Here is a 57,671-nt window from a genome sequence, read left to right on the forward strand (position 1 = left end):
GAATTCAGACGCTTCGGGGAACACAAAATCTCCGGAGTTTTCCCCGTTTAAGTAAGGCGAGTGTTTTTCGCCTTTGAAACAGGACGACACTTTCGCAAGGCATTCATCAAGGGTTTTCATTACTTCGGGAGAAATTTCGCGTTGCGGAGCGTTCAAATCCGCGTCCGCACTTTTTTTAAATGAGACGGAAACGCTTCGCAGACCCCGCCGACACGCATGCGCGGTTACGCAAACCCCGCCGTCTATCTCAAGAGTTTTGGAAAAAACAGGTTGCCGTTTCATTTGAGAAAACCGCCCCGTAAGACTATAATTCAGGAGTAGGCATTGCAAGATTGAAACCGTTTTTGAATTGGAAAATCTTCTTCACAAATCACAAGGGTTGCGCCTGTGGCGAAAATCATAGGAATTGTTAACCAGAAGGGCGGAGTGGGGAAAACCACGACCGCCGTCAACCTTTCTGCGAGTTTCGCCATGTTGGGGCGGAAAACTCTGCTTGTGGACTGCGACCCTCAGGGCAACTCATCAAGCGGTGTGGGCGTTGAGCGCGCCGTGGAAAACGGGGCCGCCGTAACTGTTTACGGCGTTCTAATCGGCGGTGAATCTCTCACGGACTGCATACGGAAGGTCTATCCCGACTCATTCGGCGACAAGTTTGATGTTATACCTTCGGACGCCAATCTTACGGGTGCGGAGGTTGAACTGCTTAACCTTGAAGGCAGGGAATATATTTTGAAAAAATCCCTCGGCGAAGTTTCGGACGCCTACCAATACATAATAATAGACTGCGCGCCCTCGCTTAACATTCTGTCAGTCAACGCGCTCACGGCGGCGGATTCGGTAATAATTCCCATACAGTGCGAATATTACGCGCTTGAAGGGCTTGCGCACATAAAAAACGCCATCGGTCTGGTGCGCAGACGCATCAACCCGGCGCTTTCGGTTGAGGGCTATCTGCTGACGATGTTTGACACGAGAAACAACATATGCCATTCGGTTGCCCGCGAAATAAGAAACCATTTCGGCGATGACACTTTCAGCACCGTCATATCAAGAAATGTCCGCCTCGCCGAATGTCCGAGTCACGGCAAACCGGTTGTGATTTATGACAACGAATCTCAAGGCGCGCGCGATTATATGTCGCTCGCGGAGGAAATAATCAAGAAAAACGGAGGTGTTCCAAATGAGGAAAAACACGCTTGGCAAAGGACTTGAAGCGCTTATCGGTGATGAGAGTGAAGTTTCGGAAGGCGTTTACATGACAGTGCCGACCGTCCGGCTCAAGCCCGGCGCGACACAGCCGAGAACTGAGTTCAATTCCGCCGCGCTTGACGAACTTGCGGTTTCAATCAGGGAAAAGGGCTTGATTCAGCCGTTGATTGTCCGCAAGAGCGGAAACACATACGAGATAATCGCCGGAGAGAGAAGGTGGCGCGCGGCACAGAAAGCGGGCGTTCACGAGGTTCCGGTAATTGTGCGCGACCTTGCAGACGGCGAATCGCTTGAGATGGCTCTGATTGAAAACATTCAGCGTGAAGATCTTAATCCTGTTGAAGAGGCGCTCGCGTATGAGCAGCTCATATCGGAGTATGGTTTGACGCACGAAGATATGTCAAAGCGGGTCGGCAAAAGCAGGGCGGCGATTACGAACTCGTTGCGGATTTTGAAACTTTCGGACGCATCCTGCGAGGCGCTTGTGTCCGGCGGGATTTCAACGGGGCACGCAAGAGCACTTCTGGGGCTTAAGTTCGCCGCGGATGAAGGCGCAGTTGTCGAGAGAATTGTGTCGGGCGGTTTATCCGTGCGGCAGACCGAACAACTTGTAAAAACAATCAACGCTTCCGGCTCTTCCTCTTCGGGCGGTTCATCAAACCGGTCCGCCGCTTCGCAACCCGACATATATCTCAAGCGCGCGGAGCGTTCAATGCGCGAGGCTCTTGGCGCGAAAGTGAGCATCAAAGGCGGCAGGGAAAAAGGCAGCATTGTGATTCAATACTCATCCCCGGACGATCTTGAGAGACTGTCATTTGAGATAGCGGGCGGGGCGTCTGTGATTCCCACTAAGGGCGCGAAGACCTGAAGTGAAAAGTTTTGATGTGAAAATTGAGATTCGCCCCGCAAAGGGCGTGCTTGACCCTCAAGGCAAAACCGTGCTTTCCGCGCTTGGAAAACTCGGTTTCAGCGATGTTATGTCCGCGACCGTGGGCAAACTTATAGAGTTGAGGGTGGGGTGTTCCGATGAGAAATCCGCGCGCGAGTTAGCTGACCGGATGTGTTCCGAGATCCTTGCCAATCCGGTCATAGAGGTTTTTTCAGTAGAGGTTGCTGAGGCGCGGGGCGATGGCTGAGTTCGGGGTTGTTGTTTTTCCGGGCTCAAACTGCGATGAGGATTGCGCGCGCGCGGTCAGAAGTTTGGGGCACGGAAGTGTGAAAGTTTGGCACGAGGAAACATCGCTCGGCGGAATTGACTGCGTTGTAATCCCCGGAGGGTTTTCCTACGGCGACTATTTGAGAACGGGCGTAATGGCGTCTTTTTCCCCGATAATGGAAGAGGTAAAAAGTTTCGCGCGTGCGGGCAAACCTGTGATTGGAATTTGCAACGGGTTTCAGATTCTTGCCGAATGCGGGCTGCTTTCGGGCGCTTTTGTGCGCAATTCAAGTTTGAAATTTGTCTGCGACTGGACGCATGTGCGCGTTGAAAACATTAATACGCCTTTCACTTCGGCTTTCAAAAAAGGCGAGGTTTTGAGAATTCCCGTTGCCAACGCCGAGGGGGCTTTTTTCTGCCGCGAAGATGAAATTGCGGAAATAGAGAGCAAAGGGCGGATTGTTTTCCGCTACTGTTCGGCTGACGGTGACGTGACCGCCGAAGCAAACCCGAACGGCTCGGTTTCGGGTATAGCCGGAATTTGCGGAGCGGTAAATGTGCTTGGAATGATGCCGCATCCGGAAAGGTGCTGTGATGAGGTTCTCGGCGGAGATGACGGCGCGGGGATTTTTGAATCTGTCGCGGAGTTTGTTTCGCGCGAAGGTTGAGCGGTTGCGTTGCCTGTTCGCAGTGCTCTTTTTATCTTTGATTTTTTTGTGATACTTTCCCCATGGCGGAGACGGTTTTTCAAGATGACGGAAAAAGCGGACAAGTTCATAGACATAACGGGCGAGGTTTGCCCGATGACTTCCATTAAAACAAAAATGAAACTCAAAGGCATGCAGCCCGGCGGGATTTTGGAAGTTCGCGTGAGCGAAGGCGAGCCGATTGATAATCTGCCGCGCACAATTGAACGCGAAGGGCATAAGGTTCTGGAAATAAACAAAGAGGACTCGTTTTACACGGTCAGGATACGGCGCGGTTGATATGGGACATGCGGCGGGCATTGAGAACTCGGGCGCCGGGACTGTGTCGCGGTCAATTGTTGATTTTGTAGGTGAAACGCCTCTTTTGAGATTGAGCAAAATCTCAAACGACATCTCCGATTCCGTTGAGATATACGCGAAAGCCGAATGGCTTAATCCCGGCGGTTCGGTCAAAGACCGCGCCGCAGTCCGCATGGTTTTACAAGCCATAAAAGACGGCAAGTTGAAAAACGGGCTTGCCATAATGGACTCGTCATCGGGCAACACGGCGATTGCCTACGCGATGACGGGAGCGGCTCTGGGATTTCCGGTAACGATAGTCGCGCCTGAGAACGTCAATGTTGAAAGAAAGAAAACCATAGAGGCGTTCGGCGCGAAAATAATTTATTCCGACCCGCTTGAAGGCTCGGACGGCGCGATAGTGTTTGCGCACCGGCTCAAACAGCAGTCGCCGGACAAATACTTCATGCCCGATCAATACAACAACCCGCTTAACCCTCTGGCCCATTATGAAACAACCGCGCCCGAAATATGGGAGCAAACGGGCGGACGCGTTACGCACTTTGTCGCGGGCATTGGAACAAGTGGAACGATTATGGGAGTTTCGCGCCGGCTCAAAGAGTTGAACCCGCAAGTGCGGACGTTTGCCATTGAGCCCGCCGAGGTTCTTCACGGGCTTGAAGGGTTGAAGCATATTGAGTCCTCAATAGTGCCGGGAATATACGACCCGAAAGGTTTTGACGGAACCCTGTTTGTTTCCACCGAAGACGCTTACGCAATGATGGAGAAAATGGTTAAAACCGAGGGCATATTCATTGGTCATTCGGGCGGCGCGGCGGTTGTCGGCGCGCTTGAGTTGGCGCGCAAAATTACTTCGGGGGTTATTGTAACGGTGCTTCCCGACAGCGGATTCAGGTATTTGAGCGAAAAACTTTGGTGGTAGAAATTTCAAAACACGCCCTTGAAGGCATGAAAGAGCATGCCGAGCGGGGTTATCCCGATGAGGTGTGCGGCGTTATGATGGGAGATGGAGGCGTGGTGAGCGAATTCGCCGAATGCCGCAACCTCAACACTGAAAGAGCGCATGACCGCTACGAACTTGACCCTTTGTCTTTCAACTCCGCGGACACCGCCGCGCGCGAGAAAAATTTGAACATAGTTGGCATATACCATTCACATCCCGACCACCCGGCGCGTCCTTCGGAAACAGATAGAGTTAGAGCGTGGGGTGGTTGGGGATACCTTATAATGTCAATAGAAAAGGGCTCCTTGAAGGATTCAACCCTGTGGTATCTGAACGAGGAAACCGGGCAGTTTGAGCGCGCGGATTTTTCCGTTCGCGATTAGATTTTTTTCCGGCGTTGCCAAGAATGTGTCTTTATTTTCCCGTTTTGTTTTTGCTATAATTCCGCCCTGTAATATTCCATCAGAAATGGAAAACGGGGGTGGGTTTCTAATGAAAAGATTTTCTGTATTCGCGGTTACGGCTTTGTGTGCCGGTGCGGTCTGGTTTTTCTTGACCGGCGGGCTTGACGGGCAAAAGCAAAGCGACGGCGCGCACAAACAGACTGATACCTTTGTGTTCACTTACACAATAATGCCGGGGGACTCGCTGAACCTCATAGCGCGCAGGTTCGGAATTGCGGCGGACGCGCTTTCATCGACCAATAGCATAGACGGCGACGTTATATACAAAGGCGATACTCTCAGTGTTCCGCTGTCCCTGCACGATGTTGCTTCTCTTCACACGGTCGCCGAGGGCGAAACGGTTTCTTCAATAGCCGCCGCTTACGGAACAAGCGTCCGGAACATAATAAAACTGAACAGAATGAAGAAAGACAAAGTTTTCACATCGCGCAAACTCCTTGTCAACGGCAATCCGGATATCCATTCAAGGTTTGTGGTTTTCAGAGTTGGAATTGGTGACAAGGAAAGTGAAATCTCGCGTGCTTTCGGTTTGGATGTGAAAGAGATTGAGACACTTAACGCCTCAAACGCGGACTGGCGGCAGCCGGGTTCGCACATTGTTGTTGACACTTTTGAATACTCCTACCCCGTGCGCATTCGCAACAACATCATAGAAACCGCGAAAAACTATCTGGGGGCGCCATATAAATACGGCGGAAACTCGCCCGAAACCGGCATCGACTGCTCGGCTTATGTAAAAAGGGTTTTTTCATATTTCGGCGTCAACCTGCCCAGAACCGTAAGAATGATGCACAAACACGCAGACGGACGCTGGCTGAAAAAAGACAGTCTGCAGAAAGGAGATCTGGTTTTCTTTGAAACTGACAGGCCGTTCCCGTCCCACATCGGAATCTACATTGAAGACGGCAAGTTCATACACGCTTCTTCCGTGGGCGGAAAGGTCATCATCTCGGACCTTGCGAAACCCTATTACAAGAGTACCTACATAGGAGCGAAGAGGATTTATCTGGACAATCCGGGCGCGGTAACTATTAAATAAGAGTGATGAAAAAAAAGGATGTCAGGGGTTTTTTGGAAGGTTTCCGGAGTTATCTTGAATACGAGAGAAACCTTTCCCCCAATACCGTTCGCGCCTACATGAGCGATGTCCGGCAGTTCGCGGATTTCATCATCAAAAGCGGGTTAAAACTGTCCGCGATTGAAGTCAGAGACATCAACCGGTACATAGCGGAGCGTTTTGATAAACGCAATTCTAAAACCTCAACCGTGAGAAAACTCGCCGCCGTGCGGACTTTTTTCAGGTTTCTCAATATTGAGGGAGTAACGAGCGGCAATCCCGCCAAAAGCGCGGTATCTCCGAAACGCGCCCGTTCTCTTCCATCTTTTCTCTCGGTGGACGAGATTGACGCTCTTTTAAGGGCGATGAAGCCTCAAGACGGACGGCTTGCGCTGAGAGACCGCGCGATGTTTGAACTGGCTTATTCTTCAGGGCTTCGGGTGAGCGAACTTGTTTCTCTCAAGGTTGAAGACATTGATTTTGAGCAATCTCTGGTCAGGGTTTTCGGCAAGGGCGGAAAGGAGAGAATGGTTCCGTTCGGCTCAAAAGCCGCCGAAGCACTCAAGCGGTATCTTGAAATCAGAGACACTTTCAAACCCGGAACCGCCCGTATTTTTGTCGGGTCAAAAAAAACCGGCATAACTTCGCGCAGCGTTTCAAGAATTCTCAAATCCTACGCGCTTGCCGCCGGCGTAAACAAAAACATCTCTCCCCACACTCTCAGGCACAGTTGCGCCACACATCTGCTTGCCGCTGACGATAAAAACGACAAGGGCGCCAATAAAGACAAATTGAGGGCTATCCAATTGATACTTGGACATTCAAGCCTTTCTTCAACTCAAAAATATACGCACATATCGGTTGAACAGTTGATGAGTATATATGACAATACTCATCCCAGAGCTTGATATGAGCGGCAACTCTACAGGGCAGTTTCACGGAACGACGATTCTCTGTGTAAGCAGAGACGGTAAAACCGCGATGGGCGGAGACGGGCAGGTTACGCTCGGAGACGTGTCGGTGAAACATTCCGCCAACAAGATACGGAAGATTCATTCGGACAAGATTTGCGCGGGGTTTGCCGGCTCAACAGCGGACGCGATAACGCTTTTTGACAGGTTTGAGGCAAAACTTGAGGAATTCAGCGGAAACCTCAGACGCGCCGCGGTGGAACTTGGAAAAGACTGGAGAACCGACCGGGTTTTACGCCGCCTGGAAGCGCTTCTCGCCGTTGCCGACAAGGAGGATATGTTCATAATCTCCGGCGCCGGAGATATTCTTGAGCCCGACGACGGCATTGTGGCCATAGGTTCGGGCGGCACATACGCGAAGGCCGCGGCGCGCGCCCTTAAGGAGTTTTCTACATTGAGCGCTGAAGAGATTGTGCGCGAGTCGCTTTTGATAACTTCGGAGATTTGCATATACACAAACAACAAAATCCGCATTGAGACGATTTGATGAACAACAATTCATTCTTTACTCCGCGCGAGATAGTTTCCGAACTTGACAAATACATAATTGGGCAGGACAAAGCTAAAAGGTCCGTTTCAATAGCGCTCAGAAACAGGTGGCGCCGCCAGAACGTGAGTTCTGAGATGCGCGATGAAATTGTTCCAAAAAACATTCTAATGATGGGACCCACGGGTGTGGGAAAAACCGAAATCGCCCGCCGCCTCGCCAAACTATCTCAGGCGCCTTTTATAAAGGTTGAAGCGTCAAAATTCACCGAAGTCGGCTACATGGGCAGAGATGTTGAATCCATGATCCGCGACCTAACCGAAATCGGAGTCAAAATGGTTTCCGATGAGGAGTCCAAAGCGGTTCGCGCCAAGGCGGAGGAAATTGCCGAGGAGAGGATGCTTGATCTTCTGCTTCCGTCTTCTCCCGAACCCGCTTCCGAAGAAGGCGCGCAGTCCGAGCAATCGCCCGCCACCGAAGCCCGCAAGGAGTCTGAGAAGAAAAGGACAAAGGAAAAACTCAGAAAACTTCTGCGCGAGGGCAAGCTGGATGACAAAACCGTTGAAGTGGAAATCTCGTCCGCCGCGATGCCGTTCCAGATTCTCGGAACACAGGGTGTTGATGAGATAGACATGAATCTGCCCGAAATGCTTGGCAACCTTATGCCCAAGCAGACAAAGAGAAAAAAAGTTGATGTGCCCGACGCGATGAAAATCCTTATACGGGAGGAGTCTCAAAAACTTGTTGATATGGACAAGGTTGTGAAGCTTGCCATTGAGAGGGTTGAGAATACGGGAATCATTTTTATTGACGAGATAGACAAAATCGCCGGTGGCAATTCAAACTCCGGTCCCGATGTTTCGCGCGAGGGAGTCCAGCGCGATTTGCTGCCCATAATAGAAGGGTCCACGGTAAACACCAAGCACGGAATGGTTAAAACCGACCACATCATGTTCATTGGCGCGGGAGCGTTTCATGTTTCAAAGCCGTCAGACTTGATACCCGAAATTCAGGGGCGTTTTCCCGTGCGTGTTGAACTTGAAGCGCTTGGGAAAAAAGAGATGGTAAAAATACTCACCGAAACAAAAAACGCCCTGACAAAGCAGTATGTGGAATTGCTTAAAACCGAGGATATCAACCTTGTTTTCAAGAAAGACGCTATTGAGGAAATAGCCAGAATCGCGATGGAGGTGAACAGCACGACCGAAAACATCGGTGCCCGCAGGCTGCACACAATTCTTGAGACAATTCTGGATGAAATATCTTTTCAGGCTCCTGATATGACACGGAGCAAGTTTGATATAGATGCCGCATATGTCAGGGAAAAAATATCCGAAATCGCTTCAAACAAAGATTTGAGCAAATACATATTGTAGTGAAAAACACATCCGCGCCGTGCGCGCAAGGTGTTATAGTGTCTTTTTCCGAGAGGGAATTAAGATGACGAACAAAGCGACAATTCTTGCCGAGGCGTTTCCCTACATAAAGCAGTTTTACGGAAAAAATGTTGTCGTGAAATACAGCGGCAGCCTTGTGGGTCCGTCCCTTGAAGGGTTTGCTCAGGACATAGCGCTTATGAAGTTTGTAGGGATTAAGCCGGTTGTGGTTCACGGCGGCGGCAGGCAGATAGAGGCGCAACTTAAGAAAGAGGGGATTGAGTCGCGCTTTATAGCGGGCTTGAGAGTAACGGACAAAAAGGCGGTAAAAACAATCGCGAAAGTGCTCGCCGGCAAGGTCAACAAAACCATAGTTACGGCGATAAAAAAGCAGGGCGCCAAAGCGGTCGGCATATCAGGCAATGAATTGTCAATGCTGAAAGTTTGCAAGGCGGACATCAGGAAAATTGCCGAGGCAAGCGGCGTGAAAATTCCGCCGGACGCCGATTTGGGAATGGTGGGTGAAATAAAAAAGGTTAACCCGAAACTGCTGCGCCTTTACGAAAAAGATGGATCCATACCCGTTATAGCTCCAATCGGGAGGGACTCAAAAGGCGACACTTACAACGTCAACGCCGACCATGCCGCGGGCAAAGTGGCTTCCGTGCTCAAAGCGGAAAAACTCATCATGCTCACGGATGTGCGCGGGATAATGGACGGGAAAAACAAACTGATTCCGTCTCTCAATTTCAGGCAGACGGCAAAACTGATAAAAGAGGGAACCATCGCCGCCGGCATGCGTCCAAAAGCGGTCTGTTGCATGGAAGCCCTGTCCGAAGGGGTCCGCAAAGCGCACATAATAGACGGGCGCACTCTCCACGCGCTTATACTTGAAATCTTCACAGACGCCGGAGTCGGGACTGAAATAAAAAAATGAGCCGCGAAATAATTTCTTCCACGGACGCAAACGTGATGAACACTTATTCGCGTTTTCCCATCGCCGTAAGCAAAGGGCGCGGCGCGTGGCTTTGGGACACGGACGGGAAGAAGTATCTGGACTTTACTTCCGGCATCGCCGTAACGACGCTTGGGCATTGCCATACCACTCTTGTGGAAACGGCGAAAAAACAGATGGATGAAGTCATCCACACTTCAAACCTTTTTTACACGGCTCCACAGGCGCGGCTTGTTTCCCTTCTGACCGAACACTCTTTTGCGGATAAGGTGTTTTTGTGCAACAGCGGAACGGAGGCTTGCGAAGGTGCGATAAAATTTGCCAGAAGGTGGGCTGAAAAAAACGGGCGCGAAAAAACCATTGTCTGCGCGGACGGTTCTTTTCACGGCAGAACTTTGGGCGCGCTCGCGGCGACAAGTGGACGGAACTGCCGCGACGGGTTTGACCCTTTCCCGGACGGGTTTGTTTTTATTCCCTACGGCGAGCCGGAAAAAATCTCCGAAGCGCTGGACACTCACCGGGCTTGCGCTTTTATGGTTGAGCCGATACAGGGGGAGAACGGCGTTGTGGTTCCGCCGCAAGACTATATTGCGCGCGCGCGGGAAATCTGCTCGGAAAAAGGCGCGTTGCTTGTGCTTGACGAAATTCAGACCGCGATGGGAAGGACGGGGAAGATGTTTTGTTATGAACACTCGGACGCCGCGCCGGACATCGCGACAATCGCCAAAGGGCTCGGCGGCGGGGTGCCGTGTGGCGCGGTACTTGCAACCGGAGAGGTCGCGGAGCATTTAACGCCCGGTTCGCACGGAAGCACTTTCGGCGGCGGCCCGTTTGCCTGCGCCTGTGCCATAGCGGTGATTGAAGAGGTGCTGAGTTCAGACCTGATCGGGAACGCGCGCCAGCGCGGAGAGCGGTTGCTCAGCGGCTTGCGCATGGCAGATTTTGCCTCCGGAGCGGTGAAAGAGGCAAGGGGCATGGGGTTGATGGCCGGGCTTGAATTTACATCGCCCGAGGCGGCGAAAAGTATCGTAAATGTTTGCGCGGAGAAAGGGCTTTTGACAATCCTTACGGCTCAAATAGTTATGAGGATGCTGCCGCCGCTTATTGTTACGGATGAAGAGATTGATTTTGCCGTAAACGTAATCAAAGAATCCGTTGAGGAGGTTTGTGGGAAGTGAGCCGTCATTTTTTAAGTGTTTTTGACCTTTCAAAAAGTGACATTCAGCAAATAATGTCACGTGCTCTTGAACATAAGGAGATGCACAAAACCGGAGCGGTTGGACAGTCGCTTCAGGGCAAAGCGGTGGGGATTGTTTTTGAAAAGCCGTCAACCCGCACGCGGGTTTCGTTTGAAGCGGCCGCCTCTCTGCTGGGAGCGCACCCGATTTTTATAGACTCGGGCTCAAGCCAGATAAATCGCGGTGAATCTCTTGAAGACACGGCGAAAGTTTTGTCATCCTACCTCGACATAATTGTGGTTCGAACTCACGGGCATGATCGGCTCAAACGTTTTGCGGACGTCTCTTCCGTTCCCGTGATAAACGCTTTGAGCGAACTGGAACACCCCACACAGGCGGTTGCGGACCTGCTCACCGTGGCGACTCATGATATTGATATGGATGATTTTAAACTCGCCTATATCGGAGATGGCAACAATGTGGCGAATTCGCTGATTGGAATGTCATCAATTATCGGTTTTGACATTGCGGTCGCATGCCCCGCCGGTTGCGAGCCGGACGAAATGATTTTGCAAAAAAGCGGAAACAGCAACGGCAGAGCGACTCATATTACCGTTACGGACAATCCGGTTGAAGCCGTTAAGGATGCCGATGTTATCTACACCGATGTGTGGGTAAGCATGGGAAGCGAGGGCGGGGAAGATATCAAAAAGAAATTCGCTCCGTATCAGGTCAATTCCAAACTGCTTTCGCACGCTCCCGAAGACACCGTTGTGATGCACTGCCTTCCCGCGCACAGGGGGGAGGAAATCACCGCCGAAGTTATGGACGACAACAGGTGCATCGCCTTTCAACAGGCGGAAAACAAACTTCATACCGCGAAAGCGGTTTTAGAGTTTTTCCTTGATTGGCGGGATGACTGATTCGAGGAATGGGGACATTCTTCGAAGTTGACTTTTCCAGGGGGTTCTACTTTTTCGAAATTTTCGGGGGTGTAATTCCCTTTTGTTTCTGATACTTTCCTTTTTTATCCGCATAGGATTTTTCGCAAACTTCATCGCCCTCAAAGAACAGAACCTGCGCTATGCCCTCTCCGGCGTAGATTTTTGCCGGCAACGGGGTTGTGTTTGAAATCTCAAGTGTCACAAACCCCTCCCATTCGGGTTCAAACGGCGTTACGTTCACGATTATTCCGCAACGCGCATATGTTGATTTGCCCACGCACACGGTCAGTATTTCGCGCGGGATTCTGAAATACTCGACTGTTCTTGCCAGTGCGAATGAGTTTGGCGGAATAACACAGTCACCCTTGATTGAAACGAACGATTTTTTATCAAAGTTTTTTGGGTCAATAAAAGTACTGTGAATGTTTGTGAACACCTGAAACTCGTCGCTTACCCTGATGTCATAGCCGTAGGAGGAAAGCCCGTAGGAAATCTTTCCCTTGGTTACCTGTGACTGCACAAACGGCTCTATCATTTTGCTCTTTCGAGCCATTTTTCTTATCCATTTATCGGATTTAATTCCTGCCATTTTTTCTCCTTTTTTGGCGACGCTTTTACGAAAACTGCCGCAGAAACCTTATGTCGTTCTCAAAGAAAAGTCTTATGTCGTCGATGCCGAATTTCAGCATTGCCATTCTTTCAACACCCATTCCAAACGCGAAGCCCGAATATTCTTCGGAGTCGTATCCGACGTTTTTGAACACCGCAGGGTCAACCATTCCACAGCCAAGCACTTCAACCCATCCGGTTTTTTTGCAAACCCTGCAACCTTTCCCGTTGCATATGGCGCATTCTATGTCAACTTCGGCGCTCGGCTCGGTGAAAGGGAAAAAACTGGGTCTGAATCTGACGTTGGTCTCGCCGTCAAAATACATATTAATGAAATTTATTATAACGGATTTGAGGTTCGCGAAACTCACGTTTCTGTCAACCATCAGCCCCTCAATTTGATGAAACATCGGCGAATGGGAAACATCGCTGTCGCATCTGTAAACCTTGCCGGGAACAACAACTCTCACCGGCGGTTGCTGTTTTTCCATAACCCGAATTTGAACCGGCGAGGTGTGAGTGCGTAAAACCATCTCGTCCGAAATATAAAAAGTGTCCTGCATGTCGCGCGCGGGGTGGTCTTTGGGAATGTTGAGAGCCTCAAAATTGTAGTAATCAAGCTCCACTTCGGGCCCGTCCACAATGGAAAAACCCAGGCGCTCGAAAATCCCCGAAATCTCGTCCATTACAAGCGTTACGGGATGAAGCGACCCTGTTTCCGTTCCGCGTCCGGGGAGCGTAACATCTATCTTTTCCTTGGAAACCAATTTTTCCACATTGCTGTGTCTGAGGCTTGAAATTTTGTCGCGAACAAAACCTTCAATCTCGTCTTTTGCCGTATTGAGCGTTGAGCCTATGTCGCGTTTTTCCTCAAGAGAAAGGTCTTTCAGGGACTTCATCATTGAGGTTATGGAACCGTTTTTCCCAGTGTAGCGGGACTTAATTGTGTGAACGGCAGGTTCGCTTTCCGCCCCCGCAATTTCCGTGCGTGCCTGTTCCGTTTCGCTTTTTACGCGCTCGCGTATTTCCTCGTTGCCGCTCATGTCATCGCGCCGTTCCGTTTTCTCATTCTTACCACGAAATAGGTCGCGACAAAAATTGAGGAATATGTTCCCGCTATCACACCAACCATTAGAGTGAACGCGAAATCGTGAATGACCGCTCCTCCCAGAAAGAACAGAGGTATGAGGACGATGAAAACGGTTATGGTCGTGAGAATTGTTCGCGACAGAGTGCGCGAAATCCCCGTGTTGACCGCCGTTATAAAGTCGCTTGAAGATTCGTCTTCGGTGTCAAGTGTTTCGCGTATGCGGTCAAATATGACAATTGTGTCGTTCACCGAATATCCGACCACCATAAGAAGCGCGGCGACTATGGAAAGCGTAATTTCTTTGTCCGTAAAAGCCAGAAAACCCATTGTTATAACAACGTCGTGAACAAGCGCGGCGACGGCTCCGGTCGCGTAGCCGAGTTCAAACCTGAAAATGAGATACAAAAGAACGGCGACGCAACCGAGCAAGAGTGCTATAACCGCTTTTTTCACAAACTCCTTTCCCACATTGGGTCCGATGTAGTCAATGCGCAGTATGCGCGCCTCCGCAAAACGAGCGCTTTCTCCGGCGGTTTTAGTGAAAGAGGTTTTGAAGGCGTTGACTTTTTCCGATGACAGTTCATTCACGGTGAACTTAACAAGAAACTCTTTATCAGCCGCTATTCCGAATCTCTGAACTGAAACCGGCTCGTATCCCGAAGCGGTAAAAATCCGCCTGACTTCCGTCTCCATTACCGAATGGCCCGAAGCGGGCGCTTTTATGTGAACTTCAGTCCCGCCCGTGAACTCAACTCCGGGCCTGGGACCCCCGTCCATAACAATGGCGGCAAAGCACGCTGTGACCAGCAACACTGAAAAAATCGCCGCGGAGCCGAACCGGGATGTAAAATTAACAACTCTCAATTTCTCTTCATATCTCCAAAAATATAACAAAGGCGGTAGTTTCGCACGTTCACGCTCCCTTTTCTTTCCATAGAAATCCTGAAATAAGACGCGCAATTATCAGATTGCTGAACACCGTACAGACGATTCCCGCGCACAAGGTTGCCGCAAAGCCCTTTATTGGCCCGTTGCCGAACCAAAAAAGCACAAGCCCCGCGAGCAAAGTGGTAACGTTTGCGTCCAGAATTGTTCTGATAGACCTTTTGTATCCGGTTTCAATGGAGTGAAGACGGGATTTTCCCGCTCTCATCTCCTCTTTGATTCTCTCAAAAATGATTATGTTTCCGTCAACCGCAATTCCGAGCGTTAAAATCATTCCCGCGATGCCCGGAAAAGTGAGAGTTACGCCCAGAGAGGCGAGCAGCCCCATTATCAGAAACATGTTGATTCCCAGCGCCAGATTAGCGACTACTCCGTGCGTGCCGTAGTAAAGAATCATGAACACAATAACGAGCGCGCCGCCCACTATCATTGAGAGTTTCCCTTTTTGTATTGAGTCCTTTCCAAGCGAAGGACCTATGAGCCGCTCCTGTTCAACCGTAACCGGAACATTCAATGCTCCCGAACGCAGAACAAGCGCCAAGTCTCTGGCTTCCTCCTGCGTGAAGGAGCCCGTTATCTGTCCCTCAAAACTTATGCGGCTTTGAATAACCGGAGCCGATTTCACAATGCCGTCAAGAACAATCGCAAGCCGGTTTCCTATGTTCGTTTCGGTTAGTTTTCCGAACTTTCCCGCTCCTTGTCCTGAAAAACTGAACGAAACCGCGGGTCTGCCGAAACTATCAAACGTGAGCCGTGCGTCCGATATGTGTTCTCCCGTAACCGAACTTCCGGACTCTGTTACGAAGAAGTTTTCATTACCTCCCTCAAAACTTTGATGGATTGACAGATTTTTTTCTTTTAAGCCTCTTTCGGTTGCCATTCCCGCGTTGGTAATCGCCTCGGAGCGTGAAAAACCCTGCCCGTGCACTTTCTTGAATTCCAAAACTGCGGTTTTCTTAATGATGTCAACAATCCTGTCCCTGTCTTCGTCCGAAGCTCCGGGAACCTGTATTACGATTTTACTGTCTCCCAGCCGCGTGATTGACGGCTCCACCAGACCGAAGTCAAGAACCCGGTTTTCTATGACCTGACGAACCTGATCAATTGAACTGTCGCGTATTTCGGAAATGCCGTAGTTGCTCGGAAAAGCCCTGATGCTCAATTTTTCGAGAGAGGAGCGGACTGTGAGTTCGGGAAACTTTATCTCTATGGCTCTGAGCGCTTTTGAGAAGAAATCCGCGCTTGAGAACTTCATTGAAATGGCAAAATCTTTTATTTCGGCTTTTGTTATCGCCTCGGCGGGGGGGTCAAACTCTTCTTTGACTGTTGCGAGAACACCTTCAAGCCGTCTGTTGACGCCTTGATCGGTTTCAACTCCCAGTTGAATAAAGACGCCGCCGCGAAGGTCAAGCCCGAGACGGATTCCCCGCGCCGGAAACGCTTTTGACCACCAGTCGGGCAACGCGCCGCCCCAGATATTGGGGGCCAGAAAAATTACCGAAAGGACAATAAGAGATCCAACAATGGCAAGCCAGAGTTTTGAAACTCCGCCCAATATCAGTTACCAGCCTCTTGTTCCGTTTTGGAAGCCGCCGCGGACAGTGTCGCTTTCACCGTCACTCCCTTCGCTATTTCAAGCGTGATGATTTCTCCGTCTCTGTCGGTTATTGTCGCGTATATGCCGCCGTTTGTAATGACTTCATCGCCGCGTTTGAGGCTTTTGAGCATCTCATCTCGCACGCGTGAACGCTTCTGTTGCGGGCGTATAATTAAGAAATAGAAAATCACAAAAAGAAGAACAAAAGGCAGCACACCCGTCAGCATGGACTGCCCGCCTCCGCCTCCCTCCTGAGCGAAAACCTCCGAGGGAACGGGAATAAAAGTTAAGGCGGCAACCGCCAGTATGCGAAAATTGAAATTTTTCAAAACTTGAAACTCCTCCGCAAGAAAGCGTTTTTTTGAAGTAAAACCTGCGATTTTATAACCATTATGCAGTTTGTTTTCAAGCGACCATCCAATTTTGCCGCCCGTAATTTCTTAAAGCCCCAGAACTTCCTTCATTTCGTATATTCCGGCGGGTTTGCTGCCAACCCATCTCACTGCCTTGATAGCTCCCGCGGCAAAAATCTCTCTGCCGTGCGCCTTATGCGAAAACTCAACCCTTTCGCCGCGTCCGAGGAAGAAAACCGTGTGATCTCCGGGGGTGTCGCCACCTCGGATTGACTGTATTCCTATCTCATTTTTCCCGCGTTTGTTGTCCGTCCCCTCTCTTGCGCAGACGGCGGTTTTTTCAAGCGTTTTGCCCCTTGCTCCGGCGGCGGCGCGGGCAAGCGCCAGAGCCGTTCCGCTTGGCGCGTCCGTTTTTGCCGAATGGTGCGCCTCCACCACTTCTATGTCAAAATCCGTGCCGAGTTTGCGCGCCGCCTCCGCGACAACGCTTTCAAGCAGATTTATTCCAATGCTCATGTTGGGCGCTATTACGCACGGGAAGGACTTTGCCGCGCGCTCAATCTCTTTGCGCTGTTTTGAGGAAAAGCCCGTTGTTCCAATAATCATTGCTTTACCGGTCTTCGCGCACCACCGTGCGTGAGACACAGTGGCTTCGGGCGATGTGAAGTCCACGATTACATCGGCGGATTCAGACGCTTTTTTTATGTTCCCGCAAACCTCAACGCCCGCGACTTCTCGCCCGACCAGAGCGTGCCCGGTTTTTTCATAAAGACCCGCAATCTTGATGTCGCGCGTTTTCGCGGCTTCAGAGATTATCGACGAGCCCATGCGCCCCGCCGCTCCCGCTATGGATATTTGAATGGTTTTCATCTTTTACATAGTGAGAAAATTAAAGTAGAATCACTCCGTTTCCGGTTAGGTTAAACACCGGACGCGGCAGTTTCAAGAAACGCCGTAAAACATCCTGAAATGAAAAGTATGACGGGCTTCGGAAGAAGCGAAATGGAAGTTGAGGGCGGCAGGCTCATTGTCGAAGCGCGCAGTGAAAACCACAGGTTTTTTGACACGCGCATCCAACTTCCCGAAGCGGTCGGGTTTCTTGAGAACGACATTCTTAAACTGTTAAAAAAGGTCGCGCTGAGGGGAAAGGTGAAAATCACCGTCATATATGAAAGCAACCGGGCGGACAGTCCTGAAATTAACTTTGTCGCCGCACGCTCCGCTTTTGCGAGTCTTAAAAAACTCAAAAACACTCTCGGTCTCAAGGGAGACATAACGGTTGACCACATACTGTCTTTCGGGGAGTTGATTACAAAAACGCCATCCGTTCGCAAGCCGGGACGGAAAAAGGCGGGGCTTGTAAAAAAAGCATCTGAGAGCGCGATAGACAATCTGGACAAAAGCAAAAGCCGCGAGGGCAAACTTCTTCACAAGGATTTGCTTCTGCGCACCGCGAAATGCAAACGTATTGTGCTGAAAATCAGTAACGAGCGCGGCAAGCACGAAAAAGAGGTTAAGCGCAAACTTGCGGAGAAGGCGCGTTCTCTTAAAAGCGAAAATGCGGACGAAGCCAGAATCTATCAGGAGATTGCCGCCGTGTCCGAGAAAAGCGACATAACCGAAGAGATAGTGAGGATGAACTCCCATCTCGTCCGTTTTTCAGAGTTTGTTTCCAAGTCCAATGTTTCGGTGGGAAAGGAGCTTGATTTTCTCACTCAGGAGATGAACCGCGAAGCCGGAACCATTTCGGCAAAATCGAAATCTCCCGCCATTTCTCATCTGGCGGTGGATTTGAGGTCGGAGATAGAAAAAATGCGCGAGCAGGTTCAAAATGTGGAATAGCGGTTTTGAAACGCAAATCCGGTTGTGTTACCTTTTAGGGCTTCGGGGCGGTGGTAAGCCGACTTTCGGAACGGAGAAATAAAAAGGATGAGTGTTCTTGTTGATAAAAATACCAAAGCGATAGTGCAGGGAATTACCGGAAGCCAGGGGCTTTTCCATGCGACGCAGTGCAGGGAATACGGAACTTCGGTAGTCGGGGGCGTAACCCCCGGAAAGGGTGGAACCGAGGTTGAAGGGTTCAAGGTTTTTGATTCAGTTTCGCAAGCTGTGGACGCGACGCAGGCGAACACTTCACTTATCTTTGTGCCTGCTCCATTTGCCCTTGACTCCATACTTGAAGCCGCCGAAGCGGGAGTGGAACTCATAATCTGCATAACCGAGGGTATTCCGACCCGCGATGTTATGGTAGCGAAGAACTTCCTCAAAGGGTCGCGTTCGCGGCTTGTGGGACCAAACTGTCCCGGTGTGATGACTCCGGGAGAGGCGAAGGTCGGAATCATGCCCGGATACATACACAAACCCGGCAGGGTGGGCGTCATATCCCGTAGTGGAACTCTGACGTATGAGGCGGTGTGGCAGCTTTCCAATCTCGGTATAGGGCAGTCTTCATGCGTTGGCATAGGTGGAGACCCGATAATTGGAACTACCTTCACAGACGCCCTTGAACTGTTCCAGAACGACCCCGACACGGACGCGATAGTGCTTATCGGAGAGATAGGCGGCAGCGATGAAGAAGAGGCGGCGGATTATATTAAAAACAACATTACCAAGCCGGTTGCCGCTTTTATAGCGGGTGCGACCGCTCCTCCGGGCAAAAGAATGGGGCACGCCGGAGCCATTATTTCGTCAAGTTCAGGCGGCGCGGAGGACAAGTTCAAAGCTCTTGAACTTGCCGGCGCAGCTATTTGCAGAAGCCCCGCGGAAATGGGTGAAACACTGAAAGGGAAGATGGGAAATAGTTGAGTTTCCCGCTCCGCCTTTTTCTGTTGGCGCGGTAGCGGATGGAAAATCGCGAACAGATTTCAAAACAGACAAGCATTCCGTCTCTGCTTAAGAGGCATAAGCCTCAACTTATAGCGGGGATTGTTGCACTTTCGGTTGTTGACCTGCTGCAGATGGCGATACCGCTGGTGATTAAGCAGGCGACTGACGCTTTTGTGCGCGGCGGACCGGACGCTGCGGATTTCGTCAAACTCTGCGCTTTTTACATTCTGGGCATGGGTGTTGCCATTTCGCTTTTCCGCTTCGGATGGCGTTATTTCATAATGGGTTCTGCGCGCAAGATAGAGCGCAGCCTCAGAGACGAATTTTTCTCTCATCTCCAGCGGCTTGATATATCCCAAATTACCTCACGCAAGGTGGGGGATTTGATGGCTCACGCCGTCAACGACGTAGAAACTCTGAAGTTCGCCTGCGGACTCGGCGTTCTGGTTGCCTATGACGGAATGTTCCTTCTGGTTTTCATAATGGGCGCGATGTTTTACATATCGCCTGTGGTCGCGGCGGTGCTATGTGTGCCGTTTGCAATAATGATGATTTTCGTCATAAAAGGTGGAAGGGAAATAGAAAAACGGTTCAGAAAAACTCAGGACTCTTTTTCGCTTCTGACCGAAAGCGCCCGCAGACCGATTCTCGGCATTAAAGCTGTCAAGTCTTTGCGCATGGAGGAGACCGAAACCGGGAACTTCGGCGAATCAAGCCGTCACTACGCGCAAAGCAACATTCACCTCGCACGGCTTTGGGCCGTATATCAACCCGCCATTTCACTGTGTGTTGGAATCGCCGGAGTCGCCTTTCTTCTGCTCGGTGGCGCGCACGCGATAGAGGGGGAGATGACGCTTGGAGATTTCACCGCGCTACTTGTCTATCTGTCGATGCTCTCTTGGCCCATGATGGCGATGGGCTGGGCTCAGGACATTCTGCGCAGGGGTAATTCCTCCATCAAACGTCTCAATTCCATTTTGAAACTCAGTGTCGCACCGGACGTGCGGGAGGTTTTTGCGCGAATGAAAGGCGACCTGCAAGTGCGCGAAACAGGCGTTTCATTCGGAGGAGTGAAGATTCTTGACGGCTGTTCTTTCACCGTGCGCTCGGGTGAAACCGCATGCATTGTAGGCGTAACGGGGTCGGGCAAAACCACGCTTGCGAACATAATCAGCGGAGAAACCGAATCCGGCGACGGCTCAGTGCTTATCGGTGGAACCGACACACGGTCGATAAGGCGCGCGCAACTTAAAAGAGATTTTGTTCGTGTTGACCGTGAGGCATTTATCTTCAGTGGCACGGTGAGAGAAAACATCAACTTTATGCAGCCCCGCTCTGATGAAGAAACCCGGCGCGCGGTGGAAATATGCGGAATGACCGAAGAGATTGAAGGGTTTGAACGGGGCCTTGACTCGGTTCTCGGAGAGCGGGGAATCAATATTTCCGAAGGGCAGAAGCAGAGGGTTTCAATTGCTCGCTCAGTCATTTTTGAGCCGGCGGTTTTAATCCTTGATGACGCGCTTTCGTCCGTTGACCTTTCAACCGAAGCGAAAGTGACTGACAACTTATGTCGCTGGGCAAAGGAGACCGGAACGGCTCTGATTATTATCTCAAGCCGCACCAATTCCTCGCATCTGGCGGACGTGATTATGGTTCTTGATGGCGGAAAAATCGCCGAGAGGGGAACGCATTCCGAACTTGTGGCGCAAGACGGCATCTATGCCGGAATGCACAGGATCCAGACGCGATGAACGGCAACAGAGGAGAGAAAAACATATTCACCACCCTGCGCGACAGGAAAATGCTGTCGTGGCTTGCCGGATTTATCAGGCGGCGCGGCGGTTTTCTTGCGGCGGCTTTTATTCTTATGACCTGCACCGCCGCGCTTGAGATTGCCGTGCCGTATATCGCGCGGCACGCAGTTGACAACCATATTTCGCTTTTGTGGCAGAAAAATTCTGCGGGCAAAATTGTTGAAATCGCCTCTTCCGCGCCTCCGTCCCGGGGAGGGAAGACCAAAAGATACCTTGTGGTTGACACAAGCAATCCCTCTTCGAAATCATCAAAAATAGTGGAGCGCAACCCCGAACTGTTTGAGCTCGCCCGCGGCACGGCGCATATAAGCGAAAAGAATTTGCTTTTGTTGTCCGATGGCGAAATCAAAACTCTGAGGGCGACGGACATGGACGGCATTGTCCGCCTTGCGGTCATTATGATGCTTTGTGTTGTCGGAATTTTCTCCATGTCTTCGCTCTCAAACTATCTGCTTAAAGTGTCGGGCGAACACATAATTCGCGACATTAGGGAGCGGACTTTCAGGCGCATAATGTCTTTACCGCAGAAGTTTTTTGACGAAAACCCGACCGGCAGAATCACAACGCGCGTTACCAACGATTTGAATTCCATAAGCGATATGTATTCTTCGGTGGTTGTCCAAGTGCTCAAAGACCTGTTCCTTTTCGTAGGGGTGGCGGTTGTGATGTTCAGCCTTGATTCCGAACTCGCGCTGACGATGATATTCATAGTCGGCGGCACGGCATTTGTGGCGCATTTCTTTCGCAGGCGTCTCAGGTTTTCGCACCGCAGAATAAGACGCTCAATAGCGCGACTCAACTCATTTGTGCAGGAAAGCGTAAGAGGAATCCGAATCATAAAAGACTACGGAAGAGAGGATCAAAACTTCGGCAGATTCAGGGAGACGAACAAGGAGAATTTTCTCGCCAATATGGAGCAACTATGGGTTTTTGAGGTTTTTCGTCCGTTTATTGAATATGCCGCTGTTGCCGCGATAGGGATTATAATCTGGCACGGAGGCACGGGCGTCATTGACGGGAAGTTCACGGCCGGGACTCTGATAGCGTTTATCTATTACACAAGAATGATGTTCCGACCCGTGCTTGAAGTGTCGGAGAAATACAACATTCTCCAGTCCGCCATAGCGGCGACTGAAAACCTTTATGACATCAACGAGGTTGACCCGGAGAGGGCGGGCGAATTGTCGTCCTCTGAGCGCGGGGGTGAGATGGAGTTTCAGAATGTGTGGTTTTCCTACGGAGGTGGAAAATGGGTTCTGAAAAATGTGTCTTTCAAGATGTCCGCGGGTGAGTGGGTGGCAATTGTGGGGCTTACGGGTTCGGGTAAATCCACCATGTTCAACCTTATGTTTCGTCTCTACGAGCCGCAGAGAGGCAAGATACTTTTTAACGGCATTGATACTTCTCACGCTGATTTAAAATGGCTCAGAAGCCGGATAGCACCCGTTTTTCAGGAAAGAAAATACTATGAGAAAAAGGACGATTCGCGTGGAGGGGCTCTGTCTTCGGGCGAGGAACAGATTAAAAATATTGACGAAGTTCTGGCGGGCGAGCCCGCGATTGTGATTATGGACGAAGCGACATCAAACATGGACGCGAGAACCGAGAAGGACTCCGTCAGAAAAGTTCGGGATTTGTCTCTAAAAAGAGGATTCAGCCTCATAACTATAGCGCACCGGCTGTCGAGCGTGCGCGAAGCGGACAGAATAATGGTCGTCCACAATGGCGAGATTGTTGAAACGGGAACCCACAGCGAACTCAGCGCCATGCGCGGGGTTTACAACTCTCTGGATAAATTCGCCAGCGGCTGAAAATGTGAGTTCAAATACGGGGAACACAATTTTTGCGCTTGTCAAAAGGCGGCAATTGTTAACTAAACATCGCAACGTCAGAGGTTAAGATAGATTAAAGTATTGTGTCTCCGAACTTTTGAATACAAGACACTAGGTCTTGATTATTATTTATCTATTCTAATACATTCAACAAGTATTTCCTGTGTTGAGACTGTTGCTTTTCCTCTTCGCAGTATCTCATAACTGTCCCATCCATCTTTTTCACACTCTTTTTGGGCTTTTTTATAACACTCAACTATCTCTGAGCAGCTAATAGAAAGTGCAGAAACTCCTCCGGGTCCAGGAACAGGGACGGCTTTCGTAAAACAACCTGTAACTGACATCAGAGTAATTCCCACCAATATGAGTTTAATTTTATTCATAATAAGCCTCCAATTTGTATTTCTCCGACACAAGATGCCATGTCTTGATTGCCGTATAGTAGCACAATTAGAGGCTTGTTCTATTTCCCGCAAGGGTCTTTGTATTCCAAACCCGACAGAGCGGGTTCTAAGGAAAGGAAAGAACCAGCATTCACTATAAAATCGGCACCCCAAACCCGTCAATGAAAAAAGGACGCAGTTTGCTCAAACGGCGGAAACACCGCCAAAACCGATACCGCTAAAGAACCTCAAGCAGTTTCAGACCGGAAAGAACTATGGCGACCACGAGGAAATAGCGCACCGCTTTCCCCTCCCTTTTTTATTCACAGGGATTTCAGATGTTGAAGATGCCCCCCTCTAAGTGGCAAATTCCTTATTGTTAAAACTCAAACATAACCCCGATGCGCCCGCCGATTGTGTCGTCGCCCGTTTCCCAGCCGATGCCCGTGCTGAACTGCACATTCTCATGCGTGCGCATGGCAAACGAAGCCGCGGCAGCATACTCTTTGTTGTATGTGCCGCTTCCAAGTCCGAAACCTATTCTCTTGCCCGGTGAAATTGAAGGCATTTGCATCGCCATAGCCATAGCAACACCACTGGAGTTCTTTTCCACATCTCTACTGTTTATTATACCGCCGCCCGCTGAGTCAAGCGAAACGGTTCTTAAGCTGATTGAGCCGTCTTCGTTCCTGTCTTCAACAACCAACCTTCTGTCCTCAGAGGCTTCCGGCGCGGACGCCCCCTCTCCGATGTCTGGCGCTTGGCTGTAACCAGCGTCAGGATTGCGGTTGTTTGTCACATCACCAGCCGTGCGCAAAACGCCCTGCTGAGCCCGCCCGACTATGCTGTCTGCGTGCGGGGTGTCTGAGTCTATGGAGCCAGCCGTGGGCGTGCTGTCTGCCGGGTCGCCGTATAACGCCCTGAAAAGGTATTCATCTCTTTCGGGGATACCTGTTCCCGAACCGCCGCTGCCCTTGCCCAATTCTCTGAACTCTCCCAAAGTGGTATTAACCGGATTGCCATCCCTATCCACAAGCGCGCCTCCGGGGCTTACAAGTGATGTTACGAGAGACTCAAACTGCTCACGCACATTGTCACCCACCAGGGTAACACTGCCTGTTGACGTATTGATTGTGATTGTGTCGCCTGCGGTGTTGGCTGCCATCACCTCTGATATTGCGTCGGTGCGTGCCAACAAATTCATTTGCGTTAATTCCGCAGTGTTGGCGGCGGCTATGGTGTCTTTAATATCCCTTATCTGCGCAAACGCCGTGCCACCAGTGGCGGCGGTGTCAGTTCTTGTGCCGAGGTCATTGCGCAAGGCCGTGTCCGTGGTTGTTCTTGCGGTTGTTTCCGCGCTAATGGCGGTGCTTGCGGTGCTTTCATCTCTAAGCCTCTGGGGTACGAATTCGGTTCCGCTTTTAGTGGCAAATGAACTCAAATTGTATGCCCCTATCAGCACATCGGTGTGAGTTGAATTGCCAATGCGGATTTGGTTCGCGTTCGCCGAAACATCTTTGCCAATGGCAATGCCCATTTCGCCTCTCACACTCGCTCCCACACCAATCGCTATGGAGTTTATTCCGGTCGCAATCGCATTCCTGCCTATGGCTATGGAATCCAATCCGGACGCCCTCGACTCCTGTCCCAAGGCGGTTGAATTCTTTCCGGTCGCGTTCGCCAAATGACCAAGAGCCGTTGAAGCCGACCCGGTCGCATTCGCCACACGACCAACCGCCGTTGACTTTGTACCTGTCGCGCGTGCGCTCGAACCAACCGCCGTTGAAAATGAACCCGCACGCGTATCCTGACCAAGAGCCGTTGAACTTGTACCTTCCGCATTTGATAAATGACCAAGAGCCGTTGAAGCCGGCCCGGTCGCATTCGCTACACGACCAACCGCCGTTGACTTTGTACCTGTCGCGCGTGCGCTCGAACCAACCGCCGTTGAAAATGAACCCGTCGCATTTGCTCTCTGACCAAGAGCCGTTGAAAATGAACCCGTCGCAATTGCCCCCTGACCAAGAGCCGTTGACCTTAAACCTGTCGCACGCGCATCCTCACCAACCGCCGTTGAATCTTCTCCGCTTGCGTTTGCACAAGTTCCGAAAGCCTCTGCGTTGGTGCCTGTTGAAAATGCCACTCCTCCACATTCTTGCGCTTGCACTTGCGCTTGCGGAACGCAAAAAAGGACTCCAACAATTAACACCATCTTGCTGAATTTTCTATATTTCATCATTGCGGGTTACTCCAAAAATTCAAGATGACTCCCCCCCCCCCCCCAAAAAAACAACAGCAGAGGGTTTTTTCGCCCTAATTCCTCAATTTCAATTCTTATAAAAACCCAAGCAGTTTCAGACCGGAAAGAACTATGGCGACCACGAGGAAATAGCGCACAGCTTTCGCTCCTTTCCTTACCGAAAGTTTTGCTCCCCACCATCCGCCAAGCGCGGAGCCGGCCGCGAGGTTCAACCCTTTGAGAATATCAACATCTCCGAAATAAAAGAAGATGCAGACCGCCGGAATCGTGTATATCAGCACGATAAAAATCTTGCGCGCGTTGACAGAAGCGATGCTTCCGCCAACCAAGTGAAACAGAAGAGCCATAATCACAAGTCCTACTCCGACTTGTATGAAGCCCCCGTAGAAACCCGCCGCCACAAGTCCCGGATAAATGAGCCAACCCCGCTTACCGCGCGCTTCTCCGCCCGCCTTCAATGACGGCAGAAACATTGACGCCGCCACCACCATAATCGCGATGGCGACTATTTTTTTGAACATCTCATCGTCAATCGTTACCGCCGCAAAAACGCCGCAAACCATTCCGGGCAGGGTCAAAAGCGAAAGTTTAAGACTGTGGCGCAAGTCTGCCACGCGCTCTTTCGAGAAAGACGCGCTTGCCGATATATTCTGAATCAGGATTGAAAGGCGGTTTGTTCCGTTCGCTTCGCCTCCGTCCAGACCGAGAAAAATAAGAACCGGCAGGGTTAGCGCCGAGCCTCCGCCCGCCGTAACATTTATGACTCCAACCGCAACTCCGATGAGAAAAAGAAAAACCTGCGGAAAAAACTCCGCAACTTCAGCGGAAAGAAACTCCGCCATTATTCAACCCGCAGATGCTCCACATCTTCATCGGATGAAACCAGAATGTCCGTTGTGGTCGTGAGAAACAGTCCGTGCTCAACGATTCCCGCTCTCCACACGAGAGATTCGGCAATAATTTTCGGGTCGTAAATAGGGCCGAAATCGCAGTCCAGGATGTAGTTTTTTTCGTCCGTCTTGAAGGTTTTGCCGTTTTCGTCTTTTCTAAGTTCCATCAGGGTCGCGCCGAGGGTTGAGATGAATCTGCACACCGGTCCAACCGCGAACGGTATAACCTCAACCGGAACATGGCAGATCATTCCAATTCTTTCAGACAACTTGCTTTTGTCTATAACGATAATATTTCTTGAACTCTCCTGAGCCACGATTTTTTCGCGAAACATCGCGCCGCCGCCGCCCTTGATGACATTAAAGTCGCGGTCAACCTCGTCCGCGCCGTCAATCGTCACGTCTATCGCCGAGTCGCGTTTGAATTTGTTGTCTATTGTGAGACCGAGTGATTTTGCGTAAGCGGCGGTTTGAATTGAACTCGGCACGCACACTATTTTCCCTATGACGCCCGATTGGACTTTTTCCGCAAGGTATTCAACCGCAAACGTGGCGGCTTTTCCCGTTCCCAGCCCGACAACCATTCCGGAAGAAACAAAATCAACGGCCATTGAAGAGGCTTTGCGAACCACCTTTTCATTGAAGCTTCGTACGGGGTGCTTTTTCTTGTGAATTCCCATTGGAAATGGACGAATTTACTATACTTAAGGCGCGCGGGCGTCTCAATAATTTTCGCTCAAACTAAAGTGAGTTTCAATAGTTTTGAAATTTGCGCAATCGCGCCCGCGGGGTCGGAATTCAAATCTATTTGCACGACCTCTCTTCCCACATTTTCAAGCGCTTCCCTGTCGCCGAGCATTTGAGCATTTTTGAGAATCTCAAACTCCACGCCGCCGCTCACGGGCGTGTCCCCGGGGATTTTTATTCCGCTGTTGCATTTTCCGCACAGTTGAATAAAAATTCCGTCCCCCGCGTCTCCCTTGTGAATCTGTCCCGAAGAGTGAAGATAAGCGGGTCCCCAGTCCGCCGTAACCGTAACGCCAAAAGTTTTTGCCAGAGACGCGCGCAGAGATTCAACCGAATCGCGCAGTTTTTCGTCCGAGCCGTCAAGAAACGCCTGAATGGAAAAAAATACGCCGCTTTTTTTCTTTTTTGCCTTTTTCTCAAAATAAGCTCGTAAATCCGCGCTGCTTCGCGCCACGGATGTCCTGAACTCAATCTTCCCGTGCGTAAAGTCCGCCGTGTTCAGAGGTAGTTTGCCCTCGCGCCGGTAGATTTCCATAAGGCGGCGTGCCTGTTCCTTCGCGCTTTCAACATCGGGTTGGTCAAACGGGTTTATTCCCCAGAGCGCTCCCAGAATTGCGACCGCGACCTCCCAGCGGAAGATTTCACCGCCAAGCGCGTTCTTGTTCTCCAAAACCGTTATTACAATCGGCATTCCGCTTTCGGCAACCGCACGCGCTTGAGCCATAAGTTTCTCATCGTCTTTCAGACAGACGAAAAATGCCCCGCCCGCGCCGCAGTCCGTCTCAACCGGATGAACTGCCGGCAGAACCCTCATCCCGTCTTTGCCCAAACTTTCGCCGACTATCTGCTCCACAAATCTGTCAAAGCCCGCAATGGCTTCCGAACAACGGATATGAAACGCGCCGTTTCCGTTTTTGCTAAAAAAATCAATCGCGCCCGCGAGATTCAGAGCGGTGTTGTCATTTTCGCCGCGCAGTTCCCGGGCCATATCCCGTGCGCTTGACAGAATAGCGTCCACATCCGCCCCCGCGATTGCGGCGGGAACCATTCCGAACACGGAAAGCGGCGAGAAACGCCCGCCGACCGTTTTGTCTCCGGTAAAAATTTCGGCAAAACCACGCTCGCTTGCGCTCTCAAAAAGCGGCGTGTTCTCATCCGTTATCGCGGCAAACCTTTGCGCCGCTTCGTCCGCTCCGAGTTTTTCGGAACAACGTTCAAAAAAGAAAGCCGCCGCCGAAACGGTTTCAACGGTTGCGCCTGATTTTGACGAGACGATAAAAAAAGTTTCATTCCAGTTCGTGTTTTCACAAACTCGTGCGATTGTGTCCGCAACGGTTGTGTCAATAACGGTTAGGCGCGTGTCGCTCGAATCCGCGAACGCGCGCGCGAAGACCTTTGATATCAGACCTGATCCGCCCATCGCGATGAGAATGACGTTTTTAATTCCGCCGTCTTTGAGGCGTGCGGCAAAGTCTCTGATTTTTTCAAGCGAGTGCGCGGTGTTTTCGGGAAGCGAAAGCCATCCGAGCCGGTTGGCAATTAAATCGGCGTCTCCTTTCCACAGCGAGAGATCGCGTTCCCAAAGCCGTTTTACGATTGCGCCGCCTGAGGAATTTTTCAGCGTATTTTCAAATTTTCCGGATAAGTCACCGGGTATTTCAATGTAGTTCGCGCCGTTGTTTTTTTCTGTCATTTTTTCCGAATAAGTTTTTTCGCGATGGAGAAGATGTTTTTTTCATCAAATCCGAGTTCCTTCATAACATCATTGCCCGGAGCGGATTCGCCGAAAGTGTCGACTCCGAGACAGAAGGTTTGTTCCCCCGACCCCGTGTGCCTTTCCCAGCCGAGTGTTGAAGCCGCTTCAACCGAAAGGCGCGTTTTTACCGAAGGCGGAAGCACGCGGTTTTTGTAAGTTGCGGGCTGGCGGTCAAAGATTTCCCAACTGGGCATGCTTACGACCCGCGATTTCACGCCCGCCTTGAGGAGTTTTTTGTGAGCGCCAATGCATGGCGCTACTTCCGACCCGGTAGCAATAATTATGATTTCCGGCTTGCCCTTGCAGTTCGCCGCTATATACGCGCCGCGCGTCGCGTTATCCGAACGCGCCGCCGTTTCCAGAACCGGAACGTTCTGCCGCGTCAGCGCAAGCGCGACCGGTTTGCGCGATTCAACTATTAGGGGCCACAGCGCGCTAAGTTCATTCCCGTCCGCAGGCCTTATGACGTCAAGTCCCGGAGTGGCTCTCAGCGCGGCCAGATGCTCAACGGGCTGGTGAGTGGGTCCGTCTTCGCCGACACCGATACTGTCGTGCGAAAACACGTAGATGACCGGCAAATTCATAAGCGCTGACAGGCGCAATGCGGGTTTTAGATAGTCCGAAAAAACGAAGTAACACGAAGCGTAGGGCCTGAGCCCGCTGAGAGCGAGACCGTTGCAGAATGCCGCCATTGAGTGCTCGCGTACTCCGAAGCGGAAGTTTCTCCCGCTTCGGAATGCGGCGTTAAAGTCTCCGGCGGCTTTGATGTTTGTTTTTGTTGAGTCCGCTACATCCGCCGCGCCCCCGACAAACCATGGAATTTTCGCGCTTACTTCCTCCATGATTTTGCCGTTGCAAGTTCTTGTGGCAACAGAGTCGCCGCTGTTGAAAACCGGCAGGTCGTGCGCCCAGCCCTTTGGAGCGGAGCCTTTGGAAATTGCTTTTAATTCGGCCGCCGCCGCCGGGTATTTTTTCGCGTATCTGTCAAAAAGCGTCTTCCACTGTTTTTCAAGTTTCTTCCCTTTTTTTATGACCGATGAGCGGTAGGCGGCGACTTCTTTCGGAACATAAAAATCCGGCGCGGATTTGATTCCGTAAAACTTTTTCGTCAGAGCCACTTCTTCCTTGCCGAGCGGCGCGCCGTGCGCTTCCGAAGTGTTTTCCTTGCCGGGGCTACCGAAGGCTATGCGGCTTTTTACTGTAACAAGCGCGGGTATTTTGCTTTTTACGGCTTTGGAATATGCGTTTTCAAGAGCGGTAAGATTGTTCGCATCCGTCACGCTGAAAACCTTCCATCCATAAGAGGCAAATCTGTTTTTGACGTTTTCGGAGAACGAAATGTTAGTTTTGCCGTCAATCGTGATGCTGTTGTCGTCGTAAATCCAGACCAGGTTGTCCAGTTTTAGGTGCGCCGCGAGTGAGGCGGCTTCGGAGGTAATTCCCTCCATCATATCGCCATCGCTTAAGATGGAAAAAACATTGTATCCCGCGACCGGAAAACCGGGCTTGTCAAAGCGGTTTGAAAGCCATTTCCCCGCCGCCGCCATTCCGACCGAGGTTGCCGCTCCCTGCCCGAGGGGGCCTGTCGTGGTTTCAACTCCGGGAACAAGCCCGTATTCGGGGTGCCCCGCGCATTTTCCTCCAAGCCGCCGGAACTTTTTTATGTCCTCAATGGAAACCTTGTAGCCGGATATGTGAAGCATTGAATATAAAAGCATTGAGGCGTGTCCGGCGGAGAGCACGAAGCGGTCGCGCACGCTCCATGCGGGGTTTGCCGGGTTGTGCCTGATAAATCCGTCCCACAATTTGAAGGTGGCGGGGGCAAGCGCCATGGGCGTGCCGGGATGCCCCGACTGCGCTTTTTCAACGGCGTCCATTGAAAGAGCTCTGACGCAATTAACAATCTTCATTGTCGTGGTTTTTTTCATTTTGAACTCAAGTTTGACAGGAAAATATATCAAACCACAAATTTGCTTACTTGCAATAGAAAGAAAATTTTGCTTTGTTTGTTTTTTCAGGTTATCGTTAGCGTCTCGGTTATTCAGTTTATAGGGCGGCATTGAAAAAAAAATGGGCAAATCTTCAGAAACGGGGGTGGAGTACTCTTTTGAGTGGCCAGTATTTCCTAAGGACGAAACTGAGAATGAACTTAAGATAACGGAAGTTGCGATGAGAGAAGGCGCGGACGGGTTTCCTGAACCGGAGTCCATGATTTTCTCCACTACGGAAAATGAGATTGTCGGAAGAATGCGGCGTTTTTACGTGTCGGTTCTTGAAGTTGTATCAAACAAGTTTCTTAAACTCGGTGAAGAAACCGCCAACATTAAACTTTTTCTGGAAAGATTTGATTTGAGGCATCTGCCGGTTCAACTCAAAAGCAAGGTTGAAAAGGAGTTCACGGACGCGGGCGTGCGCATGAGTGAGTTGTCCGCGAAAAAGAAAATCGCGGAAAAGAATCTGGAGCTTTTCAAGAAAGAAAACAATTTGGACAGGGAGCCCATCTATTCGGACTCATGGAGAAAAATTTGGGGTCCCGGAATCATCGGGTTTTTGTTTTTTTCAGAGGTGATTCTCAATGGCGCTCTTGTGAGCGGCATTGTTGATGGGCTTATCGGTGGAATTGCGGTTTCCATCACAGTCGCGATTCTCAATGTTTTCCTGTCTTTTTTGGCGGGCAAATTTCTGATCAAAGAGTTAAACAGAATACAGTCTGGCTTGCGCAAGGCGGCGATTGCGGCGACCGTGGTCTTTTACGGTCTTGTGATTCTTTACGTCAACCTTGTGTTTGGAATATTCAGAAGCACCGCACTGTCAACAAAAAACATAAGGTCGTGGGAAGATGTGGAAACCACCTACGTGACTGTTAACGCCCTGAAGCCTTGGGAGAGTCTTTCTCAAGTCAACGATATTCCCTCGCTTTTTGTTGTCGGAGTCGGAATCTGTTTCGCTATCATGGCGTTGATTGACGGATATCTTTATGATGACCACTATCCCGGCTACGGCGATGTTCACAGAAAGTTTCGCTCTGCGGCGGAACCTTTTGAGCAGGCAAAGAAAGGACTTTCTGATAAGGTGCTTAAAATTATTGACGAATCTTGCGAAGCAATAGAAATGCGGCTTGGAGACTTTGAAAATAGACTCACACGCTGGGGAACAATGCAAAACACGGTTCGCCAGCAGTTCTCAAACTATGCGGTTTGGATAGGTCAGTTGGAGCAGGACGCAAACAAGTCTCTTAACGACTACAGGTCCGCCAATATAAAAGGCAGACACTCAAGTTACAGCACAAAAAGACCGCCGGAATATTTTCAGTCAAAGTGGAATTTCTCCGAGGAGGAGAAAGATCCTGTGAAAACTTTCTCTCATTTGGCGTATCTGATTGACTCCGATATGCAGGATGTTGAGCACAAGTTCTATCAGATACAGAATGAAATGGCTTCCATCCGAGATGAAAGTTATCAGAGTCTTCGAAATTTTTTTCAAGAAATTCAGGATGATTATGACAAGAAAGTCTAATCTTTTGTGTTTTTGCGAGTCATGAAAAAGTTTTTAGTTTTATTTTTATTTCTGATTTTCTACGTTTCACCCGTTTCCGCTCAGGATGAAATGGAGGGGTCTGAGGAACTGCCGGTTGTGCAGCAAACTGATAGAGACCCCAGAAATTTCTGCCCCTATGAGCCCGATTTTTCAAATGAGCATCTGCTGGTTTTCATTGACGTTACGGACGGATTTACCGAACAGCAGGTAAACCTTGTGAAAAACGACATTCTCACTGATGAGTTGCTGGAGAACATGGAAATCTACGGCAGGATTTCTCTCATTGTAATGGACGGCAACGAGCCGGTTACTAAACTAACACCCCTGCTTTCCGTCTGCCGTCCGAAGAACGGCAACAATACTTCCAAGGACAAAAGAGATCACTTTGACATGCTGACCGAGAGCCGCCAGAGACTTGATCTTGAATACAGAATTGGCTACCTGCGCAGGGTTAAGGAAAAGGTAATTGAAATAGTTCAGGAAAAGGCGGAAAATCGCAAACTGACTAATCAAACTCCTCTGATGGAGGCCATTCACGAAATAACCCGCTCTTCGGCGATTAATTTCGGCGACAAATACGAGAAAAAGACCCTTCTCATTGTTTCAAACATGTATCACAACTCCAAAAGTCTGCCGCTTGACAAAATCTGCGTGAGGCGGATTTACAGACAGGGGTTTACGTATTACCGCTATAAAAGCGTCTGGAAATGCCCTTCTTTTAATGATGTGAAAAAGAAACGTGCAAATGAGTTTTATCTTGAAAGAAAAATAAAGCCCAAATTCAAGGGTAAAACTGATATCAAACTCTGGATTCTCCACAGGGAGAGTAGCGAGGGAAGCATCAGAGACTCCTCGTTGCTGACTTTCTGGCAAGATTACTTTGTTGACTATGTTCAGGGCGATGTAACGCTTCTTGAACCCGAATTTGAGCCCGACCCTTTCCTGTGACGCTGGCGGTGCGGGACTGTTTTGTCAAATCAAAATAAAACGGCTCTTGTTACCGGAGGAGCCAAGCGCATCGGCTCAAGCATCTGTATTCACCTTGCAGAGATGGGTCTTGACATAGCGATTCACTACCACAATTCTGAATCAGCCGCCCGGAAAACGGCCAAACTTGTCAAAAGCAAGGGGAGGCGTTGCGAGATTTTTCGCGCGGACCTTTCCCGTCCCGCCAATGCGGCAAAACTTGTGGAGAAGGCGAGTCGCAAAATGGGCGGGCTTTCCGTTCTTGTAAACAACGCTTCGGTTTTCCGGAGATCTGATTTTGGAAAAATCACCGAACGTGCGCTTGAAGATGATTTGGCGGTCAATTTCAAGTCGCCTTTTTTTGCGGCGCAGGCGTTTGCGCGCCTGACAAAAAAAGGGCTTGTTGTGAACATTGTTGATTCACGCGTAACAAAAAACCACACTGCGCATTTCGCTTATAACATTAGCAAAAAATGCCTTTACAATTTCACCTTTGCAGCTGCTCGCTCGCTCGCTCCGGGCATAAGGGTAAACGCAATCTGCCCCGGGCCCATTATGAAAGCGGCGGGAACGGAGGAAGCGGCTTTTGAAAAAATCGCGCGGGAAATTCCGTTGAAAAAAGGCGGAGATACTCAGCACATCAATCTCGCGCTTGAGTATCTTGTGAAAAACTCATTTGTAACCGGCGAAGCGCTTCTTGTTGACGGAGGACAGCACCTTTGACCTTAATTAAAATCGAAAATCTGCGTGTCAGAACTGTTGTTGGTATTTTTGAGTGGGAAAAAAAGATATTGCAGGAAGTTATAATCAACACAGAGATGGAGATTGACTGTCCCGATCTTTTGGCTATCGGGGACGATATTTCGGGCACCGTGGATTACAAAAAACTGAATAAAAAAATCATCAATTTTGTAGAAGGCGGGAAGTTTTCGCTTGTGGAGACAATCGCGGGCGGAATAGCAAAACTTGCCCTTGCCGAAGACAAGGTTCTTAAAGTTTCTGTCAAGGTTGACAAGCCCGGAGCGCTCCGCTTTGCCGATTCGGTTTCCCTAACGCACACGGCTTCAAGAGAGAAAACGGAGAATTGAAAAACGCGAAAAACTACAAAGCCAAAGGCGTGAAATGGGATTTGTCCGACCTCTTTTGCGGACCGAACGACCCGCGCATAAGCAAGTCCGCCCGGAGGTGCTTGCGCCGAGCCGATGATTTTGAGAAGAAATACAAAAACGCCGTTTCGGGCGGGAAACTGTCCGCCGCACGGCTTTCTGAAATGCTCAAAGAGTTGGCGGCAATAAGCGAATCCGCCGCAAAGATTTACTGCTACGCTCAGCTGTTTCATTCATCAAACACAGACGACCCGGCTGCGGGCGCGCTTCTGCAATACGCGCGAGAGCAGTATGCCGATATCCACGGATACCTGCTTTTCTTTGATATTGAGTGGGTGAAAACTCCCGAAAAAAAGGCGCAAGCGCTTATGGCGGACTCAAAACTCTCGCCTTACCGGCATTTTCTTAAAACAAAACGCGTCTACAAATCCCATATCCTCAGCGGAAAAGAGGAAAAAATTATTATGGAGAAATCCGTTACGGGCTCATCGGCGTTCAAGCGACTTTTTGACGAACTCCTCGCCGACATGCGTTTTGAGGTCAAAGCGGGCGGAAAAACCGAAAAACTCAACGAAACCCAAATCCTTTCGTTGCTCTACAATCCCGACAGAAAAGTAAGGCAATCTGCCGCGCGCGCTTTGACAAAAGGGCTCGGTGAAAATTCAAAAACCCTCTCTTTTATCTTTAACACGCTCGTCGCTGACCACTGGCTGGATGACAGAATGCGCGCCTATGAAAACCCCATGTCGTCTCGAAACTTGAGCAATGAGGTTGACGGCAAACTTGTTGAAAGTTTGCTTGAAGCGTGCGAAGAGGGCTACGGGATTGTGAGTCGTTATTACCGCTTCAAGAAAAAAATTCTCGGTCTGAAAACCTTTGCCGACTATGACAGATATGCTCCGGTCGCATCCGTGCGAGGGAAAATCGGATACGGCGAAGCGAGGAAAATTATTCTGCGCTCCCTCAAAAGATTTTCCCCCGAAATGGAGCGCGTGGCGCGGACTTTTTTTACAAACAACTGGATAGACGCCGAGTGCCGCACCGGCAAATACGGCGGCGCGTTCAGCCACTCAACCGTTCCGTCCGTGCATCCGTATATTCTGATGAACTATCAGGGAACCCCGCGCGATGTAATGACACTCGCGCATGAACTCGGACACGGAATACACCAGTTTCTTTCGCGAAAAAATGGATACTTCCACTGCAATGCGACGCTCATAACTTCTGAAACCGCAAGCGTTTTTTCAGAGATGCTGGTTTTTCAGGAACTCAAGCGCGAATGTTCTGAAAAAGACCGCCTCGCTCTTTTATGCGGAAAACTTGAAGAGTCTTTCGCGACCATTTTTCGCCAGACCGTTATGACGCGGTTTGAACAGTCTTTTCACTCGGCGCGGCGCGAAGAGGGCGAACTCACGCCTGAACGCGTGAGTGGGCTGTGGATGGACGCAAACCGTGCGATGTTCGGCAATTCCGTCACGCTTACGCCAGATTATGGATTGTGGTGGATGTATATTCCTCACTTCATACACTCGCCTTTTTACTGTTACTCGTATTCATTCGGAGAGATTCTTGTTCTGTCTCTTTACGAGGAATACACGCGGCGCGGAAATGATTTTGTTTCGGGTTATATGGATCTTCTGTCTTCAGGCGGAAACGACAGTCCCGAAGCGCTGATTCGCAAAACCGGAGTTGACATAAACACGCCGGGTTTCTGGCGCAAAGGGGTGGGGTTTCTTGAAGAATTGCTTGAAGAAGCCCTTTCCCTCGCCTGACGGCGCGCTGTCCGCGTTGAAACAACGCGCTTCTGTGTTAGTTTAGTGCGGTCTCCCGTCGGAGGTTTTTGAAATTGGGATACTTTATCGCTTCATGCGTTGTTACATGGCTGGTTCTCGGATCGTATGTTCTGATTCTGTTTTCCCGTGCCCGTCGTTTGCGCCACCGCGCCTCCGAAGGCGGATTCTCAAGAAAGGACTGAAGTTTGTCCCCCGTATGCAGCGATGTTATCCCCCGGAATTAAAATTGCCGTTCTTGTATTGACGGTTTTGCTTTCAACCGCCTACCTCATCTATGACGGCGTTACCGACACAATGGTCTACTATCTGACCGTTCCCGAACTCAAACGGAGCGCGGAAGAGGGCGAAAGATACAGAGTTTCGGGTCCCGTTGAGAAAAGAAGCATAGTCAAAAAGCGGGACGGAGAGGTGAGTTTTTCCATAAGCGGCGGTTCAGACAGTCTTGAAGTTTCATACCGGGGCGAAGTTCCCGATACTTTCACCGAAGGTGTTGAAGCTGTTGTTGAGGGGATTTATCGTGGCTCCGAAAGTTTTGAAGCCGACCTTCTTCTGGCAAAGTGTCCCACAAAATATGAATCGGCGGACGGTTTATATCCGGAGAGTGACAAATTCAGATGAACCTTCCCGAGCTGGGCTCGTCCGCGGTCATTTTCTGTTTTCTGCTTTCCGTTTACTGCGCCGTCTGTTCATTCGCCGGAGGCGCTTTGCGCGCCCGCGCTCTGGTAAAAAGCGCGGAAAACGGCGTGGTCGCCGGTTTTGTTCTGCTTTGCGCGGCGGTCGCGCTTCTGCTCACCGAACTTGTTTCGCTTAACTTTGAACTGAAATACGTGGCTATGAACACGAGTTCAGACCTGCCCGTTATTTATCGCTTTACCTCTTTGTGGGCGGGGCAGGCGGGGTCGTTGATGCTTTGGTGTCTTGTGCTTGGGGCGTATGCCGCCGTGTTTGTTCTGCGTTCAGGCGCGCCCGAGCCGCTCAAGACCAATGTTACGGGAGTTATTTCGTGCGTGTCCGCGTTTTTTCTTTTTCTAATTGCGTTTGTTGAAAATCCGTTTGAAACGCTTCCATTTTCTCCGCAAGAGGGCAGGGGGCTCAACCCCATTCTCCAAAATCCCTATATGGCGATCCATCCGGTTGCGCTGTATATCGGGTATGTGGGCATAACCGTTCCATACGCTTTGGGCATGGGCGCATTGCTTTGCGGCAGAATGGATGACGCGTGGGTCAACCTGTCGCGCAAGTGGACACTTTTTTCATGGGGAGCGCTCAGCCTTGGTTTGTTGCTCGGAGCGCGGTGGGCTTATCTGGAACTCGGCTGGGGCGGCTACTGGGCGTGGGACCCCGTTGAAAACGCGGCGTTTATGCCTTGGCTTTCGGGAACGGCTTTTCTGCATTCCATAATGGTTCAAAAAAGAAGAAATATGTTTATGAAATGGAACATCTGGCTTCTTGCAATCACTTTTTTCCTCTCAATTTTCGGCACTTTCATAACCCGCAGCGGGCTTGTTTCTTCCGTTCACTCGTTCGCCGTTTCAGACATAGGTCCTTTGTTCACGGCTTTTCTGCTTTTCATAATAGTTTTTTCATCCGCGCTGTTTTTCCTGCGCAGAGACGGCTTTGAGCGCGAAAGCGGATTTGATTCTGCGCTTTCGCGTGAGAGCGCGTTTGTATTCAACAATGTGCTTTTTCTCGCGGCGGCTTTCGTGGTTTTTTTCGGAACGGTTTTCCCCATTCTCTCCGAAGCCGTAACCGGAGACCGCATACTTGTGGGCGCTCCGTATTTCAACCGGCTTAACGTTCCCATAGGGCTTTTGCTTATAACGCTGATGGGAATAGGTCCGCTTCTGCCGTGGCGTAAAACCCCTCTGCGCGCTTTTCTGCGTGCGTTTGCAGTTCCGCTCATTTGCACGGCGGCAACTCTTGCGGCTCTTCTGCTTTACGGAATGAGCGAAATCACAGCGCTCGCCGCGTTTTCACTCTGCGTTTTTTCGGCGGCATCCGCCGTGCGCGGCATATACAAAGGCGCTAAAACAGCCGGGGCGGTCGGCGGCTACATCGTGCACATAGGGGTCGCGCTCATAGTCGCGGGCATTACGGCGTCTTCGGTGTTTGCTACAAAAAGCGAGGCTCTTCTCGCTCCCGGACAGAGTTTCTCGGTCGGCGGCTACGAGTTGAAATACAACTCAATCAATCGCGGTTCCACTCCCGCCAAAAAGGTTGTTTCCACGCACATTGAGGTTCTAAAAAACGGCGCACCGGCGGGTTTTCTGGTTGCTGAAAAAAACCTGTATCTATACGAGGGCAACAGGGAAATTAACCGCGAAACCGAAGTGGGTTTAATCTCAACATGGAAAGACGACTTGTATGTCGTTCTCGTGGAAGCGCACGCGGACGATTCTGTTTTGATGGTCGCGGTTTTGAACCCGATGGTGTCATGGATTTGGGCGGGCGGTGTTGTCGCTTTGTTTGGCGCGGCGTTGTCATTTTTGCGCGCGCGGCGGGGGAGGGCTTGAATGAGGTTTGTCATTCTTGCCGTGTTTTTTGCCGCGCCATTTCTTTTTCCCGGCGACTGCGCGGCAAACGAGGGCGAGGCGCTTTTTGTTGAGCGCGACTGTGTTCGTTGTCACACAATCGGGCGCGGGCGGTTCGCCGGTCCCGACCTTAAAGGCGTTTTTGACAGATATTCAAAAGATGAAGTTGTTCTCTGGATAACAGATTCTTCCGCCGTTTACGAAGCGCGCGGCGGCGCTCCTGTGAATGAGGGCTATCCGCCAATGCCGCCGACCAACGTGAGCGAGCGCGAAGCGGAAAAAATCGCGGACTATCTGTTTTCTCTGCACGATGTTGCTTCTGATGCGCCTGATGGCGGCGCGCTTTTCGGGAAAGTTGTGAACAAAACCACCGGAAAACCGGCGGCGGATGTAAAGGTTTTACTCTCCTCATTCATCGCCGAGAGACTGATTTCAGAACGCTCCGAAACCAGTGGCGCGCAAGGCGTTTTTCGTTTTGAAGGGCTTTCGTGGAGCGCGTCTCACAAAATCTCAATCCAAAAAGACGGTGTTTTATACGAAACGGACAAAATGGTTTTCGCTCCGCGCCAAAGTGAGATTAAAACCACTTTGCCGATATACGAAACCATAACGGACGACCGCGCGATAGGGCTTGAACTCGCGCACATGATAGTTGAGCCATTTGAGGGCGGAATCCGGGTTGCCGAATTTGTTGAGTTCGCGAACAGGGGTAAAACCGCCGTTGTCGCGGACAATGACGACAAAAACTCCGCCACTCTGCGTTTCGGCGTTCCCGAAGGCACTGAAAATCTGAATTTTATTCACGGCGCGGATTCTTCAAGTGTTTCGGCGCGAACCGGCGCTTTTGTTCTGCCCGTTCTTCCGGGTCTGAAAAAGATTGTGTTTTCTTACTTAGTGCCGTTTCAAAACAGCGGAAAAACCGTGTTCACAAAAACGCTTGAATACAAAACTTCATCGTTTGTTGCGATTTCGTCTGACCTGCAAGGCGTTGAGGTTGCGGGGCTTGGAGAAGCAAAGCACGTAAGCGGCGAAGACGGCAGGGTTTTTCTCAGATGGGAATCAAAAAGAATTGCCAAGGGCGCAAAGATTAAAATCTCAGTCAAATCCCCTTCGCCTGACAAACCCGCCTGGCTTCTGCCCGTTATGGTGTTCGCGCTTGTTTTGGCGTTTGCGGTTTTATTTCGCAGAGCTCGTCAAACTAATTGAACTGTTGTTCCAATCCTTTTTGGAATCGCAATTAGCAATCATCCAATAGAAGACCCGTTGTCTGGTCCTCTGTTGAATAAAAGACCCGATTACAATGTGGGATTGATTCCCCACATTCGGGGAATAGGCGGAACTTCTTAACTTCTGTTGGGTGGTTGCTGGACCCGCCTTTTAATTCCAATCGCAACTATTCCGCTCCAATCGGCAGTGAAGCCGCCGGAGCGGCTTTCAAAGACACTTGGACTTTTTCAGAAGTGGATAACGTCTGGCACGGAGAGATTGCTGAAAAAGAACCGGCAATTTATGAGGCAATTTCCGCGAGTGGAATTACACACGGTAAGGGAATGAAGTCATATCTGATTATGATGGCGGTTCGCCTGATTGAAATGAAGCGGGTTTTGAAACCAACCGGAAGCATTTATTTGCATTGCGACCCGACAGCGAGCCATTATTTAAAAATGTTGATGGATGCGGTTTTTGGGAAAGAGAATTTTAAAAATGAGATTGTTTGGTGCTACGCGAACGCGGGAAGATCAAAAAAGAAGTTTGCTCAAAAGCACGATGTAATTCTCTTTTATTCGAAATCCGAAAAATACGCTTGGACTGATTACAGAATTCCCGTTTCGGAAGCATATTTGGAAAGCCACTACAGGCAAAAAGATGGCAAGGGGCGAAGGTGTCGCATAAGAGTTGACGCCGGAAAAAAGCGCATTTATTACCCGGAAGACGGAATGATTTGCAATGATTGGTAGGAACTTCCTTACTTGAATTCTCAATCAAAAGAACGCACCGGCTACCCGAAAAGCGGTTGATTTGGTAACCTCCCGAATGAGACGGAAAACTACGCTTTTGAAAGGTTTGACCCCATTCATCGAGAGGACGTGCCGACAAGAAAGTCGGGCGCGGAAAATTACAGAGACCCCGAAAAGAAGAAGTTTTTATACGGACAGCAAGAGGGCAAATGCAACGGTTGCCGTGTTTTGTTTCCCTATCGCAATATGACGGTTGACCACGAAACTCCGCAAAGCAAAGGCGGAGGCGACAACATTGAAAATCTGCAACTTCTCTGCGGGGCTTGTAATTCAATGAAAGGCGCGGGAACGCAAGAAGAGTTAATCGTCAGACTCAAAGAAGCGGGCGTTAATTACCGCTGATTACTTCTCAAAAAACACGCTCATTGCGTCGGCCAGACCTTCGGCGGTGTGCTTTTTCGCGACAACGGACGGTTTGAAGCCCGCATCTTCAACAGTTTTTGCCGTGATGGGACCGATACAGCCGATTGAGGATTTACTCAAAATCTCTTTCGCGTTTTTGAAAATGGCGAGGAAGTTTGTCGCCGATGACGAACTTGTAAAAACAACCATGTCCACCGCGCCGTCAAACATTTCGCGCCCGACCGCTTTAATTTCGGCGGGTTCATGTTTCGGAATTCGCGTGCGGTAGCATGGCGCGGTTTGAACCTTCGCGCCCATTTTCTTCAAGCCCGCCGGAAGCGCGTCTCTGGCTTTTTCAGCTCTTGGAATAAAAAAGGTTTTTCCGCGAATTCCGCGCTTTTTCATCTCCGCGAGCACTCCCTCGGCGGTGTATTTTTTCGGAATTATGTCCGCTTCTATTCCAAAGCCGTTCAGGGCTTCGGCGGTTTTGCTTCCTATTGCCACGGTTTGAATTCCCGCGAGCGCCCTTGAATCAAGCGCCTTCTTTTTCATTCTCTCAAAAAACCTTTCAACACCGTTTACGCTTGTGAACGCGAGAAAATCGCACGAGGAAAGATTTTTAATAATCCGGTCGGCATTGTTCCATGAACGCGGCGGAACAATCTCAATGCAGGGAAACGAGATGACTTCCGCGCCGCGCTGTTGCAAAAGTTTTACAAAATCCGCCGATTGACCCGCCGGACGGGTAACGACAATTTTTTTGCCGAAAAGCGGCTTTGTTTCAAACCAGTTCAATTTTTTCCTCATTCCAATCGCACCTCCCGCTATCACGACCGCCGGAGCGAAATCAGCCCCTTCGCCGCGGATTTTCGCGCTTATGTTTTCAAGCGTGCCGACAACGGTTTTCTGTTTTCCCGTTGTTCCGCGCGAGGTAACCATAACGGGGGTTTTTCGCGGTTTTTTATTTTGTATGAGTTTTTTTGTTATCTCCTCAATGTTGTTCAGAGACATAAGGAAAACAACGGTTTCCATTCCGGCGAGATTTTTCCAGTTCAGGCGCGATTTTTTGTCGGGCTTCTCATGTCCCGTTACGACAGCGAAAGACGAATTGAAGTCTCTGTGGGTGAGCGGCACGCCTGAGTAAGCCGGAACGGAATAAACTGAACTCACACCCGGAATAACCTCAATCACAATGCCGGCGGACAACAGTGCTTCGGTTTCTTCGCCGCCTCTTCCGAACACAAAAGGGTCTCCGCCTTTGAGGCGCACAACCGTTTTGCCACATTGCGCCTTGTTTATCATCAAGCGGTTAATTTCTTTTTGTTCAAGAGTTTTCATCCCCTTTTTTTTGCCCGCGAAAATCATCTCCGCGCCGTGCGGGGCGAATTCCAGCAAAGAATTGTTTGCCAGCGCGTCGTAAATGACCACATCGGCGCACGCAAGAGTTTCCATTCCCTTGACGGTTATGAGACCCGGGTCTCCGGGTCCCGCGCCGACCAGATAAACCGCCGGTCTGTTTTTTATCGCTTTTCCTTTTTTCATCAGAACTATTAGCAATAACAACGGGTGCGATGTTGTCAAGATGCGCGCTTGACAACACGCGACTTTTTTTTACCATTACTCACATCCAAACAGTTATCGGAGGTTAGAGGTATGAATAAAAAAACGGTTCTCTATTTTGCATCGGCGATTTTTTGCGTCGCTGTGTTTTCGCCGTCGTTTTCCCTTGCGGACGGTGATTGCTCATATTCAAAAAAAGGCGGGGAAAAGAGTTTTTGGAGCAGAATCACCGGCGGGGACAAAGAAAACGGAGAGCACGGAGAGAAAAGGCGCCGTTGCCACAAAGACAAGTACGGACACGGCAAGCGCGGCTTGGACGCGTTCTGGTGGAGAAGCGCGGACATGGCGGAGCGTTTGCGGCTTAGCGACGAGCAAATTAAGCGGTTGGACGGAATTGCCGCTTCAAGCCATGAAAAAATCTCAAACGCGTATGAAAAGGCGTTTGAAGAGAAACAGCGGTTCAGAAAAGTTATGAAAGAATCTGGCTCGTCCGCCGATGAAATCAAAGCGGCGGCGCAGAGGAAATACACGGCAATGACGGAGAAAAAACACGCACGGTTGGAGATGATACTCGCGATGCGCGAAGTTCTCACACCAGAGCAAAGAAGGGATTTTTCCGTTTTGAAACACAAAGGGCGCAAGGGATGCGGAAAGTCCGGGCGGTAGTTGAGCGGCTTCAAACTTCACAGTGAATTCACACCCGCCGGCGGGCAGCCCGAAGCGATAGAACAGATTGTTTCGCGACTTGAAGACGGTATTTCAGATCAGGTTCTGCTCGGTGTAACCGGTAGCGGGAAAACCTTCACAATCGCCAACGCCATCGCGCGCGCGAACCGCCCCGCGCTTATTCTCGCGCATAATAAAATCCTCGCGGCTCAACTCTACGGCGAGTTCCGTGAGCTGTTTCCCGACAACGCCGTTCACTACTTCATCAGTTATTACGACTACTATCAGCCCGAAGCGTATATTCCTCACAGCAACACATACATTGAGAAAGATGTCGCGATTAATGATCACATAGACAAAATGCGCCACGCGGCAACCACCGCGCTTTTTGAGCGGCGCGACATTGTTGTTGTGGCGAGCGTGAGCGCGATTTACGGCATTGGCGCGCCGGAGGACTACTATGGAATGATGAATTTTATTGAGGTTGGCGCGAGAACGGAAAGGGACGTTTTTCTGTCAAAACTCGCCGATATTCAATACAAGCGGAGCAATGACGCTCTTGAAAGGGGCGCCTTCAGGGTTCGCGGCGATGTTGTTGAAGTTATGCCTTCGCACGGCGATAACGAAGTGGTGAGAGTTGAGTTTTTCGGTGATGAGGTTGATTCCGTGAACGTGATTGACCATGAAACGGGCTCGGTTGTACGAGCGATTGAGAAAGCGTCTTTTTATCCGGCGTCTCACTATGTCGCGCCCAGAGACAAAATGCTTGCCGCCGTGGACGCAATTAAGTCGGAGTTGGACGAAAGGGTTGAATACTTCGGGGCGCGCTCAATGTCTGATGAGAGAGACAGAATAGCCGAGCGCACACGCAGAGATATTGAGTTTCTTGAAACTATGGGCTTCTGCCCCGGAATAGAAAACTATTCGCGCCACCTCGCGGGCAGAAACGAAGGCGAGCCGCCGTTCACACTACTTGATTATTTTCCGGATGATTTCATCTGCGTGATAGACGAAAGCCACCAAACCGTTCCACAGATTCGCGGCATGCATGCGGGAGACAGAAGCCGCAAAAAAACGCTTGTTGAACATGGCTTCCGGCTTCCGTCCGCGATTGACAACCGTCCGCTCAATTTTGAGGAGTTCACGGAGAAGAAAGGGCAGACAATTTATGTTTCGGCGACTCCGGCGGAGTATGAAATTGAAAAATCGCTTGGGCAGGTGGCGGAACAGATGATCCGTCCCACGGGGCTTGCCGACCCGGATGTGGAGGTCAGGCCCGCGCGCGGACAGGTTGACGATTTGCTCGGCGAAATCCGTAAAGTCGCAAACGCGGGTGAGCGGGTTCTTATTTCCACACTCACAAAGAAAATGGCTGAGGATTTAACCGATTATTACAGAGACGCGGGCGTGCGGGTGCGCTATATGCATTCGGAAATTGAGACTCTTGAGCGGGTTCGCATAATTCACGATTTGCGCTCCGGTGAGTTTGACGCGCTTGTGGGAATCAACCTTCTGCGCGAGGGGCTGGACATTCCCGAAGTCGCTCTGTTCGCTGTGCTTGATGCGGACAGGGAGGGGTATTTGCGCAGTGAAACATCTTTGATTCAGATGTTCGGCAGAGCCGCGAGGAACATAAAAGGCAGAGTAATAATGTACGGCGATGAGGTAACGGGCTCAATGAAAGCGGCGATGAACGAAACTGAACGGCGCAGAGAAATCCAGACTCAATACAATAAAGATAACGGCATAACGCCATCCGCGATAAGAAAAAACCTTCAAGGCGCGATGGGGCTTGTATGTGAGGCGGACTATGTTGACGCTTCGGCCGAAGCGGTTTTGTCCGGTGAAATCGCGCCGGAAGAGATTCCGGGCACGATTAAGTCGCTCACCCGAAAGATGAAAAAAAGCGCGAAAGACCTAGAGTTTGAGAAGGCGGCATCTTTAAAAAAACGCATCAAAAAACTCAAAGATATGGAAGCGGAATATATCGCCGGAATGAAAAACCACCGCTGAACCGCCGCGTTTTCTGGTTCGCAAGCCCGCATACCTTGCTTAAAACCCCGTTTCTCTGTAAAATGCCCGTGTTAGACAGCTACTGGTTTTTGCAGAAGCGGGCTTCCGAGCCCGCTTTTGTTTGGTAGCGGGAAGAAATTATGCAAAACCGTATTGAAACACGGGCGGATGCTGACAGGGGCGGAACAGCCGCCAGACTATCTAAAGTCGTTGAGAGGGTTATTGCGCCGAGTCCACTGGAACTTGTGGATTTGCGCCTTGCCGGAGGCGGAAAGGTGTCTGTTTTTGTTGATAAACCGGGCGGGGTCAACATCGCTGAATGCGCTGACCTCAGCAGAGAGATAGGTGTTTTGATAGATATTGAGGAGATTATGCAATCTCCGTACACCCTTGAAGTGTCATCTCCGGGGGTGGAGAGACCGCTTACAAAACCCACTGACTACGACAGATTCAGCGGCAGAAGGGCAAAGGTCAGAACGAAAGACGCCCTTGAAGGACGCAGGGTTTTTACGGGGCGTATAGAAGGAATTGAGAGCGGTTTTGTAAAACTGCTCGACGAGGAGTCGGACGGAGAAGTTTTTTCAATACCTTTTGACGGCATTGAAAAGGCAAATCTGAAACGGGAGTTGTAAAATGTCGACGGAACTGAACAGAGTCATTGAGACGGTGGTTAAGGAGAAGAATCTCCAGAAAGAGGAAGTTGTCAAAGCCATTGAAGACGCAGTTATAAGCGCGGTTGAGAGCATCTCAAAGAAGGACTATGAAGAAAGCGGTTTTGAGGTTCAATACAACTACGAAGACGGCGTTGTGGAACTTTTTCGCTACAAGGATGTTCTCGTTGAAGTGTCCGATCCCGCAACGCAGATAGAGATTAGCGAGGCAAGGGACCTTGACCCTGAAGTTGAAGAAGGCGAGGAAATCGGCGTAATGGTCTGGACTTCGGACACCATGGCGGACGTTAACGACTCTGAGAACAACGATGGAATGTTTTCCCACGAAGGGTTCACGCGTGTTGCGATTCACAACGCGAAACAGAAAATCCTGCAGAAGGTCAGGGAAGCCGAAGGCAGGGTTACTTATGAGGAGTTCATAAATTACAAAGGGCGGCTCGTGAACGGGGTTGTCAGGCGGATTGAGAGGAGAACTCTTGTAATTGACCTCGGCAGAGCCGAAGCAATTTTGCCGTATTCGCACAAAGCCCCAAAAGAGTTTTACGAGCCAAAAGACCGTATAAAGGCGCTTCTGCTTGAAATTGACACGGAAAAAAGAGTGCCGCGTCTCATACTTTCTCGCATCTCGCCGGATTTCGTCAAACGGCTTTTTGAGGGCGAAGTTCCCGAAATCGCGGACGGCATAATTGAAATTAAAGCCATTGCGCGCGATCCCGGTTCAAGGATGAAAATCGCGGTTTATTCGCACGATCCCGATGTTGACCCCGTTGGCGCGTGCGTGGGCATACGCGGCGCGAGGGTTCAGAATCTGATTCAGGAATTGCAGGGCGAAAAGATAGACATTGTGCCGTGGTCGGCAAACTTGGGGCGTTTTGTTTCGGACGCGCTTTCCCCAGCGGTTGTGAACAAAGTCATCATTGACGAAGCGGCTAACCAAATGGAAGTGGTTGTTGATGAAGACCAGCTTACGCTCGCCATAGGACGCGGAGGACAGAATGTGCGCCTCGCGTCAAACCTGACCGGCTGGAAAATAGATATCAAAACCGAAGAGCAGATGAAGAAGGAGAAAGACCAGTCGCTCGCGATGCTCAACACCCTTCCGGGAATTGGTCATGTGTCGGCAACTCTTCTTTTTAACGAGGGCTTCCGCACGCTTGAAGATATTGTGTTCGCCGATTCGGAAAACATAAAAACTGTTCTCAAAGAGATGGGTGATAAAGAGGTTGAGGAGATAATTGCATTCGCGCGAGTGGCATTTCAGGAAAGCGTGAAGGAGCAGACCGAGCAACAGGCGTCCGAACCTGTTACGGAGTCCGAAGCCGCGCAAGAGCCGGTTGAGCAGGCGTCTGAACCCGAATCCAAACCCGAAACGGAAACGGAAGTAACCGAAGAGCAACCCGAACAATCGTCCGAGTCCGCCGAAGAAACCGAAGTAAAACCGGAGGAAGACGGGCAGTCCTCATAACGCGTCGCATCCAAGATGAAGCCAACAAGAGTGCACGAACTGGCTAAGGAACTCGGTGTTTCCAGCAAAGAGGTTATGGTGGCCGCCAATGATATGGGCGTCAACCTTTCAACCGCATCAAATACGGTGGATTTGGAGACCGTTGAAAAACTCAGACGTGCCTTTTCCTCTTCGTCCAAAGATGATAAGGACGGCGAGGATTCTTCCAAAAATGAGATAAAGGTCGTCAAATCCAAATCCGGAGATGTTACCGAAACCAGAGGCGCAAAGAGGGTTGTAAGGCGCAGAAAGAAACAGGAAAAGCGCGAAGAGGAAGAGAGCGCCGCGCCTGAGGCCGAAGCCGAAACTGAGAAAACCTCCGCCCAGACTAAGTCCGCGCCACAAGAAAAAGCCGAAAAAGAAAAGCCCACCCCGCCCGATCCTGAAAAGGAGCAACTCGCGCGGCAGATTCAAGATTCGCTCGCGCCGAAACTTGTCGTCAAAAAAAAGGAATACGTTGTTGACGAAAAAAGTTTCCGTAGAAAACAGGATATCAGACGGAAAAAACTGCCTCACCATCACAGCTCTTCCGCCGCCAAACAGGTGAAGGATTATCCGCCGGTCAGCAAAAAAAGCGTCAAAATCGGCGAAACCATAACGCTTGAGGAACTCGCGCGCAGAATGGATGTGAAACTGCGCGATGTGAGGGGAAAGGCTAAAAGCATCGGACTGAACGCCTCTCCGAAGGATTCCATTGATTATGAGACCGCCACGCTTGTCGCCGCCGAATACGGGCTTGAGGTTGATGTTGACAGGTTTGATGAAGCGGTGTTTCTGGATGACAAAGATGCGGGTTTCTCGGACGAGGCTCCGCGCCCTCCGGTTGTCAGCGTTATGGGGCATGTTGACCACGGAAAAACGACCCTTCTTGACAACCTGCGCAAATCAAATGTGGCTTTGGGAGAGGCGGGTGGAATCACACAGCATATTGGCGCGTATAAAGTTTCTTCGGGGAACGGAACGGTTGTTTTCATTGACACGCCGGGGCACGAGTCTTTCACTTCAATGCGGGCGCGTGGCGCAAAAATCAACGATATGGCGATTCTTGTAGTTGCCGCCGATGACGGAGTGAAAGCGCAGACTATTGAGGCGATAAATCACGCCAAAGCTGCGGACGTGCCTGCTATTGTGGCGATTAACAAAATTGACAAAGACGCCGCCGACTCCGAAAACGTGAAAAGACAGCTTTCCGAGCATGGGCTTGTTACCGAAGAATGGGGAGGCGACACGCTTTTTGTTGAAATCTCGGCAAAGACGGGGCAGGGACTTAAAGAGTTGCTGGAACTGCTTCTTCTTCAAGCCGATATTCTTGAACTCAGAGCGCCGCAAAAAGGGCTTGCCAGAGGGATTGTTCTTGAATCGCGGCTTGACAAAGGACGCGGCGCGCTTGCCAATGTGATTGTTACAAAAGGTGATTTGAAAGTAGGCGACTATGTTGTAGCGGGGCTTTTCAGCGGAAAGGTCAAGGCTCTTTCGGATGAGAACGGCGCAAAACTCAAAAGCGCGGGACCGTCAATTCCTGTTGAGGTTATGGGGCTGTCAGGCGTGCCGGAAGCGGGCGAAAATCTTTACGTTCTGCGCGATGAGAAAACAGCGCGGGCGATAATTGAAAACAGGAAGCTGGTGCTGGGGCAGAGCGAAGCGCCTCAGGTTCCGCATGTGTCTCAGATTTCCTTTGACGCCCTTGAGGATGCGGAGCAGGAAGCGGAGAACTCCGCCAAGGAGTTGTCTATCATAATCAAATCAGATACCCGAGGCACGGTTGAAGCGATTAAGGATTCCATTGATAAGATTGATCAGGACAAATGCTCGGTCAAAATCGTTCATTCCGGTGTTGGCGGCATAAGCGGCACCGATGTTGAACTTGCCAATGTTACAAACGCGTCAATTCTCGGTTTTAACGTCCGTCCGGACTCAAAAGCCGCTTCGGACGCCTCGGAGAACGGGATTCTGGTTGAGACATATCCGGTTGTATATGAGTTGATTGACAGGATAAAACGGATTATGGAGGGTCTGCTTGACCCGCTGGTTGAGGAGGAAACGCTTGGCCACGCGCGTGTTATGGAGATTTTCCGCATGTCCGGGCAGAGGGCAATCGCGGGCTGTTTTGTTGATGACGGCAAGGTGTTGAGGGGCGAAAACATCAGGGTTGTGCGCGACGGTTCGGTGGTTTACGAAAGCAAGGTCGGCTCTCTCAAAAGGTTCAAAGACGATGTGAAAGAGGTGCAGTCGGGCTTTGAATGCGGTCTTACAATAGAAAATTTCAGTGATGTGAAAGTGGGCGATGTGCTTGAAGTCTATCTAGTGAAGGAGACTGCGCAGCAGTTATAGGACGGCGTGGCGGCGGGGTTTGTTTTGGGATCAAAGGGTCGCGAATTCAGTTACGAGAGACGCGAACGCGTAAAAGACCTTGTCTTCAGGGAGATAGCGCTAATAATGAGCGAGGGGAACATCAAAGACACACGGGTCGCACGCGCCGTGATAACCCGTGTTTCAATGTCGAGGGACATGTCTTCCGCGAAAGTGTTTTTTACCCATCTCAAAGGCGGTTCGTCCGAACCAATGCTTGAGGGGCTGAACAAACTGTCAGGATTTTTCCGCAAACAGATAGCGTTGCGCCTCAATCTCAAAAAAGTCCCTTCAATAAAGTTTGAACCCGATGAGGTTCTGCTTTCCGCTCACAGGGTTGATGACATCATAAGGCGCTTTGACAGTTGAAATTTCCCGCTCAAATAAAGAAGATTTTTGAGAATGGAAGCAGTTTTCTGCTGACCTCTCACGAAAATCCTGATTCAGACGCTTTGGGCTCAATGCTCGCGCTCGCGAACTTGCTTGAATCGCTAGGCAAGTCCGTTTTTCTATATAACGCAAGCGCTACTCCTTCATTTCTTGAGTTTCTTCCGGGTTCGGAGAAGGTGCGGACAACGCTCACGGATACCCCTGAAAACGGTTTTGACGCACTTGTTGTTCTTGATTGCCCTGTGATTTCGCGCGCGGGCGCGGATTTTGAACGGTATGCCGGCGGGGCGGACTCCGAAGTTGTCATCATTGACCATCACACCGAGATGGAGGGCGGTGGCGGCGAAGTGAAATGGGTTGAAACCTCCGCGTCTGCAACGGGTGTTCTTGTTTATGAAATCTTCAAATTTTTCGGCGCTGAATTCACGCAACAGAGTGCGACTTGTGTTTTTGCCGCGATTTCGGGGGACACGGGCTCATTCAGGTTTTCCAACTCTACGGCGCAGTGTTTTGCCATAGCGTCCGAGATGGTTTCGCGCGGAGCCGATCCGCAGCGGATTTCAAGCGCGGTTTACGAAAACCAGTCCACCGGGAAAATGGACCTTCTCTCCCGCGTTCTGGGGAGTCTCAAGACAGATAAAACGGGAAAGATAGCGTGGGTTTGCGTTGACCGTGAAATGTTTGAAGCGACCGGAACAACAAATGAAGACACTGAGGGAATGGTTGATTATCCGATGAGTTTGAAAGGGGTTGAGATTGCGATGTTTTTCAGGGAAACCTCAGCGCACGGGCAATCTCCGGCATGGAAGGGGAGCATAAGGTCGCGCGGCGATATTGACGTTTGCGCGGTGGCGGCAAAATTCGGTGGAGGCGGGCACAAAAATGCCGCGGGCTTCAATTTTGACGGCAATTTTGATGGTGCAATCGGAAAAATACTCGGCGAGATAAAGTTGGCATGAACGCGATAGTTGTAATTGACAAACCGGATGGCATTACCTCAAGCGATGTTGTGAACAGGGTTAAAAAAAACCTCAAAGTCCGCAAAGCCGGGCACACGGGCACGCTTGATAAATTTGCCACGGGTGTTCTCCCCGTCTGTCTGGGAGAGGCAACAAAGGCTATTCCCCACCTTGACGAATCGTTCAAAGAGTATGAGGCGACAATGCGTTTGGGAGTCGCGACTGACACTTTTGACCTTTCCGGAAAAGTTACGGGCGAAGGCGATGTTGGAAAAGTTTCGCGTAATGATATAATTTCACGCTTCAAGGAAAACACAGGAACTTTTTTGCAGATTCCGCCTATGTTTTCTGCGGTCAAGAAGAACGGGGTGAGGCTTTCAGAGATTGCCCGACTTGGCAAGGAGGTTGAGAGGAACGCCAGAACGGTAACGGTTGAGTCTCTGGAATTACTTGAGTTTTCACCGCCTCTGGTAAGGTTTTCCGTAAAATGCTCGCGCGGAACTTATGTCAGGGCGCTGGCGTCTGAAATGGGAGAAACTCTCGGTTGTATGGCTCATCTGGTTCAGCTCAGGCGGCTCGGCAGCGGAAAGTTTTCCATTAAAGAATCAGCGACTTTGCAAGACCTTGAAGCCGGGAATTTTACTTTGATAAGTGTTGATGGTGCTCTTTCGCATATGAAATCGGTTCGCATAGACGAAGATGCCGCACGAATTGTCGGTAGCGGCGGTTTTTTGAGTGCAACGCATCTGTCCGGATGCGGTTGCGATTTCCGCAAGGGAGATGTTGTGAAATTGATGAGAAACGGCGCGGTGGCATCCATAGCGGAATTTGTGGCGGACGCGCGTGAAGTTGAAAATTTGAAAGACGTGCCGGTGCTAAAACAGATAAGGGTGTTCGGTTCGCATTAAAAAAAATCGGAGGATTTTTAAATTGGCTTTGGACAAAGATGAAAAACAGAAGGTTATCGCGGAGTTCTCGGAAAAACCCGGAGATGTAGGTTCTTCCACAGTGCAGATTGGCATACTTTCCAAAAGGATAGAGCAGATATCCGCCCATACGGGCAAAATGAAGAAAGATTTTCACTCGCGCAGGGGGCTTGTGAGACTTGTGGCGAAAAGAAGAAAACTGCTGAACTACCTGAAAAGTTCAGACCCCCGCAAATATGCCGAGTTGATTAACAAACTCGGACTCAGGCATTAATTAAGAGTGAATTGGAGGATTATTAATTTGACACACAAAACAGTTGAAAAAACACTTTTCGGCTCAAGCTACAAAATGGAGACCGGAAAGATGGCGAAACAGTCAAGCGGCTCGGTTTTAATGAGCTGTTCAGACACCGTTGTTCTTGCCACCGTAGTCGCGGAAAGCGAAAAAATCAATGAAGATTTTCTCCCGCTGACCGTGAACTATCAGGAAAAAACATACGCTGCGGGAAAAATTCCCGGCGGATTTTTCAGAAGGGAAGGAAGACCCAGCGAACAGGAAATTCTTACTTCGCGGCTGATAGACCGCTCAATCAGGCCCCTTATCACAAAGAAGTTCACCTATTCCACTCAGGTGATGATTACCGTTCTTTCGGCGGATTCAACAACGGACCCCGGAGTGCTTTCAGCGACTGCCGCTTCAGCCGCTCTGGTTCTTTCGGATGTGCCGTTTGAAGGACCCATCGCCGGAGTGAAAGTTGGAAGAATAGGCGGGCAGTTGGTCTGTAATCCCTCATACGAGGATCTTGAATCAAGCGACATGGAGATTGTGGTTACGGGAACAAAAGACGCGATTGTAATGGTTGAAGGCGGAGCGAATGAGGTTCCCGAACCGGACATGATTGACGCGCTTATGTTTGCTCACGAACGCATAAAGGAGCTTGTAAGTATGCAGGAGGAGCTTGCTTCAGACATTGCCGCCGAAAAACGCGTTCTTGACGAGGGCGATCCGTCGGCGGATGAAGCGGTTGCTTCGGCGGTCTCGGCTTTCGCGTCGGAGCGTCTTAAAGACGCGGTTGTCAAACCGTCCAAGGAGGAGCGCCGTGAAGAAATAGGAAAACTGCGTGCTGAAACGGTTGAGGCGATCGGGCGTGATTTCCCCAAAAGCGAAGGGCGCATCTCAAACGCTTTTGACAAAGCCACCAAAGAGTGCGTCCGCTCTTTGATTGTGAATGAAGGCATACGTCCGGATTCACGCGACCATAAAACCATCCGCGACATAGATTCACAGGTGAGGCTTCTTCCCCGTTCTCATGGCTCCGCGCTTTTCACTCGCGGCGAAACTCAGGCGCTTGTAGCCACAACGCTCGGAACTTCATATTACGAGCAGAGGATTGATTCTCTTGAAGGCGATTTGAAGAAAAGTTTTATGCTTCATTACAATTTCCCGCCGTATTCTGTGGGCGAGACGAGTTTCCGTCTCGCTCCCGGGCGCAGGGAGATAGGGCACGGCGCGCTGGCGGAAAGGGCGGTAAAACCGCTTCTTCCCTCAAAAGAAGATTTTCCCTACACAATCAGGGTTGTTTCGGAAATTCTTGAATCAAATGGCTCGTCCTCAATGGCGACCGTTTGCGGCGCTTCAATGTCTCTTATGGATGCTGGTGTTCCTCTTCGCGCCGCCGTTGGCGGAATAGCGATGGGGCTTATAAAAGAAGGGGACAAACTCGTCATTCTGTCGGACATTCTCGGCGATGAAGACCATTTGGGCGACATGGATTTCAAAGTTGCCGGAACGGAGAGCGGGATTACCGCATTGCAGATGGACATTAAAATAGACGGTGTTACGAAGGAAATTCTCTCAGACGCTCTTATGCAGGCGAAAGAAGCACGGCTTCACGTGCTTGCCGAGATGGGCAAAACAATCAGCGCGTCCAGTTCGGATATTTCCGCCCACGCCCCGCGCATAATGTCAATTAAAATTCATCCCGACAAAATACGCGATGTAATTGGTTCGGGCGGCAAGGTGATAAACAAACTCATTGAAGAAACCGGCGCTCAGATAGACATTCAGGACGACGGGAAAGTGCTTATTTCCTCTCCGGACAAGGAGTCATGCGAGATGGCAATTAATCGCATAGAAAAAATCATTGAGGAGATAGAGCCCGGGAAAATATATTTCGGCAAGGTCAAGCGGTTGCTTGATTTCGGCGCGATTGTGGAGATGGACAACGGCAGAGACGGGCTTGTGCACATTTCCGAGTTGGAAGAGGGAAGAGTTGAAAAGGTTACCGATGTTGTGAATGAGGGCGATGAGCTTCTCGTCAAGTGTATTTCAAAAGAGAGAGACGGCAAGATACGGCTCAGCCGCAGGGAAGCGCTGGGAGAAAATATAGAGGATTACAGATAACCGCGGAGTGCGAAAACGGGAGGATTGTCGCGGTTGTTGGTCCGACTGCGTCAGGAAAAACCGATTTCGGATTTCGCCTTGCCTCTGAACTGTCCGGAGCCGTGGTTGGCGCGGACTCGCTTCAAGTTTATAAACATTTTAACATAGGAAGCGCGAAGCCGTCCGCGGACGCGATGAGCGCGTTTCCGCATTTTATGATAGATGTTGTCGAGCCGGACGATGAGTTTAACGCGGGCGCTTACCGGACTCTGGCTCATCCCATACTTAAAAAACTTTGCGCGGAAAAAACGCCGCCGATTGTAGTCGGCGGAACTTTTCTTTATGTTCGAGCTCTGCTTGAAGGGTTGATAGAAAGCCCTGCCGACCCGGAAATAAGAAAGCAGCTTGAAGATGAGGAAAAAATCTACGGGACCGACTGGCTTTATGAAAAATTGCGTGACTCAGATGCCGTTTCTGCCGTAGCGATTCATCAGCGCGATTCCGTGCGCATACGACGCGCGCTTGAGATTTTTTATTCCACGGGCACACCCGCTTCGCAGGTCCGGCGCTCTCACGGGTTTTCGGACGGCGGTTTTGACTGTCTTAAAATCGGTCTCACGACTGACAGAGACGCGCTTGTCGGGGAAATAAACCGCAGAACACAGGAGATGTTTGACGGGGGGATTATTGAAGAGACCGAGCAGATTCGCGGCATGGGATATTCAAGAGATTTAAAGCCGATGAAAGCGATAGGGTATCGTCAGGCTAATATGCTTATTGACGGCGAGATAACGAAAACTCAATCTGTTGAAGACACCGCCACGGACACGCGCCGTTTTGCCAAAAGGCAGATGACCTGGCTTAGAAAAGAAAAAGACATCCGATGGTTTGTGCCTGAAAAACTCAGCGAAGCGGTTGAGGAGTGCCGGAAGTTTTTATCCGCGTGATCTGCGGGCATTCTTTCTGATATACAGAACAGCTACCATACCTCCCGCGATTGCGGCAATAACAGGCAGGAACCAGGCAACAAGGCTAAACCCCTTCAGCGGCGGTTCGGCAAGGATTGTGTCTCCGTATTTACCTTGAAACCACAGGATAATTTCCTCATCGGTTTCTCCGTTTTCAATCTTTTTTCTTATTATTTTCCGCATGTCGCGGGCGAGGTCTGAGTTTGATTCCGCAACGCTTTGCCCGGCGCAAACGGGGCACATCAACTGCCGCGCGATTGTGTCTGTGCGGTCTAAGACCGTCTCTGTGGAAGCGGTTGGGGCGAAAAGGAATAGTATGGCGAACAGTAAAGTTGAAACTCTCATTGGCCCGGATGTTATAATAGCACAGTTACGCGAAGCCTTCTTGTCCTTCAATGAATATACAACCCCCGCAGGATGAAAGAAAAAGTCTGAGGAAAGACGCCGCAACGCTTTTCGCCGGAGGCATGGGTGCGTCTATTTTTACGACTCTTGAAGTTGTTTTTCTCGCCCGTTTTCTGGATCTAGAACAGTTCGGCGTGTTCACGCTTGTTTTGTCATATGTAACCCTTGTTAACGCCTTTGTTGATTTCAGAATAAGAGAGGCCTCGGTTAAATACATCTCTGAATATTGTGAAAAGAACGACAAGACATCCGCGCTTTCATTTATCAAATTTTTCTATTTAATCGATTTTCTCGGCGGGATTCTCGCGTTTGTTGTCTGTGTTGCCCTTGCCGAAGTTGCAAACGAATTTTTTATTAAATCTGAAAACACTTTTCAGTATGTTCTTATCCTCTCTTTGAGCCTTTTTGTCTTGACTGTTAATCAGAATTCCAACGCGATACTTCAGGCGTTGAAAAAGTTTAGAGAGTCGGCTTTTCTGAAAGTTGTGGATGCTTTTGTCAAACTTGCTTTAATTGTGCTGTTTTTTGTTCTGGGATTTGGATTAAAGGGCTTTTTTATCGCTTACGTTATTGCGGCTGTTGTGAATTTTGCCATACTTCAATTCTATGTGAACAGGACTCTGAAACTTGAAGGAATGAGCGGATGGTTATTTGCGGACCTCTCGAAAATCAAAGGAAAAATGCGCGAAGTGATTTGGTTTGTTCTGAATATAAACGCGACGGGTTTCGTTTCCTTTTCCTTCTCCACACATATTCCTATTCTTCTGCTTGGTCATTTTTCAGGTGTTGAGGCGTCGGGGCTTTACAGAGTCGCAAAAAGCGTGGTATCTGCGGCAAATAAGATAACGGGTCCCGTTTATTCCGTTCTCTATCCGGCTCTTGTGCGTCTTGAGACAAGAAAATCCTACGATGAATTCAGGCAGCTTATTGTCTATTCAGTAAAGGAAATAATGAAGTTTTTGTTGCCTGTTTGTGTTTTTCTGTTTGTTTTTGCGTATGAATTTATAGAAATTGTTTTCGGCAGTGAATTTACTCCCGCGACTGACGCAATGAGAGTTTTGACAGGCGCAATGGTTGTAGGACACCTGTGCAAATGGTCGAATTTTGCTTTGTTGGCTTTCGGAATGCCCGGAACCAAAACGGTTTTTTCAATTCTGTTTGCGTGTGTAGGATTGGCGTCTATGTTTATTCTTATTCCTGATTATTCATATCTTGGAGCGGCGTGGGCGTTTTTCATACCTGAGTTTCTGTCTGTTTTTGTTGGTGTTTTTGTTCTTATGCGTGTTCGCGCGATGAGTGTAAAAGGAGTATAGATTGATGAAAAGTCATAACTTTCCTCTGCCTCTGGTTAGTATTCTTGTTCTTTCCTATAACAGAAAAAGTTGGTTGCGGGAAAGTTTGGATTCAATCTTAGCTCAGGATTATCCGAATATTGAGATAATTGTTTGTGATGATGCTTCCACGGATGGAAGTCAGGATGTTTTGCGTGAATATAAGGAGAAAAACTCCGACATCAATTTTGTTTTATCTCTTTCATCTCAAAATGAGGGTATAACAGCAAATCTGAACAAAGGTCTTTCTTTTTATCAGGGCAAATATGTTGTCACCTTTTCAGATGACGACATTATGCTTCCGGAAAAAATTACCCGGCAAGTGGCTTTTATGGAAGACAATCCCGATTGCGCCGTTTGTTACCACAATATGGAAGTTTTTGACGAGGATACCAATAAAACCT

56 protein-coding genes (2 of these 56 cut by a window edge) are annotated in these 57,671 nt (G+C 50.0%); 41 read left to right on the forward strand and 15 right to left on the reverse strand.

The window, feature by feature from the left end; all coding sequences use genetic code 11:
• Positions 1 to 120: the 5' end (the start) of a methylated-DNA--[protein]-cysteine S-methyltransferase gene (locus GKS04_02525; GenBank protein ID QMU56679.1), read on the reverse strand. It extends 252 nt beyond the left edge of the window; only the first 120 of its 372 coding nucleotides appear in the window; it begins with the start codon at positions 118 to 120; the stop codon falls past the left edge of the window.
• Between the two features lie 267 nt (positions 121 to 387).
• Here GKS04_02525 and GKS04_02530 point away from each other — a divergent pair, with 267 nt between their 5' ends.
• The 14 genes from GKS04_02530 to argF all read left to right on the forward strand — a co-directional run bounded on the left by GKS04_02530 (position 388) and on the right by argF (position 11,726).
• Positions 388 to 1,212, forward strand: coding sequence for an AAA family ATPase (locus tag GKS04_02530; GenBank protein QMU56054.1), 825 nt, complete (start codon positions 388 to 390; stop codon positions 1,210 to 1,212).
• Positions 1,181 to 2,077, forward strand: coding sequence for a ParB/RepB/Spo0J family partition protein (locus GKS04_02535; protein ID QMU56055.1), 897 nt, complete (start codon positions 1,181 to 1,183; stop codon positions 2,075 to 2,077). The genes GKS04_02530 and GKS04_02535 overlap by 32 nt, the downstream gene beginning before the upstream one ends.
• Positions 2,078 to 2,093: 16 nt before the next feature.
• Entirely contained in the window at positions 2,094 to 2,345 is a 252-nt protein-coding gene (purS, locus tag GKS04_02540) for a phosphoribosylformylglycinamidine synthase subunit PurS (protein ID QMU56680.1), read from the forward strand.
• Positions 2,338 to 3,033 (forward strand): phosphoribosylformylglycinamidine synthase I, encoded by a 696-nt coding sequence (gene purQ / locus GKS04_02545; protein ID QMU56056.1) that lies wholly within the window; start codon positions 2,338 to 2,340, stop codon positions 3,031 to 3,033. The genes purS and purQ overlap by 8 nt, the downstream gene beginning before the upstream one ends.
• An 84-nt stretch (positions 3,034 to 3,117) precedes the next feature.
• Complete coding sequence (locus GKS04_02550) at positions 3,118 to 3,351, forward strand: sulfurtransferase TusA family protein (protein ID QMU56057.1); 234 nt, start codon at positions 3,118 to 3,120, stop codon at positions 3,349 to 3,351.
• 1 nt (position 3,352) lies between these two features.
• Positions 3,353 to 4,294, forward strand: coding sequence for a pyridoxal-phosphate dependent enzyme (locus GKS04_02555; GenBank protein ID QMU56058.1), 942 nt, complete (start codon positions 3,353 to 3,355; stop codon positions 4,292 to 4,294).
• Positions 4,285 to 4,698 (forward strand): hypothetical protein, encoded by a 414-nt coding sequence (locus tag GKS04_02560; protein ID QMU56059.1) that lies wholly within the window; start codon positions 4,285 to 4,287, stop codon positions 4,696 to 4,698. The genes GKS04_02555 and GKS04_02560 overlap by 10 nt, the downstream gene beginning before the upstream one ends.
• Positions 4,699 to 4,783: 85 nt before the next feature.
• Entirely contained in the window at positions 4,784 to 5,818 is a 1,035-nt protein-coding gene (locus GKS04_02565) for a LysM peptidoglycan-binding domain-containing protein (GenBank protein ID QMU56060.1), read from the forward strand.
• A gap of 5 nt (positions 5,819 to 5,823) precedes the next feature.
• Complete coding sequence (locus GKS04_02570) at positions 5,824 to 6,744, forward strand: tyrosine recombinase (protein ID QMU56681.1); 921 nt, start codon at positions 5,824 to 5,826, stop codon at positions 6,742 to 6,744.
• Between the two features lies 1 nt (position 6,745).
• The gene (hslV, locus tag GKS04_02575) at positions 6,746 to 7,294 is read left to right on the forward strand and encodes an ATP-dependent protease subunit HslV (protein QMU56061.1); all 549 of its coding nucleotides are present in this window, start codon (positions 6,746 to 6,748) and stop codon (positions 7,292 to 7,294) included.
• Positions 7,294 to 8,670, forward strand: a complete 1,377-nt coding sequence (gene hslU / locus GKS04_02580; GenBank protein QMU56062.1) for an ATP-dependent protease ATPase subunit HslU — start codon at positions 7,294 to 7,296, stop codon at positions 8,668 to 8,670. The genes hslV and hslU overlap by 1 nt, the downstream gene beginning before the upstream one ends.
• 64 nt (positions 8,671 to 8,734) lie before the next feature.
• Positions 8,735 to 9,607, forward strand: coding sequence for an acetylglutamate kinase (gene argB / locus GKS04_02585; GenBank protein QMU56063.1), 873 nt, complete (start codon positions 8,735 to 8,737; stop codon positions 9,605 to 9,607).
• The gene (locus tag GKS04_02590) at positions 9,604 to 10,803 is read left to right on the forward strand and encodes an acetylornithine/succinylornithine family transaminase (GenBank protein QMU56064.1); all 1,200 of its coding nucleotides are present in this window, start codon (positions 9,604 to 9,606) and stop codon (positions 10,801 to 10,803) included. The genes argB and GKS04_02590 overlap by 4 nt, the downstream gene beginning before the upstream one ends.
• Entirely contained in the window at positions 10,800 to 11,726 is a 927-nt protein-coding gene (argF, locus tag GKS04_02595; GenBank protein QMU56065.1) for an ornithine carbamoyltransferase, read from the forward strand. Before GKS04_02590 ends, argF begins: the two co-directional genes overlap by 4 nt.
• Before the next feature lie 46 nt (positions 11,727 to 11,772).
• On the opposite strand, the gene GKS04_02600 is transcribed toward argF, so the two are convergent.
• From GKS04_02600 to GKS04_02625, 6 genes are all read right to left on the reverse strand, one after another.
• On the reverse strand, positions 11,773 to 12,336 hold the full coding sequence (locus GKS04_02600; protein ID QMU56066.1) for a dCTP deaminase: 564 nt from the start codon (positions 12,334 to 12,336) through the stop codon (positions 11,773 to 11,775).
• A gap of 25 nt (positions 12,337 to 12,361) precedes the next feature.
• Positions 12,362 to 13,399 carry a phenylalanine--tRNA ligase subunit alpha gene (gene pheS / locus GKS04_02605; GenBank protein QMU56067.1) on the reverse strand — a complete coding sequence of 346 codons (1,038 nt, stop codon included), beginning with the start codon at positions 13,397 to 13,399 and terminating at the stop codon, positions 12,362 to 12,364.
• A complete protein-coding gene (gene secF / locus GKS04_02610) occupies positions 13,396 to 14,259 on the reverse strand; it encodes a protein translocase subunit SecF (protein QMU56068.1) in 864 nt (287 codons plus the stop codon). The genes pheS and secF overlap by 4 nt, the downstream gene beginning before the upstream one ends.
• A gap of 100 nt (positions 14,260 to 14,359) precedes the next feature.
• Entirely contained in the window at positions 14,360 to 15,952 is a 1,593-nt protein-coding gene (gene secD / locus GKS04_02615) for a protein translocase subunit SecD (protein QMU56069.1), read from the reverse strand.
• Positions 15,949 to 16,215, reverse strand: coding sequence for a preprotein translocase subunit YajC (gene yajC / locus GKS04_02620; protein QMU56682.1), 267 nt, complete (start codon positions 16,213 to 16,215; stop codon positions 15,949 to 15,951). Before yajC ends, secD begins: the two co-directional genes overlap by 4 nt.
• Positions 16,216 to 16,428: 213 nt before the next feature.
• Positions 16,429 to 17,211, reverse strand: coding sequence for a 4-hydroxy-tetrahydrodipicolinate reductase (locus GKS04_02625; GenBank protein ID QMU56070.1), 783 nt, complete (start codon positions 17,209 to 17,211; stop codon positions 16,429 to 16,431).
• A gap of 99 nt (positions 17,212 to 17,310) precedes the next feature.
• Between GKS04_02625 and GKS04_02630 the strand changes: the two genes are divergently transcribed.
• The 4 genes from GKS04_02630 (at position 17,311) to GKS04_02645 (ending at position 22,792) form a co-directional block, all read left to right on the forward strand.
• Complete coding sequence (locus GKS04_02630) at positions 17,311 to 18,183, forward strand: YicC family protein (protein QMU56071.1); 873 nt, start codon at positions 17,311 to 17,313, stop codon at positions 18,181 to 18,183.
• Between the two features lie 87 nt (positions 18,184 to 18,270).
• On the forward strand, positions 18,271 to 19,146 hold the full coding sequence (gene sucD / locus GKS04_02635) for a succinate--CoA ligase subunit alpha (GenBank protein ID QMU56072.1): 876 nt from the start codon (positions 18,271 to 18,273) through the stop codon (positions 19,144 to 19,146).
• A gap of 38 nt (positions 19,147 to 19,184) precedes the next feature.
• The gene (locus GKS04_02640; protein ID QMU56073.1) at positions 19,185 to 20,918 is read left to right on the forward strand and encodes an ATP-binding cassette domain-containing protein; all 1,734 of its coding nucleotides are present in this window, start codon (positions 19,185 to 19,187) and stop codon (positions 20,916 to 20,918) included.
• Positions 20,915 to 22,792, forward strand: coding sequence for an ATP-binding cassette domain-containing protein (locus GKS04_02645; protein QMU56074.1), 1,878 nt, complete (start codon positions 20,915 to 20,917; stop codon positions 22,790 to 22,792). Before GKS04_02640 ends, GKS04_02645 begins: the two co-directional genes overlap by 4 nt.
• A 146-nt stretch (positions 22,793 to 22,938) precedes the next feature.
• Here the strand turns inward: GKS04_02645 and GKS04_02650 are convergent, their stop codons facing one another.
• The 6 genes from GKS04_02650 to tkt all read right to left on the reverse strand — a co-directional run bounded on the left by GKS04_02650 (position 22,939) and on the right by tkt (position 30,777).
• Positions 22,939 to 23,196, reverse strand: coding sequence for a hypothetical protein (locus GKS04_02650; GenBank protein ID QMU56075.1), 258 nt, complete (start codon positions 23,194 to 23,196; stop codon positions 22,939 to 22,941).
• A gap of 379 nt (positions 23,197 to 23,575) precedes the next feature.
• Entirely contained in the window at positions 23,576 to 25,435 is a 1,860-nt protein-coding gene (locus tag GKS04_02655) for a hypothetical protein (protein QMU56076.1), read from the reverse strand.
• Positions 25,436 to 25,530: 95 nt separating this feature from the next.
• Complete coding sequence (locus GKS04_02660; protein ID QMU56077.1) at positions 25,531 to 26,298, reverse strand: TSUP family transporter; 768 nt, start codon at positions 26,296 to 26,298, stop codon at positions 25,531 to 25,533.
• Positions 26,298 to 27,026: a ribose 5-phosphate isomerase A gene (gene rpiA, locus GKS04_02665; protein ID QMU56078.1), complete on the reverse strand. Its 729-nt coding sequence runs from the start codon at positions 27,024 to 27,026 to the stop codon at positions 26,298 to 26,300. Before rpiA ends, GKS04_02660 begins: the two co-directional genes overlap by 1 nt.
• A 56-nt stretch (positions 27,027 to 27,082) precedes the next feature.
• On the reverse strand, positions 27,083 to 28,786 hold the full coding sequence (locus tag GKS04_02670) for a hypothetical protein (GenBank protein ID QMU56079.1): 1,704 nt from the start codon (positions 28,784 to 28,786) through the stop codon (positions 27,083 to 27,085).
• Positions 28,783 to 30,777 carry a transketolase gene (gene tkt, locus GKS04_02675; GenBank protein ID QMU56080.1) on the reverse strand — a complete coding sequence of 665 codons (1,995 nt, stop codon included), beginning with the start codon at positions 30,775 to 30,777 and terminating at the stop codon, positions 28,783 to 28,785. The genes GKS04_02670 and tkt overlap by 4 nt, the downstream gene beginning before the upstream one ends.
• A gap of 142 nt (positions 30,778 to 30,919) precedes the next feature.
• On the opposite strand from tkt, the gene GKS04_02680 reads away from it, so the two are divergent.
• From GKS04_02680 to GKS04_02725, 10 genes are all read left to right on the forward strand, one after another.
• A complete protein-coding gene (locus GKS04_02680) occupies positions 30,920 to 32,365 on the forward strand; it encodes a hypothetical protein (GenBank protein ID QMU56081.1) in 1,446 nt (481 codons plus the stop codon).
• Positions 32,366 to 32,386: 21 nt separating this feature from the next.
• Entirely contained in the window at positions 32,387 to 33,334 is a 948-nt protein-coding gene (locus GKS04_02685; protein ID QMU56082.1) for a hypothetical protein, read from the forward strand.
• Between the two features lie 21 nt (positions 33,335 to 33,355).
• Positions 33,356 to 34,075, forward strand: coding sequence for an SDR family oxidoreductase (locus GKS04_02690; protein ID QMU56083.1), 720 nt, complete (start codon positions 33,356 to 33,358; stop codon positions 34,073 to 34,075).
• Positions 34,072 to 34,440, forward strand: a complete 369-nt coding sequence (locus tag GKS04_02695; GenBank protein ID QMU56084.1) for a FolB domain-containing protein — start codon at positions 34,072 to 34,074, stop codon at positions 34,438 to 34,440. Before GKS04_02690 ends, GKS04_02695 begins: the two co-directional genes overlap by 4 nt.
• Complete coding sequence (locus GKS04_02700; protein ID QMU56085.1) at positions 34,437 to 36,230, forward strand: M3 family oligoendopeptidase; 1,794 nt, start codon at positions 34,437 to 34,439, stop codon at positions 36,228 to 36,230. The genes GKS04_02695 and GKS04_02700 overlap by 4 nt, the downstream gene beginning before the upstream one ends.
• A gap of 225 nt (positions 36,231 to 36,455) precedes the next feature.
• A complete protein-coding gene (locus GKS04_02705; protein ID QMU56086.1) occupies positions 36,456 to 36,869 on the forward strand; it encodes a cytochrome c maturation protein CcmE in 414 nt (137 codons plus the stop codon).
• Positions 36,866 to 38,764 (forward strand): heme lyase CcmF/NrfE family subunit, encoded by a 1,899-nt coding sequence (locus GKS04_02710; GenBank protein QMU56087.1) that lies wholly within the window; start codon positions 36,866 to 36,868, stop codon positions 38,762 to 38,764. Before GKS04_02705 ends, GKS04_02710 begins: the two co-directional genes overlap by 4 nt.
• Positions 38,765 to 39,988, forward strand: a complete 1,224-nt coding sequence (locus GKS04_02715) for a c-type cytochrome (GenBank protein ID QMU56088.1) — start codon at positions 38,765 to 38,767, stop codon at positions 39,986 to 39,988.
• A 101-nt stretch (positions 39,989 to 40,089) separates the two neighbouring features.
• Positions 40,090 to 40,740 (forward strand): hypothetical protein, encoded by a 651-nt coding sequence (locus GKS04_02720; protein QMU56089.1) that lies wholly within the window; start codon positions 40,090 to 40,092, stop codon positions 40,738 to 40,740.
• Between the two features lie 114 nt (positions 40,741 to 40,854).
• Entirely contained in the window at positions 40,855 to 41,142 is a 288-nt protein-coding gene (locus GKS04_02725) for a hypothetical protein (GenBank protein QMU56090.1), read from the forward strand.
• On the opposite strand, the gene cobA is transcribed toward GKS04_02725, so the two are convergent.
• The gene (cobA, locus tag GKS04_02730) at positions 41,143 to 42,684 is read right to left on the reverse strand and encodes a uroporphyrinogen-III C-methyltransferase (GenBank protein ID QMU56091.1); all 1,542 of its coding nucleotides are present in this window, start codon (positions 42,682 to 42,684) and stop codon (positions 41,143 to 41,145) included. It abuts the gene before it with no gap.
• 111 nt (positions 42,685 to 42,795) lie between these two features.
• Here cobA and GKS04_02735 point away from each other — a divergent pair, with 111 nt between their 5' ends.
• The 11 genes from GKS04_02735 (at position 42,796) to miaA (ending at position 55,510) form a co-directional block, all read left to right on the forward strand.
• Entirely contained in the window at positions 42,796 to 43,368 is a 573-nt protein-coding gene (locus GKS04_02735; GenBank protein ID QMU56092.1) for a hypothetical protein, read from the forward strand.
• A complete protein-coding gene (gene uvrB, locus GKS04_02740) occupies positions 43,369 to 45,381 on the forward strand; it encodes an excinuclease ABC subunit UvrB (protein QMU56093.1) in 2,013 nt (670 codons plus the stop codon).
• 140 nt (positions 45,382 to 45,521) lie between these two features.
• Entirely contained in the window at positions 45,522 to 46,013 is a 492-nt protein-coding gene (locus tag GKS04_02745) for a ribosome maturation factor (GenBank protein ID QMU56094.1), read from the forward strand.
• A gap of 1 nt (position 46,014) precedes the next feature.
• Positions 46,015 to 47,517, forward strand: a complete 1,503-nt coding sequence (gene nusA / locus GKS04_02750) for a transcription termination factor NusA (GenBank protein ID QMU56095.1) — start codon at positions 46,015 to 46,017, stop codon at positions 47,515 to 47,517.
• 15 nt (positions 47,518 to 47,532) lie between these two features.
• Positions 47,533 to 49,887: a translation initiation factor IF-2 gene (gene infB, locus GKS04_02755; protein ID QMU56096.1), complete on the forward strand. Its 2,355-nt coding sequence runs from the start codon at positions 47,533 to 47,535 to the stop codon at positions 49,885 to 49,887.
• A 6-nt stretch (positions 49,888 to 49,893) separates the two neighbouring features.
• Positions 49,894 to 50,274 carry a 30S ribosome-binding factor RbfA gene (gene rbfA / locus GKS04_02760; GenBank protein ID QMU56097.1) on the forward strand — a complete coding sequence of 127 codons (381 nt, stop codon included), beginning with the start codon at positions 49,894 to 49,896 and terminating at the stop codon, positions 50,272 to 50,274.
• The gene (locus GKS04_02765) at positions 50,271 to 51,254 is read left to right on the forward strand and encodes a bifunctional oligoribonuclease/PAP phosphatase NrnA (GenBank protein ID QMU56098.1); all 984 of its coding nucleotides are present in this window, start codon (positions 50,271 to 50,273) and stop codon (positions 51,252 to 51,254) included. Before rbfA ends, GKS04_02765 begins: the two co-directional genes overlap by 4 nt.
• Positions 51,251 to 52,162 carry a tRNA pseudouridine(55) synthase TruB gene (gene truB, locus GKS04_02770; GenBank protein ID QMU56099.1) on the forward strand — a complete coding sequence of 304 codons (912 nt, stop codon included), beginning with the start codon at positions 51,251 to 51,253 and terminating at the stop codon, positions 52,160 to 52,162. Before GKS04_02765 ends, truB begins: the two co-directional genes overlap by 4 nt.
• Before the next feature lie 22 nt (positions 52,163 to 52,184).
• Entirely contained in the window at positions 52,185 to 52,454 is a 270-nt protein-coding gene (rpsO, locus tag GKS04_02775; GenBank protein ID QMU56100.1) for a 30S ribosomal protein S15, read from the forward strand.
• A 75-nt stretch (positions 52,455 to 52,529) separates the two neighbouring features.
• On the forward strand, positions 52,530 to 54,584 hold the full coding sequence (locus GKS04_02780; GenBank protein QMU56683.1) for a polyribonucleotide nucleotidyltransferase: 2,055 nt from the start codon (positions 52,530 to 52,532) through the stop codon (positions 54,582 to 54,584).
• Positions 54,503 to 55,510, forward strand: a complete 1,008-nt coding sequence (gene miaA, locus GKS04_02785; GenBank protein QMU56101.1) for a tRNA (adenosine(37)-N6)-dimethylallyltransferase MiaA — start codon at positions 54,503 to 54,505, stop codon at positions 55,508 to 55,510. The genes GKS04_02780 and miaA overlap by 82 nt, the downstream gene beginning before the upstream one ends.
• Here the strand turns inward: miaA and GKS04_02790 are convergent.
• Positions 55,499 to 55,876 carry a cytochrome c-type biogenesis protein CcmH gene (locus tag GKS04_02790; GenBank protein ID QMU56102.1) on the reverse strand — a complete coding sequence of 126 codons (378 nt, stop codon included), beginning with the start codon at positions 55,874 to 55,876 and terminating at the stop codon, positions 55,499 to 55,501. The two genes, miaA and GKS04_02790, sit on opposite strands and share 12 nt — an antisense overlap.
• Before the next feature lie 50 nt (positions 55,877 to 55,926).
• Between GKS04_02790 and GKS04_02795 the strand changes: the two genes are divergently transcribed.
• Positions 55,927 to 57,249, forward strand: coding sequence for an oligosaccharide flippase family protein (locus GKS04_02795; GenBank protein QMU56103.1), 1,323 nt, complete (start codon positions 55,927 to 55,929; stop codon positions 57,247 to 57,249).
• Positions 57,250 to 57,253: 4 nt separating this feature from the next.
• Positions 57,254 to 57,671, forward strand: partial view of a glycosyltransferase gene (locus GKS04_02800; protein ID QMU56104.1) — the 5' end (the start) only. It continues 497 nt past the right edge of the window; the window shows 418 of its 915 coding nt (coding positions 1–418); the start codon lies at positions 57,254 to 57,256; its stop codon lies off the right edge, out of view.

This window comes from Candidatus Mycalebacterium zealandia (genome assembly GCA_014075295.1).
GTDB classification, from domain to species: domain Bacteria; phylum Desulfobacterota_D; class UBA1144; order Nemesobacterales; family Mycalebacteriaceae; genus Mycalebacterium; species Mycalebacterium zealandia.

Coding starts and splice junctions, on each gene's coding strand:
- GKS04_02535 (QMU56055.1), top strand. CDS start 1,181: ATGAGGAAAAACACGCTTGGCAAAGGACTTGAAGCGCTTATCGGTGAT.
- purQ (QMU56056.1), top strand. CDS start 2,338: ATGGCTGAGTTCGGGGTTGTTGTTTTTCCGGGCTCAAACTGCGATGAG.
- GKS04_02550 (QMU56057.1), top strand. CDS start 3,118: ATGACGGAAAAAGCGGACAAGTTCATAGACATAACGGGCGAGGTTTGC.
- GKS04_02555 (QMU56058.1), top strand. CDS start 3,353: ATGGGACATGCGGCGGGCATTGAGAACTCGGGCGCCGGGACTGTGTCG.
- GKS04_02565 (QMU56060.1), top strand. CDS start 4,784: ATGGAAAACGGGGGTGGGTTTCTAATGAAAAGATTTTCTGTATTCGCG.
- GKS04_02570 (QMU56681.1), top strand. CDS start 5,824: ATGAAAAAAAAGGATGTCAGGGGTTTTTTGGAAGGTTTCCGGAGTTAT.
- hslV (QMU56061.1), top strand. CDS start 6,746: ATGAGCGGCAACTCTACAGGGCAGTTTCACGGAACGACGATTCTCTGT.
- hslU (QMU56062.1), top strand. CDS start 7,294: ATGAACAACAATTCATTCTTTACTCCGCGCGAGATAGTTTCCGAACTT.
- argB (QMU56063.1), top strand. CDS start 8,735: ATGACGAACAAAGCGACAATTCTTGCCGAGGCGTTTCCCTACATAAAG.
- GKS04_02590 (QMU56064.1), top strand. CDS start 9,604: ATGAGCCGCGAAATAATTTCTTCCACGGACGCAAACGTGATGAACACT.
- GKS04_02600 (QMU56066.1), bottom strand. CDS start 12,336: ATGGCAGGAATTAAATCCGATAAATGGATAAGAAAAATGGCTCGAAAG.
- pheS (QMU56067.1), bottom strand. CDS start 13,399: ATGAGCGGCAACGAGGAAATACGCGAGCGCGTAAAAAGCGAAACGGAA.
- yajC (QMU56682.1), bottom strand. CDS start 16,215: ATGCTGACGGGTGTGCTGCCTTTTGTTCTTCTTTTTGTGATTTTCTAT.
- GKS04_02625 (QMU56070.1), bottom strand. CDS start 17,211: ATGAAAACCATTCAAATATCCATAGCGGGAGCGGCGGGGCGCATGGGC.
- GKS04_02630 (QMU56071.1), top strand. CDS start 17,311: ATGAAAAGTATGACGGGCTTCGGAAGAAGCGAAATGGAAGTTGAGGGC.
- sucD (QMU56072.1), top strand. CDS start 18,271: ATGAGTGTTCTTGTTGATAAAAATACCAAAGCGATAGTGCAGGGAATT.
- GKS04_02640 (QMU56073.1), top strand. CDS start 19,185: ATGGAAAATCGCGAACAGATTTCAAAACAGACAAGCATTCCGTCTCTG.
- GKS04_02645 (QMU56074.1), top strand. CDS start 20,915: ATGAACGGCAACAGAGGAGAGAAAAACATATTCACCACCCTGCGCGAC.
- GKS04_02650 (QMU56075.1), bottom strand. CDS start 23,196: ATGAATAAAATTAAACTCATATTGGTGGGAATTACTCTGATGTCAGTT.
- GKS04_02655 (QMU56076.1), bottom strand. CDS start 25,435: ATGATGAAATATAGAAAATTCAGCAAGATGGTGTTAATTGTTGGAGTC.
- GKS04_02660 (QMU56077.1), bottom strand. CDS start 26,298: ATGGCGGAGTTTCTTTCCGCTGAAGTTGCGGAGTTTTTTCCGCAGGTT.
- rpiA (QMU56078.1), bottom strand. CDS start 27,026: ATGGGAATTCACAAGAAAAAGCACCCCGTACGAAGCTTCAATGAAAAG.
- GKS04_02670 (QMU56079.1), bottom strand. CDS start 28,786: ATGACAGAAAAAAACAACGGCGCGAACTACATTGAAATACCCGGTGAC.
- tkt (QMU56080.1), bottom strand. CDS start 30,777: ATGAAAAAAACCACGACAATGAAGATTGTTAATTGCGTCAGAGCTCTT.
- GKS04_02680 (QMU56081.1), top strand. CDS start 30,920: ATGGGCAAATCTTCAGAAACGGGGGTGGAGTACTCTTTTGAGTGGCCA.
- GKS04_02685 (QMU56082.1), top strand. CDS start 32,387: ATGAAAAAGTTTTTAGTTTTATTTTTATTTCTGATTTTCTACGTTTCA.
- GKS04_02705 (QMU56086.1), top strand. CDS start 36,456: ATGTTATCCCCCGGAATTAAAATTGCCGTTCTTGTATTGACGGTTTTG.
- GKS04_02710 (QMU56087.1), top strand. CDS start 36,866: ATGAACCTTCCCGAGCTGGGCTCGTCCGCGGTCATTTTCTGTTTTCTG.
- GKS04_02715 (QMU56088.1), top strand. CDS start 38,765: ATGAGGTTTGTCATTCTTGCCGTGTTTTTTGCCGCGCCATTTCTTTTT.
- cobA (QMU56091.1), bottom strand. CDS start 42,684: ATGAAAAAAGGAAAAGCGATAAAAAACAGACCGGCGGTTTATCTGGTC.
- GKS04_02735 (QMU56092.1), top strand. CDS start 42,796: ATGAATAAAAAAACGGTTCTCTATTTTGCATCGGCGATTTTTTGCGTC.
- GKS04_02745 (QMU56094.1), top strand. CDS start 45,522: ATGCAAAACCGTATTGAAACACGGGCGGATGCTGACAGGGGCGGAACA.
- nusA (QMU56095.1), top strand. CDS start 46,015: ATGTCGACGGAACTGAACAGAGTCATTGAGACGGTGGTTAAGGAGAAG.
- infB (QMU56096.1), top strand. CDS start 47,533: ATGAAGCCAACAAGAGTGCACGAACTGGCTAAGGAACTCGGTGTTTCC.
- truB (QMU56099.1), top strand. CDS start 51,251: ATGAACGCGATAGTTGTAATTGACAAACCGGATGGCATTACCTCAAGC.
- GKS04_02780 (QMU56683.1), top strand. CDS start 52,530: ATGGAGACCGGAAAGATGGCGAAACAGTCAAGCGGCTCGGTTTTAATG.
- GKS04_02790 (QMU56102.1), bottom strand. CDS start 55,876: ATGAGAGTTTCAACTTTACTGTTCGCCATACTATTCCTTTTCGCCCCA.
- GKS04_02795 (QMU56103.1), top strand. CDS start 55,927: ATGAATATACAACCCCCGCAGGATGAAAGAAAAAGTCTGAGGAAAGAC.